Below are 57490 nucleotides of genomic sequence, written 5' to 3'. Positions count from 1 at the left end.
CATCCCCGCCTGGTAATGCCCAGGTACGTTGCAGGCAAACTCGATGGGTGCCGACTTGCGGAACGTCCAAGTCAGTTCGGCACGCTGGCCAGGCGGTACCAGCACGGTGTTGCCCCCGCCGTGGCCGTGGCCTTCGCCGTGGTTCATCTGGCCGTGGTCCATGCCTTCATGGTTCATGCCTGCGGTGAACAGCTTGCCTTGCATCGCAATCATTTCTTTCTGGTGCTCGGCATGCATGGCCTTGTCGCCCAGGTTGAATTCGTGGGGCAGCTTGCCCTCATTGATCAGCACGAAGCGCACTGTCTCGCCCGCCTTGACCTCCAGGCTTTTCGGTTCGAAGGCAATGTCCTTGAGCACCACCTCGACCGTACGGGTGGCCTTGCCAGCCGGGGCAGGCTCGCCAAAGGCGAAACTGTCAGCACTGCCCGCAAACGTGGGCAGGCTTGCCACGGCAAGGGCGGCGGCGATGAACAGGCGTTTCATGATGACTCCAAAATACACAACGTGATGAGAACACCTTAATCAGGTGGGGCTGGCGGCTACCTGACGGGAAGATTACAACTTTGTCAGTTTGGGCGAGCGCCGACATCGTCACGTATCATTTCCCGGTAGACGCTGCGCCCCCTCCAGAACTGTGGACACTGCATGAAACTGTTGATCGTTGAAGACCAGGCCCGCACCGGCCAGTACCTGAGCCAGGGCCTCAGCGAGGCAGGCTTCGCCACCGAACTGGCGGCCGATGGCGAAACAGGCCAACACCTGGCACTGACCGGCGACCATGACTTGCTGATCCTCGACGTGATGCTGCCAGGCCGCGACGGCTGGCAGATTTTGCACGCAGTGCGCCAGGCCGGCCTGGACACCCCCGTGCTGTTCCTGACCGCCCGCGATGCGGTAGAAGACCGTGTGCACGGCCTGGAGCTGGGCGCCGACGATTACCTGGTCAAGCCGTTTGCCTTTTCCGAACTGCTGGCCCGTGTACGCAGCCTGCTGCGCCGTGGCGCCAGCCCGAGCCAGGACACCACCTTGAGCCTGGCCGACCTGCGCCTGGACCTGATCCGCCGCCGCGCCGAGCGCGCCGGCCAGCGCATCGACCTGACCGCCAAAGAGTTCGCCCTGCTCGAATTACTGCTGCGGCGCCAGGGCGAGGTGCTGCCCAAATCGCTGATTGCCTCGCAGGTCTGGGACATGAATTTCGACAGTGACACCAACGTCATCGAAGTGGCCATCCGCCGCCTGCGCCTGAAAATCGACGACCCGCACACCAGCAAGCTGATCCACACCGTGCGGGGCATGGGCTATGTGCTGGAGGAGCGTCAGGATTGATGCGCCGACTTTCCCTCGGCAGCCGCCTGGCGCTGCTGTTCGCGGCCTGCACCGCTGCCGTTTCGCTGGGGGCTGGCGTGCTGTTCAGCCGTGCCAGCGAGCAGCACTTCATCGAACTCGACCAACAGTTGCTGGAATCTCGCCTGTCGCTGTTTCGCACGCAGCTGGCCGGCGTCGTCGGGCCCGCCGAACTGGGCGCCCGCCTCCCCGCCCTGCGCGATGAACTCAGCCACCAGGCCGACTTGGCCCTGCGCATCAGCGGCCATGACGGTAGGCCGTGGTTCGACAGCCGCACGCAATTGCCCGACACCACGCCACCCTCTGGGCTTGCCACTCTGCACACCGACGGCGCCGACTACCGCAGCCTGGCCATGCCCCTGAACCCGGCCGACCCGCAGTCTGCGCAGCTGACCCTGTACCTCGACATCACCCACCATCAGCACTTCCTGCAGGGCATGCAGCGCCTGATCTGGCTAACGGTCGGCCTCTCGGCCCTGGCCACCGCCTTGCTCGGTGCCTGGGCCGTACGCCGGGGGCTGAGGCCGCTGCGGCAGATGGGCCAGGTTGCGGCCAGCGTGTCGGCCCGCTCGCTGACCACCCGCCTGCCAGTGGCGCAGATGCCGGAAGAGCTGGCCGAACTGGCCACCACCGTGAACGCCATGCTGCAGCGCCTGGACGATGCCTTCCAGCGCTTGTCGGCATTCTCCGCCGACATCGCCCACGAACTGCGCACACCACTGTCCAACCTACTGACCCACACCCAGGTCACCCTCACCCGCCCGCGCAGCCTTGAGGAGTACCGCGAGGCCTTGCATGGCAACCTGGAGGAGCTGCAGTGGATGGCGCAGATGATCAACGACATGCTGTACCTGGCCAAGGCCGACCATGGCCTGCTGGTGCCTGGCCAAGCAACGCTGGCACTGCATGAAGATGTCGATGCATTGCTGGAGTACTACGCGCCGCTGGCCGAGGACCGCGACGTGACGCTGCTGCGCGAAGGCCAGCTGCTGTTGCAGGGGGACCGCCCCATGCTGCGCCGCGCATTGTCGAACCTGCTCGACAATGCCTTGCGCTTCACCCCACCCGGTGGGCAGGTACGCGTGACGCTGGAGCCTGGGTTACGGGTTTGCGTGGCCAATACCGGGGCGGCAATCGCACCGGCTGTATTGCCCCGCTTGTTTGACCGGTTCTACCGGGTGGACCCGGCGCGGCGCGAAGGCAGCACGGAGCACGCCGGGTTAGGGCTGGCGATCACCCGGTCGATCGTGCAGGCACATGGTGGGCGTATTCGGGCAGAGTGCGAGGGTGGCTGGACGCGGTTTGTGATCGAGTTACCTGGCAATCAATAGAACTGCAGCTCCTGCATCGGCGTGTAGGAGCAGCCTTGTGCTGCGAAGAGGCCGGTGCAGGCTGCAGCAATCTGCTTTGCCTGCACCGGCCTCTTCGCAGCACGAGGCTGCTCCTACAATGAACGCGAATCAGCGTTTCAAACCGCCAGGCCAATCGCCGGCTGCACCTGGGATGCCCGATACGCCGGGTAAATGGTCGCCAAGAAGCTCATCACCAACCCCGCCGCACAGATGATCACCACATCGCCCCACTGCAGTTCCGACGGCAGGCTGCTGATGAAGTACACGTCCGACGTGAAGATATGCTGGCCGCTGACCCGCTCCAGCCAGCCAACGATCTGGCTGACGTTGAACGCGGCAATCACCCCCAGCACACCGCCGATCAAGGTCCCGACAATACCGATCAAGCTGCCCTGGACCATGAACGTACCCATGATCTGCGCAGGCGTGGCACCCAGGGTGCGCAGGATGGCGATATCCGGCCCTTTGTCGTTCACCACCATCACCAGCGTGGCAATGATGTTGAACGCCGCCACTGCGATGATCATCATCAGCAGCAGGCCGATCATGGTCTTTTCCATCTTCATGGCGCTGAACAAGCTGCCCTGGGTGTGCGACCAGTCATCGGCACGGTAGGCATCGCCCAGGCCGGACGCGATGGCTTTGGACACCTGCGGCGCCGCATACAGGTCATGCAGCTTGAGCCGCACGCCTTGTACCTGGCCCGGCGCCCAACGCTGCATTTCGCCCGCATCGGCGACGTGAATGTACGCCTGCGAGCCATCCAGCTCTGCGCCGACTTTGAAGATACCGACCACGGTCAGGCGCTGCATGCGCGGGGTGATGCCACCCGGCGCCTTGCTGATTTCCGGCACGATCAGGGTCAGCTTGTCGCCCGTGTTCAAGCGAAAACGCCGCGCGCTCAGTTCACCGAGCACCACGCCAAACTCACCTGGCTTAAGGTCCTGCAGGCGGCCCTGGACAATATGCTGGCCGACAATGGAAACCTTGCCTTCCTCTGCCGGGTCGATGCCGCTGACCTGGATCGGCTGCATCGCGCCCTTGTAAGAGAGCATGCCTTCCATTTCGGTGATTGGCGCCGCGGCCATCACCGCCGGGTCCTTCAGCGCGGCATCGGCGACGGTGCGCCAGTCATCCAGCGGCTGCACGCCAAGGATACTGGCATGGGGCACCAGGCCGAGGATGCGCGAGCTCATCTCGCGCTGGAAGCCGTTCATTACCGACAGCACCACGATCATCGCCAGCACGCCCAGCGACAGGCCGATCATCGAGGTCATCGAGATGAACGAGATGAAATGGTTGCGGCGCTTGGCACGGGTGTAGCGAGCACCAATGAACAAGGGCAAGGGTCTGAACATGTAAAACACCCAATGAAAGAGTTGCGGGGCGGCTCAGGCCACCCCGTGCAAGCGGCTCAGATCGCCACCAGGTGACCGTCGTCGAGTTTCAACACACGGTCCATCTGGCGCGCCAGGTTGAGGTCGTGGGTCACCACCAGGAACGCGGTACGCGAAGCGCTAGACAGCTCCTGCATCAGTTCCTGGATGCCCTGGGCGGTATGGTGGTCGAGGTTGCCGGTCGGCTCGTCGAGCATCACCAGGCCCGGGCGGTTGACCAAGGCGCGGGCGATCGCCACACGCTGGCGCTCACCGCCGGACAACTCAGCAGGCTTGTGGTGCAGGCGGTGGCCAAGGCCGACGCGCTTGAGCAGGGCCTCGGCGCGCTCACGCGCCTCAGGGATGGCGGTGCGGCCGATCAACAGCGGCATGCACACGTTCTCCATGGCGGTGAACTCAGGCAGCAGGTGGTGGAACTGGTAGACGAAACCCAGTGCCCGGTTGCGCAACAGGCCACGCGCGCGCTCACCCAGGGCCGACAGCTCCTCGCCCGCCAGCCAGACACTGCCCTGGGTAGGCGTGTCGAGGCCGCCAAGCAGGTTGAGCAAGGTGCTCTTGCCAGAGCCCGAGCTGCCGACGATGGCCACGCGTTCACCCGGGTGCAGCTCCAGCTGCAAGCCAGACAGCACCTGCACCGACTCCGGGCCCTCGTCGTAGGACTTGCCCAGGTTGCGGCAACTCAGAACGGCTTTATCACTCATGCGCGACTCACTCATAACGTAGCGCCTCTGCAGGCTGGGTGCGGGCCGCACGCCAGGCCGGATACAGGGTGGCGAAGAAACTCAGGACCAGTGCCGCGGCACAGACCATGTACACGTCATTGGCCATGATCTGCGACGGCAGGTAATCAATGAAATACACGTCGGCGTTGAGGAACTTGTGCCCGATCAGCTTCTCGATGCCGGCAATCGCCGCACTCACGTTGAGCGCGGCAAGAATGCCGACGCCGGCGCCGATCAAGGTGCCAATCACCCCGATCACCGTACCTTGCACCATGAAGATGGCCATGATCTGCCCAGGCGTGGCGCCGAGGGTGCGCAGGATCGCGATGTCGCCGCGCTTGTCATTAACCACCATCACCAGGGTAGAAATGATGTTGAACGCCGCCACCGCCACGATCAGCAGCAACAGCAGGCCGATCATGGCCTTTTCCATGCGGATCGCCTGGTAAAGGTTGCCATGGGTGCGGGTCCAGTCACGGCTGTAGAACTCCTGCTCGCCCAGCTGCTGGGCGATAGACCAGGCCACGCGCGGCGCCTGGAACAGGTCGTCGAACTTCAGCCGCAGGCCTTGCACCTGGTTCGGTTTCCAGCGGTGCAGGCGGGACAGGTCGCTGATGTTGGTCAGGCCCAGGTAACCGTCGATTTCGCCGGCGCCCACGTGGAAGGTACCAACCACGGTAAAGCGCTTCATGCGCGGGAACATGCCGGCCGGGGTCACGCTGACCTCGGGGGCGACGAAGGTCAGCTTGTCGCCGATGGCCACACCCAGCTTGGCGGCAGCCTTGTCGCCGATCATGATGCCCCACTCGCCCGGTGCCAACTGGTCGAGACGGCCTTGCTGGACGAAGTTGTCGATGATCGACACCTCGCGCTCGCGGGCCGGGTCGATGCCATTGAGCAGCACCTTCTGCACCTTGCCTTCATGGGTCAGCAGGCCCTGCATCTGGGTGAAGGGCGCTACCGCCACCACCTGCGGATTCTGCTTTACTTGTTGGGCAAGCGCAGGCCAGTCGTCAAGCGGCTGGCCGCTCTCGAGCGTGGCATGGGGAATCATGCCGAGCACGCGGGTACGCATCTCGTGGTCGAAACCGTTCATGACCGAGAGCACCACGATCATGACCACCACGCCCAGGGCGAGGCCGATCATCGAGGTCAGGGAAATGAACGAGACGAAGTGATTGCGACGTTTGGCACGGGTATAACGCGTGCCGATGAATGCGAAAAGAGGTCTGAACATGTCGGGGCTTGTTCGGATGAAAGGGAACGTCCTTGTGGCGGGGCGCTTACGGCGGCTTTACACTCGGACCACCGCCGCTACCATGGGTTCGCCATGACGACATTAGACGAAGAAGATCGCCGCGAATACTACCGCATCGCAGATCGGATCGCACTTCAAATCAACCCCTTGAGCGCGGCTGAAGCCCTTGACCCAGAAGTGTTGCAGGATGATTCGCCGCTGTTCAACCTGCTCAGCGAGCTGCACCTGTCCGACTTCGAAGCCCAGCACCTGCTGCGCCAGCTGAGTGACAAGGACCGCACTCTGGCGGCGTTTTTGCGCGCGCAAAGCAAACGCCTCGACCTGCTCAGCGCCGTGGTCGCGCAAACCCTCATCGGTGAGGTCGGCCAGCCGCAGGCAGTGGTCATCTCCGAAGGCGGCATCGAGTTCACCCAAGCCCAGGCCATCGCCCCCGACACCCGCGTGAAGGTGAAGATGGTGCTGATGCCCCGCGCCCACGGCCTACTGCTGCGCGGCAAGGTCACCCACTGCGACCCACGCCCTGACGGCGGCTTTGAGGTCGGCACCGAATTCATCGACATGACCGACGCCCAGCGCCAACTGCTGGCCCGATACATCCTGCAGCGCCAGCAACAACAACGGCGCCAGCAGCTGGAGCAGAATGACCCTGCCTCCTGAGCCTCTTCCCCTTGAATTGAAGGAACGAACGTGACCCTGATCTACGGCCATCGCGGCGCCAAGGGCGAAGCGCCCGAGAACACCCTGAACAGCTTCCGCCAGTGCCTGTCCCACGGCGTCAATCGCTGTGAACTGGACCTGCACCTGTCGGCCGACAACGAACTGATGGTGATCCACGACTCGACGCTCAAGCGCACCACCGGCCGACGCGGCAAGGTGGTCGAGCACCCGGCAGCCGACCTGGTCACCTACGACGCACGCAAAGGCGGCCCAGGCCATGTGCAGCCCTGCCCTATCCCGAAACTGGAAGAACTCTTCGAAAAATGCGCCTTCGAGCATTGGCAGCTGGAGGTCAAGAGTGCCTCGCGCACCCGCGCCGCCACCACGGTGCTGGCCATTCGTGAACTGGCCCAGCAGTACGGCCTGCTGGACAAGGTCACCATCACCTCGAGCTCACGCGACGTGCTAGGCGCCGCACAAGAGCTGGTACCCGACGTGTCTCGCGGGCTGGTGGCCGAATACGCCTGGCTCGACCCACTGAAGGTCGCGCAAAACTACGGCTGCGAGTTGCTGGCCTTGAACTGGACACTGTGCACCCCAGAGCGCCTGCTCAAAGCCCAGGGCCAGGGGTTGCATGTGTCGGTGTGGACAGTCAACGAACCGGCACTGATGCGCCGGCTCGCTGATTTTGGCGTGGACAGCCTGATTACAGACTTTCCCGGTTTGGCCAAGACCACCCTCGGGTAGGGCTGAAATCGGTATCCCCGACCGGCTCAGGCCACCGGTCGGAGCCGCTTAAAAAAGCCGGTTCAGGCCGTCGTAGGCAGCTACCCGATAGGCTTCGGCCATGGTCGGGTAGTTGAACGTGGTGTTGACGAAGTACTTCAGGTTATTCAGCTCGCCCGGCTGGTTCATGATCGCCTGGCCGATGTGGACGATTTCCGAAGCCTGGTAGCCGAAGCAGTGCACGCCGAGGATTTCCAGGGTTTCGCGGTGGAACAGGATCTTCAGCATGCCCTGTGGCTCGCCGGCGATCTGCGCGCGGGCCATGCCCTTGAAGAAGGCCTTGCCCACTTCGTACGGCACTTTGGCCTGGGTCAGTTCCTGCTCGTTCTTGCCGATCGAGCTGATCTCCGGAATGGTGTAGATACCGGTCGGCACGTCATTGACGAAGCGCCAGCTGCCATTGTCGACGATGCTGCCCGCTGCCGAACGGCCCTGGTCATGGGCGGCACTGGCCAGGCTCGGCCAGCCGATCACGTCACCGGCACCGTAGATGTTCGACACGGTGGTGCGGTAGGCCTCGTCGACCTCGATCTGGCCGCGGCTATTGACCTTGATGCCGATGTTTTCCAGGCCCAGCTTGTCGGTGTTGCCGGTACGGCCGTTGCACCACAGCAAGGCGTCGGCCTTGATCTTCTTGCCCGACTTCAGGTGCAGGATCACACCGTTGTCCAAGCCTTCGACCCGGTCGTACTCCTCGTTGTGGCGCACGGTGATGTTGTTGTTGCTGAAGTGGTAGCTCAGCGCCTGGGAAATTTCCGAATCCAGGAAGCTCAGCAACTGGCCACGGTTATCGACCAGCTCGACCAGCACACCCAGGCCGCTGAAGATCGAGGCGTATTCGCAACCGATCACGCCGGCGCCGTAAACGATCAGTTTGCGCGGGGTGTGGCTGAGGCTGAGGATGGTGTCGCTGTCATAGACGCGCGGGTGGTGGAAGTCGATGTCGGCCGGGCGATACGGGCGCGAGCCGGTGGCGATGATGATCTGCTTGGCGTTGAGCTTTTCGACCACACCGTTGGGGCAGACCACTTCGATGGTCTGCTCGTCGGCGAAGCTGCCGGTGCCGAAGAACAGGTCGACACGGTTGCGAGCGTAGTAGCCGGTGCGCGAAGCGACCTGCTTGGCAATGACCTTTTCGGCGCTCTTGAGCACGTCCGGGAAGGAGAACCAGCGCGGCTCGCCGATGGCGCGGAACATCGGGTTGGTGTTGAACTGCATGATCTGCCGCACCGAGTGACGCAGTGCCTTGGACGGGATGGTGCCCAAGTGGGTGCAGTTGCCGCCGACCTGGCGACGGCTGTCGACCATCGCCACCTTGCGCCCTGCTTTGGCGGCGTTCATTGCCGCGCCTTCTCCGGCCGGGCCGGAACCCAGCACCACTACGTCGTAGTTGTAGACAGCCATGCGTACTCCTTCAGAACTGGCCCGCGAGTCACGGTGGCTCGCGGGGCGCGATCATGTCGCCGGGGCGCCATGAGAAAATTCGGTTGCAGTCTAATCAAGCGTGAACGCCGCGCACATTAACCCTTGGTCGCGTCGTAGGCCAATTTTGCCTGCACTACATGTGGTTCACCGATTCCCTGGCGATCATCCATCCTTGCGCTTTCACTCGCCTTTCATTGCCCGCGCAAACGCTGGGGTCGCTCGGGAGACGAAGCCACCCTCGGCCCGAGTCACCAATACGGCGGCAAGGTTATGGCTGACGGCGAAATCCCAGCCGCGCTCGGGGCCGAGAATCAGCAGCAGGGTCGAGAACCCGTCAGCCTTCAGCGCCGAGGCGTCGAGCACAGTGGCCGCAGCCAGGTCGTGCGCGACCGGGCGCCCGAGACGGGCATCGAAGGTGTGCGAATAGCGCCGGCCATTCTGCTCGAAATAGTGGCGATAGTCACCCGAGGTCGATACCGAAAGGCCATCCACCGGGATGACTTGGCGGGCGATCTGGCGGTCTTCACGGGGCAGCTCGAGGGCGATGCGCCACGGGCTGCCATCGGGTTTGCGGCCAACCGCCTTGAGCTCGCCGGTGGCTTCGGCGATGAAACTGCTGATGCCCATGGCCTGCAGGCGCTGAGCGATCAGGTCGACGGCGTGGCCGGCGGCGATGCTGTTGAAATCCAGCTCCACCGGGGCATCCTTGCACAATGCCTGGCCTTCGATGCGCAGGTGCTGGTAGCCCACGCGCAGGCGGGCCTGGGCCAGGGCTCGCGGGTCGGGCACCTGCTCGTGGCGGGCCTGAGGGCCGAAGCCCCAGAGGTCGAGTAGCGGCTCGACAGTGAGGTCGAAGGCGCCGGCACTTTGCGCCGCCAACTGCTGGCCGAAGCGGACCAGGTCGAGCATGTCTGATGGCAAAGCAAGGCATTGATTGGCCGGCAGCTGGTTGAACTGGCTGACAGTGGAATCGCTGCGGTAGGTGGAATAGTGCTGGTCGATACCCTGGAGGATGGCTTCGACTTCAGCCTGCACCTGGGCTGGGGCCGGGCCACCGGGGGCGCGGACGTACTGGATGCTGTAGCTGCTGCCCATGGTCGGGCCGCCCAGGCGTTCCAGGGTCGGGCCCTGATTGCAGGCGGTGAGGAGCATCAGGATGAACAGGAGGGCTGTGCGCAAATTCGGGCTCTCGGTCGCCGATACTGGCCTCTTCGCGGGTAAACCCGCTCCCACAAGGTATTGCACCGCCCTCAAGGACGCAGGCGAACCTGTGGGAGCGGGTTTACCCGCGAAGAGGCCAGTAGAGACAACATAAATGCTAGGCAAAAAAAACGGGAACCCGAAGGTTCCCGTTTTTTCATTGCCTTACAAGCGAATCAGCGTGGAAACGCTGGCGGGTTCACACCGGCCATGTCTTCCATCACACGAACCACCTGGCAGCTGTAACCGAATTCGTTGTCGTACCAAACGTACAGCACAACGCGGTTGTCGTTGGCGATGGTCGCCTCTGCGTCAACCACACCGGCGTGGCGCGAGCCGACGAAGTCGGTCGAAACCACTTCCTGCGAGCTGACGAAGTCGATCTGCTTGTGCAGCTCCGAGTGCATGGCCGTCTGGCGCAGGTACTCGTTGATCTCTTCGCGGGTGGTGGGCTTTTCCAGGTTCAGGTTCAGGATAGCCATCGAGACGTTCGGCGTCGGTACGCGAATCGCGTTGCCGGTCAGCTTGCCCTTCAGCACGGGCAGTGCCTTGGCGGCTGCAGTGGCGGCACCGGTCTCGGTGATAACCATGTTCAGCGGCGCGGCACGGCCACGGCGGCTGCCCTTGTGGAAGTTGTCGATCAGGTTCTGGTCGTTGGTGAACGAGTGAACGGTTTCGACGTGGCCGTTGACGATGCCGTACTTGTCGTTGACAGCCTTCAGCACTGGCACGATGGCGTTGGTGGTGCAGGAAGCAGCCGAGATGATCTTGTCATCGGCGGTGATTTCACCGTGGTTGATGCCGTGCACGATGTTCTTCAGCGCGCCCTTGCCAGGTGCGGTGAGGATCACGCGGGCAGCGCCCGGGCAGGCCAGGTGCTGGCCCAGGCCGTCGGCGTCACGCCATACACCGGTGTTATCGACGATCAGCGCGTTGTCGATGCCGTACTGGGTGTAGTCGACTTCGCTCGGGTTCTTGGCGTAGATAACCTGGATCAGGTTGCCATTGGCGGTGATGGTGTTGTTGGCTTCGTCGATGGTGATGGTGCCATCGAACGGGCCGTGCACCGAGTCACGGCGCAGCAGGCTGGCACGCTTGACCAGGTCGTTCTCGGCGCCTTTGCGCACGACGATGGCACGCAGGCGCAGGCCGTCGCCACCACCGGTCTTCTCGATCAGGATGCGCGCCAGCAAGCGGCCGATGCGGCCGAAACCGTACAGGACGACGTCGGTGCCTTTACGGGCCGAAGCGTTCTGTTGGCCAACTACGTCAGCCAGCTCTTCACGCACGAACTGCTCGGCGCTGCGGCCGTTGCCTTCCTGCTTGAACTTGTTGGCCAGCTTGCCCAGGTCAACCGAAGCGGCGCCCAGTTTCAGCTCGCTCATGGCCTTGAGCAGAGGGAACGTCTCGTGGACAGACAGTTCGGTCTCGTCGGTCTGACGATGACGCGCAAAGCGGTGGGCTTTGAGGATCGAGATAACCGAACGGTTGATCAGGCTGCGGCCATAAATCGAGCTCACCACGTTGTTGTTGCGGTAGAGCTGACCGATAAGCGGGATCATCGCTTCAGCCAATGCTTCACGATCAATCCACTCACCAAGACACTGGTCGGGCTTCTGAGTCACGGGAACCTTCCACATGTAGGGACAGAAAAAAGGGGCTACATTATGACGCCCCAACGCGGAACGGGCAATGAGCGCCTGTCGCGGCAGCCAGAGCCAGTGTTCATGGCCTTTGGAGCCTGACAGCAGGCACCGGCACCGGTACAATCGGTGTCTTTGCCGCAACGCTTGGAGTGCAATCTCCCGTGTCAGTTCTGCGCCTACCGCAACTGTCGGCCACGGCCGGCAAACAAACCTGGGGCAACCTGCCCGGTGCCGCCCTCAGCCTTGCCATTGCCGAAGCCGCCAGCAGCGCTGGCCGCTTTACCCTGCTGCTGACCGCCGACAGCCAGGCCGCCGACCGTCTGGAACAGGAGCTGCGCTTCTTTGCCCCAGACCTGCCGGTGCTGCCCTTCCCCGACTGGGAAACCCTGCCCTACGACCTGTTCTCGCCGCACCAGGACATCATCTCCCAGCGCATTGCCAGCCTGTACCGGCTGCCGGAGCTGAGCCACGGCATTCTCGTCGTGCCGATCACCACCGCCCTGCACCGCCTGGCGCCGACCCGCTTCCTGCTGGGCAGCAGCCTGGTGCTGGACATCGGCCAGACCATCGACGTCGAGCAAATGCGCACGCGCCTCGAAGCCAGCGGCTACCGCTGCGTCGACACCGTTTATGAACATGGCGAATTCGCCGTGCGCGGCGCGCTGATCGACCTGTACCCCATGGGCAGCAAGCTGCCCTACCGCATCGACTTGTTCGATGACGAAATCGAGACGCTGCGCACCTTCGACCCCGAGACCCAGCGCTCGATCGACAAGGTCGACTCGGTGCGCCTGCTGCCGGCGCGCGAATTTCCGATGCAAAAAGAGGAAGTGACCCGCTTCAAGGCGCGCTTCCGCGAACGCTTTGACGTCGACTTCCGCCGCAGCGCGATCTTCCAGGACCTGGCCAGCGGCATCATTCCCGCCGGCATCGAGTACTACCTGCCGCTGTTCTTCGAAGACACCTCGACGCTGTTCGACTACCTGCCCAGCGACACCCAGGTGTTTTCCCTGCCGGGCGTCGAGCAGGCCGCCGAGCACTTCTGGAACGACGTGCGCGGGCGCTACGAAGACCGCCGTGGCGACCTGAGCCGCCCGCTGCTGCCGCCTGCCGAGCTGTTCCTGCCGGTGGAAGACTGTTTCGCCCGGCTCAAGCAATGGCCGCGGGTGGTCGTCAGCGCCGAAGACGTCGAGGCTGGCGCCGGCCGTGAACGCTTCCCGGCACGCGCCCTGCCCGAACTTGCCATCGAGGCCAAGGCCAACCAGCCACTGGCGGCGCTGTCCAGCTTCCTTGACCAGTTCCCTGGCCGCGTACTGTTTACCGCCGAGTCTGCGGGCCGTCGCGAAGTGCTGCTGGAACTGCTCGAACGCCTGAAACTGCGCCCGCACACCGTCGAAGGCTGGACCGACTTCATCACCGGCTCCGAGCGGCTGGCGATCACCATTGCCCCGCTTGACGAAGGCCTGGTGCTGGACGACCCGGCCCTGGCCCTGATCGCCGAGAGCCCGCTGTTCGGCCAGCGCGTGATGCAGCGCCGGCGGCGCGACAAGCGCGGCGAGACCGCCAACGATGCGGTGATCAAGAACCTCACCGAACTGCGCGAAGGCGCACCGGTGGTGCACATCGACCATGGTGTGGGCCGCTACCTGGGCCTGGCTACCCTGGAAATCGACGGCCAGGCCGCCGAGTTCCTCACCCTGGAATACGCCGAGGGCGCCAAGCTGTACGTGCCGGTGGCCAACCTGCACCTGATCGCCCGCTACACCGGCAGCGATGACGCCCTGGCGCCGCTGCACCGGCTCGGCTCGGAGGCCTGGCAGAAGGCCAAGCGTAAGGCCGCCGAACAAGTGCGCGATGTCGCCGCCGAACTGCTCGACATCTATGCCCGCCGCGCCGCGCGCAAGGGCTATGCCTTTGCCGACCCTGCTGCCGACTACGCCACCTTCAGTGCCGGGTTCCCCTTCGAAGAAACCCCCGACCAGCAGAACGCCATCGAAGCCGTGCGCGCCGACATGCTGGCGGCCAAGCCGATGGACCGCCTGGTGTGCGGCGACGTGGGCTTCGGCAAGACCGAAGTGGCCATGCGCGCGGCCTTCATCGCCGTGCACAGCGGCCGCCAGGTGGCGGTGCTGGTGCCCACTACCCTGCTGGCCCAACAGCACTACAACAGCTTCCGCGACCGCTTCGCCGACTGGCCGGTAACCGTCGAAGTGATGAGCCGTTTCAAATCGGCCAAGGAAGTCGCCAGCGCGGCGGCGGACCTGGCCGAGGGCAAAATCGACATCCTCATCGGCACCCACAAGCTGCTGCAGGACGATGTGCGCTTCAAGGACCTGGGCCTGGTAGTGATCGACGAAGAGCACCGCTTTGGCGTACGCCAGAAGGAACAGCTCAAAGCCCTGCGCAGCGAGGTAGACATTCTCACCCTGACCGCCACGCCGATTCCGCGCACCCTGAACATGGCCGTGGCCGGCATGCGCGACCTGTCGATCATCGCCACACCGCCCGCCCGACGCCTGTCGGTGCGCACCTTCGTCATGGAACACAACAACAGCACGGTCAAAGAAGCCCTGCTGCGTGAACTGCTGCGCGGTGGCCAGGTGTATTACCTGCACAACGACGTGAAAACCATCGAGAAGTGTGCTGCAGACCTTGCCGAACTGGTCCCGGAAGCGCGTATCGGCATCGGCCACGGCCAGATGCGCGAGCGCGAGCTGGAACAGGTGATGAGCGACTTCTACCACAAGCGCTTCAATGTGCTGATCGCCTCGACCATCATCGAGACCGGCATCGACGTGCCAAGCGCCAACACCATTGTCATCGAGCGCGCCGACAAGTTCGGCCTTGCCCAGTTGCACCAACTGCGTGGCCGGGTCGGCCGCAGCCACCACCAGGCCTACGCCTACCTGCTGACGCCAGCGCGACAAAAGGTCAGCAGCGACGCCGAGAAGCGCCTGGAAGCCATCGCCAACACCCAGGACTTGGGGGCAGGCTTCGTGCTGGCCACCAACGACCTGGAAATCCGCGGCGCTGGTGAACTGCTGGGCGAAGGCCAAAGCGGGCAGATCCAGGCGGTCGGTTTCACCCTCTACATGGAAATGCTCGAACGGGCGGTCAAGGCCATCCGCAAGGGTGCCCAGCCAAACCTCGAACAGCCACTGGGTGGCGGCCCGGAGATCAACCTGCGCCTGCCGGCCCTGATCCCCGAGGGCTACCTGCCCGATGTGCATGCACGCCTGATCCTTTACAAGCGCATCGCCTCGGCCGCCGACGAAGAAGGCCTCAAGGACTTGCAAGTCGAGATGATCGACCGCTTCGGCCTGCTGCCGGAGCCAACCAAAAACTTGATGCGCCTGACCTCGCTCAAGCTGCAGGCGGAAAAGCTCGGCATCAAGAAAGTCGATGCTGGCCCCAACGGCGGCAAGCTTGAGTTCGAGGCCGAGACACCGGTCGACCCGCTGACCCTGATCAAGCTGATCCAGGGCCAGCCCAAACGCTACAAGTTCGAAGGCGCCACCCAGTTCCGCTTCCTGGTACCGATGGAACGCCCCGACGAACGTTTCAACACCCTTGAGGCGCTGTTCGAGCGCCTGACCCCACAGTCTGCCTAAGGAAGATCCATGCGTGCCATCCGTTGCCTGACCCTGCTGCTGGCGCTGTTCGCGCCAGCCGCCTTCGCCGAAGGCCTGTATCAGGTAGAAATGATCCTGGTGCGGCAAAACAGCGTCCCCGCCTTCACCAGCCCGTTCGCCCCCGAAGACTGGAGCGCCGGTGCGCCGCGCCTGGACAAGGCCGCCGAACGCCCACTGGGGCTGGACGATGAAACCACCCGCCTGCAAGCCACCGCCGACTACACCGTGCTGATGCACAAGGCCTGGCAGCAGCAGGTCGGCAGCGAACCCAGCCGCATCGCCCTGGGCGAGGGCGAAGAGCAGTTCGGCCACTTCCCCATCGAAGGCAACCTGAGCATCGCCGAAGGCCGCTTCATCGCGGTGGAGGCCAACTTCTGGGTCAACCAGCTCGACGGCAACGGCAGCGTGCTGCGCAGCGAGCAATTCAAGCAAAGCAACAGCAACGTCAAGGGTGGCCAATTGACCTTCCTTGATGGCGGGCACCTCGCGGCGCTGCTGAAGATCACGCCACCGGGTACACCGAAGATGCCGGTGATGGACCCGGAGTTGATGGAGCAGTGATGTGAGCGAGACCGATGCGCAGTTCTTTATCCGGGGGCTTGACACCTGGAAGTTCGCGTTTGACCGCACTACGCTGCAACGCGGCTTCGACTATGCAGAGGAAGGCAGGAGCGAAATCGTATCCATCCTGGACCTGACCATCCGCGCGCAGTGCGCAGGCTCTGGCGGCCGCGCCTATTACCAGCGCATCACGCTTGACATGACCGAGGACGGCCTTGAATGCGAGGGCACCTGCTCGTGCCCTGTCGGTAACAATTGCAAGCACTGTGCAGCGGCGCTCTATCTGCTTGAACGTGGCCCGGACTGGGTCGAAGGCACACCTGACGAACCCCTTGCCGTTACGCCCGCAGCGCAGCAGTCCCTAGAACTGCCCCCCGAACTCGCACATTGGGTCGAGGCCCTGGAAGTACCGGCAGCCCTTGCCACAGAACCCGCCAAGCGCAAAGGCCCTGCACTCTACTATGTGGTGAGCAACAACCATGGCCAGTGCATGCTCAGCGTGTTCAAAGGTACCCGGCAGCCCGATGACAGCTTGAAGCTGGGCCGGCCCAGTTCGATGCCCGAGCTGATCTACTACACACCCAAGTACGTGACCGATGAAGACTTGCGTGCGCTGCGGCTGATCGATGCCCTCAGCAAGGATTACAGCCTGCCCGTCGCACGCCTGGAAGGCAAAAAGGGCGCCGAACTCTACGAGTATGCCCTCGCCACCGGCCGCTTGCTGTATGGCCAACAGCAGAAACCCCTGGCCCAAGGCCCCGACCTGCACGCCGAATTTCGTTGGGTTCGGCTGGACAACGGCAGCTACCGCGGCGCCTGGCACCATGCTGAAAATACCCACATGCTGGCACTGCCGGTCGACCCCCTCTATTACGTCGACCCACACAGCGGGCAGACCGGCAAACTGCTGCATGACCTTGACCCGTTCATTGCCAGCCAACTGGCCAGCGCCCCGACAGTTCCCGAGCACCTGATCATCCCCCTGAGCCATCGCTTGAACGCATTGAACCGCCAGGTTCCGACCCCCACCAAGGTCCGCAGCGAGCAGATCGACACGATCGAGCCTCGCCCTCACCTGACCCTGGGCAGCCTCGAGTACAGCGCCTACATGCCCAAGACCGGCCGCATGCAGCGCCAGATGCAGCATCGCGCCGCGCTGTCGTTCGACTACGACGGCCTGCGCGCCAGCGGCAACGACGACAAGCCGTTGACCCGCCTGGTGGATGCCACCAGCCAGCGCATTCGCCGCCAGCCCAAGGCCGAACAGGCGCTGCGCAAGACGCTACGCGACCTCGGCTTCAAGGCCGCCACCCGGCAGAGCAAGGCGCTGCCCGACAGTGCGGGCGAGATGCACCAACTGCCTGATGACGAGGCCTGGCTGCACTTCGCCCGCAATGGCTTGGCACAACTGCGTGAAGCCGGCTGGGTGATCGACATCCACCGCGATTTTTCCTTCAACCTGCACGAGGTGGACGACTGGTACGCCAGCATCGACGAAGCCCCTGGGCATGAATGGTTCGATCTGGAACTGGGCATCGTGGTCGATGGCCAGCGCCACAGCCTGCTGCCGATCGTGCTGCAGTTGCTGCGCAGCAACCCGGAGCTGCTGCGCGCCAGCGAACTGGCCCGGCGCAGTGACGACGAACACTTGCTGATCGACCTTAACCGCGGCCGCCTCGACAGCCCCGCGCTGCGCGTCGCCCTGCCCTACGGCCGGATCAAGGCGGTGATGGGCACCCTTGGCGAGCTCTACCTGCATGAAGACGCCGCCGGCCCTTCACTGCGCCTGGACCGGGCCGATGCCGCGCGCCTGAACGAGCTCGATCACCTGCCGCTGCACTGGGAAGGCGGCGCGCACGTGCGCGACCTGGGCAAGCGCCTGCGTGACGCACGCGACCTGCAGGTCGAACCGCCCGCACAACTGAACGCGGCCCTGCGCCCATATCAGCAACAAGGCCTGAACTGGTTACAAGCCCTGCGCGAAATGGGCACGGGCGGCATCCTCGGCGACGACATGGGCCTGGGCAAGACGCTGCAAACCCTGGCTCACCTGTTGCTGGAGAAACAGTCCGGCCGCCTGACCACTCCCGCCCTGGCGGTGATGCCGACCAGCCTGATACCCAACTGGCTCGACGAGGCCAAACGCTTTGCCCCCGACCTGCGCGTGGTGGCACTGCAGGGCCCAGGGCGCAGCAAGCATTTCGCCACGCTGCACGACTACGACCTGGTGCTCACCACCTATGCCCTCGTGCCCCGCGACCTCGAACACTTGCGTACGCAGCACTGGCACGTGCTGGTGCTCGACGAGGCGCAGAACATCAAAAGCAGCACCAGCAAAGCCGCCCTCGCCGTCTGCGAGTTGCAGGCCGAGCAGCGCCTGTGCCTGACCGGTACGCCGATGGAAAACAACCTCGGCGAGCTGTGGTCGATCTTCCACTTCCTGATGCCGGGCTGGCTGGGCGACCTCAAGCGCTTCAACCAGGATTACCGCACCCCGATCGAACGCCGCGGCGACGCCGAACGCATGGCCCACCTGGTCAGCCGCATCCGCCCGTTCCTGCTGCGCCGCACCAAGGAACAGGTGGCCACCGAACTGCCCGCCAAGACCGAGATGGTGCACTGGGTCGAGCTCAGCGATGCCCAGCGTGATACCTACGAGGCCGTGCGGGTGGCGATGGACAAGAAAGTGCGCGACGAAATCGCCCGCAACGGCGCCTCGCGCAGCCAGATTGTCATCCTTGATGCCCTGCTCAAGTTACGCCAGGTGTGCTGCGACTTGCGCCTGGTGAAGGGCGTCGAGACCAAGGGCAACCAGGCCGATAAAGGCAAGCTCGGCGCCCTGCTGGAGATGCTCGAAGAGCTGCTCAGTGAAGGCCGGCGGGTACTGCTGTTCTCCCAGTTCACCTCGATGCTGGCACTGATCGAGCAGGAACTGCAAAAGCGCAAGGTGCGTTACAGCCTGCTGACCGGCGACACCCGCGACCGCCGCACGCCGGTGCAAGCATTCCAGCAGGGTGACAGCGAAGTGTTCCTGATCAGCCTCAAGGCGGGTGGCACCGGGTTGAACCTGACGGCTGCGGACACGGTGATCCACTTTGACCCCTGGTGGAACCCGGCCAGCGAAAACCAAGCCACCGACCGCGCCTACCGCATCGGCCAGGACAAACCGGTGTTCGTGTTCAAGCTGATTACCCGCGGCACGGTGGAAGAGAAGATTCAGCTGTTGCAGCAAGAGAAGGCGGCCCTGGCGGCAAGCCTGCTCGATGGCGGGCAGGCCGGGCAGTGGCGGCTGGGAGATGATGAGATCGAGGCGCTGTTTGCCCCCTTGCCAGGGAAGCGCGGCCGCTAAGCGCTTGTGAGCACTCTCTGTAGGAGCAGCCTTGCGCTGCGAAGAGGCCGGTGACAACACCCTTGATCTTCGCTGGTGTTACCGCCGCCTTCGCAGCACAAGGCTGCTCCTACCGGGAAGTGGGTAAATCCGGCCTACCGTCGAATACGGCCGGATCAGTCAATCGACCAACTGCGCCTCTTTCAACGCCCCCAACGCCTCCAGCCAACGCGGCTGCTGGCGATAATCGGTGCGCGCAAAGCCCTGCCCGCGCATCCGTGCAATGCGCGGCGAAGGCTTGACCTTCAGCCGCTGCGCCGCACTCAATGCCAGCTCTGCCGCCGCCCGGTCGTTGCACACCAGGCCCATGTCGCAGCCAGCACTCAAAGCTGCTTCGATGCGGTTGGCGGCATCCCCGACCACGTGCGCACCGGCCATGGACAGGTCGTCACTGAAGATCACCCCGTCAAAGCCCAGCTCACCGCGCAGGATGTCCTGCAGCCAACGCCGCGAGAAGCCGGCGGGCTGGTTGTCGACCTGCGGGTAGATCACGTGGGCCGGCATCACCGCTGCCAGCTGGCCGCTGAGCCGGGTGAAGGGCACCAGGTCCGCCTGACGCAACTGTTCAAGGCTGCGCTCGTCCGTGGGGATGGCCACGTGCGAGTCGGCCTCGGCCCAGCCGTGCCCCGGGAAGTGCTTGCCGCAGGCCGCCATGCCCGCAGCGTTCATGCCGCGAATGAAGGCCGCCGCCAGCTGCGTGGCGCGCTGTGGGTCACCCTCGAAGGCGCGGCTGCCGACCACCGCACTGCGCTGGTGGTCCAGGTCGAGCACCGGGGCGAAGCTCAGGTCCAGGCCTACCGCCAGCACCTCGGTGGCCATCAACCATCCGCACTGCTCCGCCAGGTAATCGGCGTTGTCGTTGTCGGCCAGCGCACGCATGGCCGGCAGGCGCACAAAGCCTTGGCGCAGGCGCTGCACACGCCCGCCCTCTTGGTCGACGGCCAGGATCAAGTCCGGGCGAATCGCGCGAATGGACGCGCACAGTTCGCGCACCTGGCGCGGGCTGTCGATATTGCGGGCAAAGATGATCAGGCCGGCCACTTCAGGTTGGCGCAGCAGGTGACGGTCTTCGGCGGTCAGCCATTTACCGGCGATGTCCACCATCAAGGAGCCTTGCAGGCTGACGGTCATGGGAAATCCTTCATTGAAGACTTAAAGAAGCCCACTGGGGGCAAGCCGCCTCTTCGATGCGCACCCGGCAATGGGCCGGCACGCGGTCGAACAGGCCAAGCAAATCGGTGTTGTGCAGGCGTATGCAGCCATGGGACAGCGGCACGCCCAAAGGTTCGGTCTCAGGTGTGCCATGCAAGTAGATATAGCGGCGGAACGTGTCGACGGCGCCGAGGCGGTTGACGCCCGGCTCGCAGCCGCTGAGCCAGAGTATGCGGGTGAGGACCCAGTCCCGCCCGGGAAACCGCGCCTGCAGCTCAGGCGACCAGACCTCACCGGTCCAGCGCCGGCTACGCAACACCGCATTCAGCGGCAGGCCCGCGCCAATTTTCGCCCGTACCTGATGCAGGCCACGCGGCGTGCAGCCCGATCCATTGCGCTCGCCGGCGCCGTTACGCGCCGTGGACACCGCCAGGCGCAGGCACAAGCGGCCCTGGGCGAACCCATAGAGGCATTGGTCGGCAAGGGAGATGTGCAATAGATCGAGATCGGGCATGGGCGCTAGCTTAGCCGAAGCGCCCTGCCCCGCCCAGCCTTCAGGCCTTGGCGGTGGCTGTGCTGCTGGTCTTGCTGCGCGGGCGCAGTTGGGCGGCTGCCATGGCTTCGTCGGTGACCCCGCTGTCAGCGCGCATGCCTGCTGCCAGGAACGGCACCATCAGGCGCATGACCTGTTCGATCGAGGTATTGATGCCAAAATCGGTTTCGGCGATGGCGCGCAACGCCTTGATGCCGGACATGCTGAACGCTGCTGCGCCGAGCATGAAGTGCACGCGCCAGAACAGCTCCAGCGGCGGAACCCGTGGCGCGGCTTCGTTGACCAGCAGCATGTAGCGGCGGAACACCTTGCCGTACATGTCTTCCAGGTAACGCCGCAGGTGCCCCTGGCTCTGGCTGAAAGCCAGCCCCAGCAGGCGCATGAAGATAGACAGGTCATTGTTGCTGCGCGGCTGCACGGCCAGGGCCTGCTCGACGAGCATTTCGAGCAGCTCTTCGAGGCTGGGCTTTTGCTCCGGGCGCGCCTGGCGACGCTCGAGTTCACGTTCGAGGCTGGCACAGAAAGGGCCGAGGAAACGCGAGAAGACCGCCTGGATAAGGGCCTTTTTGGAACCGAAGTGGTAGTTGACCGCCGCCAGGTTCACCCCGGCCTTGCTGGTGATCAACCGCAACGAGGTTTCAGCGAAGCCTCTTTCCGCGAACAGCTGCTCGGCAGCATCGAGAATGCGTTCAACGGTTTCCGATTGGGCCATGATTATTCCGCCAGACAAACAGGTGTTTGAAACATACGTTTCAGGCCTGCGTCTGTCAAGGCTCGGTGACTGGGCGGTCGCCATTTAAAAACGCCAATGATCGCGCTGCAAGCGCCATTCTCGCTGTTTCTTCGTACAGGGTGCTTGCAGCTCATCCAGTACTGTATATAATCCCAGTCACTGTATAAAAAGACAGAGCGCTCACCATGTTGAAACTGACGCCACGCCAAGCTGAAATTCTCGCGTTCATCAAACGTTGCCTTGAAGACAACGGCTTTCCACCGACACGCGCTGAAATCGCTCAGGAGCTGGGCTTCAAATCGCCCAACGCCGCCGAAGAGCACCTGAAGGCCCTTGCTCGCAAAGGCGCCATCGAGATGACCCCCGGCGCATCCCGCGGCATCCGTATCCCCGGGTTCGAGGCCAAGGCCGACGAAAGCGGCCTGCCGATCATCGGCCGGGTAGCAGCGGGCGCACCGATCCTCGCTGAGCAGCACATCGAGCAATCCTGCAACATCAACCCTGCCTTCTTCCACCCTCGCGCCGACTATCTGCTCCGCGTGCACGGCATGAGCATGAAGGATGTCGGCATCTTCGACGGTGACCTGCTGGCAGTGCACACCTGCCGCGAAGCCCGCAATGGCCAGATCGTCGTCGCCCGCATCGGTGACGAAGTGACCGTCAAGCGCTTCAAGCGCGAAGGCACCAAGGTCTGGCTGGTTGCCGAAAACCCCGAATTCGCCCCCATCGAAGTCGACCTGAAAGAACAGGAGCTGGTGATCGAGGGCTTGAGCGTCGGCGTCATACGCCGCTGATCCAGGAGGCGCCATGCAGCAGTTCATTCACGCACCCGAGCAAGCCCAGTTGCCATTGTTCGAAGCATTCCTTGCCCAGCCCATTCTGCCGGGCCTGAAGGCCAGCGAGCAGACGCGCAAGAGCAGCCACCCCGAGCTGTTCAGCGAGCTGTCACTGCGCGGCGCTGCCGAGCATTGCCAGAGCCTGTTGGCCCCGGTCCTGCGCGAACTGAGCGAAGAGGAAGACGCCCGCTGGCTGACCCTGATCGCCCCACCCTCGAGCCTGACCCAGGCCTGGTTGCGCGATGCCGGCCTCAACCGCGAACGCATCCTGCTGCTGCACCCTCGTGGCAATCAGAGCCCGCTGCAACTGACCTGCGAAGCGCTGCGCCTTGGCCGCAGCCACACCGTGGTCAGCTGGCTTGGCAGCGTCAATGCCAGTGCACGTCAACTGCTGCTGCGCTCAGCCAGCACCGGAAACGCACAAAGCCTGAACATCCGCCTCGGCTGATGTTCAGGCTTTGCCTGTTACTTCAAAAGCACTGATACCACGCAACGCGATCAATGCAGAACGCGAGGGCCTTCGTCGCGTTCGAGCTCGCCGTCCATCAGGCGACCTGCCATCTGCACGCCGACACTGAGCATGGCCTTGGCCACTTCTACATGCTGACCCTGCAGGAACGCCTTGGCGTCTTCCGAGAAATCCAGGGTTACCAGAGAGCCCTCATCCTCCGCACGACGCAGTTCGATCCGGCCATCAGGCAACTCGACAATTTCCAGAAAAGACGTAGACATAAAAGGCTGTTCTCCACGAAAGGCCAGCATTGTATCAGCCGCAGCGGCTATCAGCACTCACTCAACGCGTCACGGAAACGTCTCACCAAGCTTTTAAGGTTGCTGCGCCAGCTTTCCAGTTCTTCACGCGACAGCGCAGGCTGCTCGGGCTCATCGAGGTTGACGGCCTGAATCAGCGGCTGGGTGACATCGGTTTTAGGCGTTTTTTTCGCGACCGGTGGTCGGAACAAATCGGCATAAGCACTCAGCATTTGCGCCAGCCAGGTTTCGCGCTGACGGGCCAATTCCAGCAGCTCGGCCACCTCGGGGATAGCGATGCCATTCAGCGCATCGCCTTCAAGCAGTTGCTCGACACTCGACGCTGTTGGCAGGCGGTAGTAGCCACCAATTTCATGGCACAGACCCAGAAGCGCGCCGTACAAGTGGAACAGCGCCGATTCGCGTTCGGCCTGGACCAAGCCCTGAGCGTTCATGGCTTGACCCTGTTCGGCTTTGGCCATGGACTCGAGCGCGAGGCCGGCGAAGAACAGTTTCTGGTTGGTGCGGGTGTAGAGTTCCTGGGCCATCTCGAGTGACCTCCCTAAAGGCTGGTAAGCGATTAGGATCAGTTTCAGGGATGGCCTGGCTGGCCGCAAGCTGAATGTCGCATAAACAACTGGGGCCGCAAAGCGGCCCCAGTTCAACGCCAATCAGCGCTTGTCTTCAACCTTCCACGCATTGCCGTCGTAGAACGCCTTCCACCCCGTCGGCTTGCCATCGACCTCGGACTGCACGTACTGCTCCTTGGTCTTGCGGCTGTAGCGAATCACCGCTGGGCGGCCTTCCGGGTCCTTCTGCGGGGCATCGCAGAGGAAGTGGTACTTCGGATCGATCTCATGCTTGTGCGGGACGATCTCCAGCACCAGCGGCGCACGGGTCTCGCGGTTTTTCGGGAACTGGCTGGCCGCCAGGAACAACCCCGAAGCACCGTCGCGCAACACATAGGTGTCATCGACCTTCTCGCACTTCAGCTCTGGCATTTCCACCTTGTCCATCTTCGGTGGCGCCGCCTCACCGCTTTTGAGCAGCTTGCGGGTGTTCTTGCACGCAGGGTTGGTGCAACCGAAGAACTTGCCGAAACGGCCAGTCTTGAGCTGCATCTCGCTGCCACACTTGTCGCACTCCAGGCTCGGCCCTTCGTAGCCCTTGATGCGGTAGCTGCCCTCTTCGATCTCGTAGCCGGCGCAATCCGGGTTGTTACCGCAGATGTGCAGCTTGTGCTTCTCGTCCAGCAGGTAAGCGTCCATCGCCGTGGCGCAGATCGGGCAACGGTGCTTGCCCAACAGCACGCGGGATTCCGATTCACCCTCGTCATCCGCGGCAATCTCGTCACCTGGCACCAGGTTGACGGTTGCCTTGCAACGTTCCTTGGGCGGCAGGCTGTAGCCCGAGCAGCCGAGGAACACGCCGGTGGAAGCGGTGCGAATCATCATCGGGCGGCCACATTCCTTGCACGGAATGTTGGTCATGGTCGGCTGATTGGCACGCATGCCGTTTTCGGCCGACTCGGCCGTCTGCAGCTTTTTGCTGAAGTCGCCGTAGAACTCGTCGAGCACGTTCTTCCAGTCACGCTCGCCCTGGGCCACGTCGTCGAGGTTCTCTTCCATACCGGCGGTGAAGCCGTAGTCCATCAGGTTGGAGAAGCTCTCGGACAGGCGCTCGGTGACGATGTCGCCCATCTTCTCGGAATAGAAGCGGCGGTTGTGCAACGTCACATAGCCACGGTCCTGGATGGTCGAGATGATCGCCGCGTAGGTCGACGGGCGACCGATGCCGCGCTTTTCCATTTCCTTGACCAGGCTGGCTTCAGTGAAGCGCGCTGGCGGCTTGGTGAAGTGCTGGCTCGGGTCGATCTGGATCAGCTTGAGCGCTTCACCCTGGACCATTTCCGGCAGCACATCGTCTTCGCCAGGCTTGCTCTGTTGCGGCAGCACGCGGGTGTAACCGTCGAACTTGAGGATACGGCCCTTGGCACGCAGCTCGAAGTCGCCAGCCGCCACCGTGACGCTGGTGGACAGGTACTGCGCCGGCGGCATCTGGCAGGCGAGGAATTGGCGCCAGATCAGCTCGTACAGGCGCTCTGCATCGCGCTCCATGCCGCTGAGCTTGGTCGGATGGGTGTTGACGTCAGAAGGACGAATCGCTTCGTGCGCCTCCTGGGCGCCTTCCTTGCTGCCATACACCAGCGGGTTTTCCGGCAGGTACTGCTTGCCGAATTCGCGCTCGATGTAGCTGCGCGCCATGTCCAGGGCATCGGCCGACAGGTTGGTGGAGTCGGTACGCATGTAGGTGATGTAACCCGCTTCGTACAGACGCTGGGCCATCATCATGGTTTTCTTCACGCCAAAGCCCAGGCGGTTGCTCGCGGCCTGCTGCAAGGTGGACGTGATGAACGGCGCCGAAGGCTTGCTGCTGGTCGGGCGGTCTTCACGCTTGACCACGCTGTAGCTGGAAGCCTTGAGCTTCTCCAGCGCTGCCATGGCCTGTGCTTCGTTGAGTGGCTTGAAGGCCTCGCCTTTCTCGCGCGCCACTTCGAAACGCACCTTGGCGTTCTTGGCGGTGCCCAAATCGGCGTGGATCTCCCAGTACTCTTCGGGGATGAAGGCACGGATCTCGCGCTCGCGCTCGACCACCAGCTTCACCGCGACCGACTGTACACGGCCTGCAGACAGGCCACGGGCGATCTTGGCCCACAGCAGTGGCGAAACCATGTAGCCCACCACGCGATCGAGGAAGCGCCGCGCCTGCTGGGCGTTGACGCGGTCGATGTCCAGCTCGCCCGGTTGCGAGAAGGCCTCTTGAATGGCCTTCTTGGTAATTTCGTTGAACACCACGCGCTTGTAGCGGGTGTCGTCACCACCGATGGCTTCGCGCAGGTGCCATGCAATGGCCTCCCCTTCGCGGTCCAAGTCGGTTGCGAGGTAGATGGTGTCAGCATCCTTGGCCAGGCGGCGCAGCTCTTCGATCACCTTTTCCTTGCCAGGCAGGATCTCGTACTTGGCCTTCCAGCCGTGGTCAGGGTCGACACCCATGCGTGCCACCAGCTGGCGGCGTGCCTTTTCTTTCGGCGAAAGGGCCGGCGCCTCACCCGCAGCCTTACCACGCTTGGCGGCCGGCTCTTTGCTAGCGCTGGCCGAACCGCTGGTGGGGAGGTCTCGGATATGGCCGATACTCGACTTCACCACGTACTGGTTGCCCAGGTACTTGTTGATGGTCTTGGCCTTGGCCGGGGATTCCACAATGACCAGCGATTTGCCCATGGATCGGAGTATTCCTGAATCTGAAGATGAAAAACGCGTCAGGTGCCAGACGCGGCACCGCTATATATAGTGGCAAAACAGTGAGGTCAAGCGCGGTCGATCACTCGTGCGACTTGGCCAGCAGCCCAGGCAACCCTTCTTCGGCCTTGACCAAAGCAAAGCGTGGCACCTGCTCGCCGTCAACCTCGACGGACTCCTGGAACATCGAAAGAGGCCGTACCCAGAACCCGTATTCACCATACAGGCATTGGTAGAAGACCATCCACTCTTCAGTTTCGGAGTGCTGCGCAACACTGAAGACACGGTACTCAGGCCCCTTGTAGTGCCGGTACACGCCTGGCTGTATCTGCATGTCGCTCACCCTTTTTAATAAAACCTTTAAAAAACAAAACCGGGGCACAAGGCCCCGGCTGCTGTCCCGCGACGCGATCAGACGCGTTCGAAGACAGTGGTGATGCCCTGGCCGAGGCCGACGCACATGGTCGCCACCCCCAGAGTACCGCCATTCTGCTTCATGACGTTGAGCAGGGTGCCGGAAATACGTGCACCCGAGCAACCGAACGGGTGGCCCAAAGCAATGGCGCCGCCGTGCAGGTTAACCTTCTCATCCATCTTGTCGAGCACTTTCAAGTCTTTCAACACAGGCAAGGCTTGTGCGGCGAAGGCTTCGTTGAGCTCGATGAAGTCGATATCGGCCATGCTCAGGCCGGCACGCTTGAGGGCTTTCTGGGTCGATGGCACCGGGCCGTAGCCCATGATTGCCGGGTCGACACCGGCCACGGCCATGGCGCGAATCACCGCCAATGGCTGGATGCCCAAGTCCATGGCGCGCTGGCCAGACATGACGATCATGCACGAAGCACCGTCGGTGATCTGCGACGAAGTACCCGCGGTGACGGTGCCACCTTTCGGGTTGAACGCAGGCTTCAGCGACGCCAGCCCTTCGAGGGTGGTTTCCGGGCGAATGGTCTCGTCAAAATCGAAGACCTTCAGGAAGCCATTCTCGTCATAGCCCTGCATCGGGATGATCTCGTCCTTGAACTTGCCTTCGACCGTCGCCTTGTGAGCGAGCTGGTGCGAACGCAGGCCGAACAGATCCTGCTGTTCACGGCTGATACCGTGCATTTTGCCGAGCATCTCTGCAGTCAGGCCCATCATCCCGGAAGCCTTGGCAGCATGCAAGGACAGGTGCGGGTTAGGGTCGACGCCATGCATCATGCTGACGTGGCCCATGTGCTCGACGCCGCCAACCACGAATACATCGCCGTTGCCGGTCATGATCGCCTGGGCGGCGGTGTGCAGGGCACTCATCGACGAGCCGCACAGGCGGCTGACGGTCTGCGCCGCCGAGGTGTGCGGGATCGGCGTCATTAGCGACGCCATGCGGGCAATGTTCCAGCCCTGCTCGAGGGTCTGGTTGACGCAGCCCCAGATCACGTCCTCAACTTCTTTTGGGTCGACCTTGCCGTTGCGTTCCAGCAGTTTGGTGATCAGGTGCGCAGACATGTCTTCGGCGCGGGTGTTGCGGTGCATGCCACCCTTGGAGCGGCCCATTGGCGTGCGACCGAAGTCGACAATCACCACGTCTCTTGGATTCAGGCTCATATCAAATCTCTCGCTCTACGCTCAGTTGAAGAAGCGCTGGCCATTTTTGGCCATTTCGCGCAGCTTCGCGGTCGGGTGGTACAGCGGCCCCAGGTCAGCGTACTGATCGGCCAGGGCGACGAATTCGGCGACACCGATCGCGTCGATGTAGCGCAATGCACCGCCACGGAAGGGAGGGAAACCAATGCCGTAGACCAGGCCCATGTCGGCTTCGGCGGCAGTTTCGACGATGCCGTCTTCCAGGCAGCGCACGGTCTCCAGGCACAGCGGGACCATCATCCAGTTGATGATGTCTTCGTCAGTGACTTCACGCTGCTCGAACACGATCGGCTTGAGCACGTCGAGCACGGCGGCGTCGAACACCTTCTTCGGCTTGCCACGTTTGTCGGTCTCGTAGGCGTAGAAGCCCTTGCCGTTCTTCTGGCCCAGGCGGTTGGCCTCGTACAGGGCGTCTACCGCCGAGCGGCGCTCGTCCTTCATGCGGTCCGGGAAGCCTTCGGCCATGACGTCGCGGCCATGGTGGCCGGTGTCGATGCCGACCACGTCCATCAGGTAGGCAGGGCCCATGGGCCAGCCGAACTTCTCCATGACCTTGTCGATGCGCACGAAGTCGACGCCAGCGCTGACCAGCTTGGCGAAACCGCCGAAGTACGGGAACAGCACGCGGTTGACCAGGAAGCCCGGGCAGTCGTTGACCACGATTGGGTTCTTGCCCATTTTCTTGGCATACGCCACGGTGGTGGCGACCGCCACTTCACTGGACTTCTCGCCGCGAATGACTTCGACTAGCGGCATCATGTGCACCGGGTTGAAGAAGTGCATGCCGACGAAGTTTTCTGGGCGCTTGAGCGCTTTGGCCAGCAGGTTGATGGAGATGGTCGAGGTGTTGGAGGCGAGGATGGCATCCTCTTTCACCTGGCCTTCGACTTCTGCCAACACGGCTTGCTTGACCTTCGGGTTCTCGACCACGGCCTCGACGACGATGTCGACGTGGGCGAAATCGCCGTAGGACAGGGTCGGGCGGATGGCGTTGAGCGCTTCAGCCATCTTGGCGGGGGTCAGGCGGCCTTTCTCGACGCGATTGCCCAGCAGCTTGGAAGCTTCGTTAAGGCCCAGCTGAATGGCGTCTTCGCGGATGTCCTTCATCAGGATCGGCGTACCTTTGACCGCCGACTGGTAGGCGATGCCGCCACCCATGATGCCGGCGCCGAGCACGGCAGCCTGCTTCACGTCACGGGCGATCTCGTCATGGGCCTTGGCCTTGCGCTTGAGCTCCTGGTCGTTCAGGAACAGGCCGATCAGGCTCTCGGCAACCGACGTCTTGGCCAGCTTGGCAAAGCCTGCGGCTTCGATTTCCAGGGCCTTGTCACGGCCGAAGTTGGCGGCCTTCTGAATGGTCTTGATGGCTTCGACCGGCGCTGGGTAATTCGGCCCAGCCTGGCCTGCGACAAAGCCTTTGGCTGTCTCGAACGCCATCATCTGCTCGATGGCATTGAGCTTGAGCTTTTCCAGTTTCGGCTGGCGCTTGGCCTTGTAGTCCAGCTCGCCGCTGATGGCGCGCTTGATCAGGTCCAGGGCACCGGCTTGCAGCAGCTCAGGGGCGACCACGGCGTCGACGGCACCGACCTTGAGGGCGTCTTCGGCACGGTTTTCCTTGCCAGCGGCAATCCACTCGACCGCGTTGTCCGAACCGATCAGTCGCGGCAGGCGCACGGTACCGCCGAAGCCTGGGTAGATGCCCAGTTTGACTTCAGGCAGGCCAATCTTGGCAGTGCTGGCCATGACCCGGTAATCGGCCGCCAGGCACATTTCCAGGCCACCGCCCAGGGCGATGCCATTGATGGCGGCAACGGTCGGCACTTCGAGGTCTTCGAAGGCATTGAAGATGCGGTTGGCTTCCAGGCTGCCGGCTACCAGCTCGGCCTCGGGCAGCTTGAAGTTGTCGACGAACTCGGTGATGTCGGCGCCGACGATGAACACGTCCTTGCCGCTGCTGACGATTACGCCCTTGACCGAAGCGTCGGCCTTGATGGCATCGACCGCTTCGCGAAGCTCGTTCAGGGTCAGGCGATTGAATTTGTTGACGGACTCACCCTTGAGATCGAACTTGAGTTCGACGATGCCACTTTCAAGAGCCTTAACCGTGATGGCTTTACCTTCGTAAATCATCAACTGATCTCCACGATATGGAAGCTAACTGTACACGCCGGTCGCTGCTGCATCAGGCAGGCCATGCCGCCCTGCCCCAGGCACACCCGTCAGCGCGCTAGTCGGGACTATGAACGAGCCGTGTGACATACAAACGCTCAATTCATACGCCCGTTTGATTTGGGTGTGCACACATTCTCCGAAAAGATCAGCGTTGTCAAATGCTCACGCACTGAGTGAAAACACGACTTTCCGGTCATTTTGTAGGGTCTGGGTACAAAGCATGACGTCAGTGATCGCTGCACATTCATGTCAGCAATTGACCATGGGAAAACAGGCACGTGCCTGCCAAGGGAAGATTTTTCAGCAGATTGCTGGCAGCCGGCTACACTGCCAATGGCTTCAAGCATTCCCGGCCTGCCTGGCCTTTTCTGCGCAGCAGAACGCAAAGCGGCGACTTGGCACCCCACCCCTTCAGGGGCTCTGCCAAGCCGCCGCTTTGTCGTTTAACGCCGCTTTTTAATTGCCGAGGGGTCAGGCGAGGGTTTCGAGGACGTGCGCAATATCCTGCAATACAGATTTATCGCCCCGCTCGGTCCAGTACAAAGCGATCATGCGGGGGTCGGCTTCAACCTTGTAGACACTGGCCGGCAAGCGCGTAAAAGCCTCGGCAAGGCGTGGGTCCTCACACGGCTCGCGCCATTGGTTCCACCACACGCCTGGCGTGACCTGCCAGAAGCAGAAGCTGTCCTCGCGCCCCTTGCGCCGCCCACGGTGGTACTGCGGGCAGGGGCTTGGCGGCTCCTTTTCCAGCCAGTGCGGCCACTGCTGAGGCGCCAGCTGCATGGCCAGGCCCATGCGACGCGCTTCCAGGCGCAGGTTCATCTGCTCGCCCTGCTTGCGCGACGTGCGCAACCAGGAAAGCGGGCTGAGAATCAGCGCAAGGATTGACACCACCAGCAATACCGTCATATCAGTAGACCCCATAAAGCGTTGCAAATGAGCTGGTTAGCCATTTTTCACGGAAGACCCGCCCGAAAGCGACCATACTTCTTCTATCGCGATTGTCAGGAGTACCGCTCATGCAATACGAACATTTGTTGGTCGCCGTCGACCTGACCGAAGAATGCGACCCGGTGATCAAGCGCGCTATGAAGCTCGCGGAACCCTCAGGCGCCAAGGTCTCGCTGGTGCACATCGTCGAACCCATGGCCATGGCATTTGGCGGCGACGTGCCCATGGACCTGTCGCAGCTGCAACAGCAGCAGTTCGACCAGGCCAAGGAGCGCATGGAGCGCTTGTTCAACAAATACCCGGACATCAACCGCGGCGATTCCCACCTGACCTACGGCCAGCCACGCCAGGAAATCCACCAACTGGCCAAGGACCAGAAGTGCGACCTGATCGTGGTCGGCAGCCATGGCCGACATGGCCTGGCTTTGCTGCTCGGCTCCACTGCCAACGACGTGCTGCATGGCGCGCCATGCGACGTGCTGGCGGTGCGGCTACAGAAGAAGGAATGATTTGACCTGTACCGGCCTCTTCGCGGGGCAAGCCCGCTCCCACAGGTACGCCACAGGCCTTGAGGTATGTGGCGATCCTGTGGGAGCGGGCTTGCCCCGCGAAGAGGCCGGCTCAGGTTAACCGCTGATCAGCCTTCCAGCTCAGCCCAGCGCTCTACCAGCACATCCAGCTCGCCTTGCAGCTTCTCGATCTGCGCCAGCACCGCCGAAGTCTCGGCGATTGGCCGCTGATAGAAGCCCGCCGCATTCACTTCTTCCTGCGCCTCAGCCATGCGCTGTTCGATCGCATCGATCTGCCCAGGCAACATCTCCAGCTCACGCTGCAGTTTGTAGCTGAGTTTCTTCTTCGAGGCGTCGGCCACGGCTGCCGCTGGCGCAGGTGCAGCTTGCACGTCCTGCTTCTCCACCACCGCGCTGTTAAGCTCGGACTTGCCGCCCTTGCTTTCGGTCACGCCCAGCAGCTTCGGCGAACCGCCCTGACGGATCCAGTCCTCATAGCCACCGACATACTCGCGTACCTTGCCCTCGCCTTCGAACACCAGGGTGCTGGTGACGACGTTGTCGAGGAAGGCCCGGTCGTGGCTGACCATCAGCACGGTGCCCTTGTAGTTGGACAGCACCTCTTCGAGCAACTCTAGGGTTTCCACGTCCAAGTCGTTGGTCGGTTCGTCGAGCACCAGCAGGTTGGCCGGTTTGCTGAACAGTTTGGCCAACAGCAGGCGCGCACGCTCGCCACCCGACAGCGCCTTGACCGGCGTACGGGCACGCTGGGGGCTGAACAGGAAGTCGCCCAGGTAGCTGAGCACGTGGCGGTTCTGGCCATCGATCTCGATGAAATCGCGGCCTTCGGCCAGGTTGTCGATCACGGTCTTTTCCAGATCGAGCTGATGGCGCATCTGGTCGAAGTAGGCCACTTCCAGCTTGGTGCCACGCTCGACCTTGCCCGAGATAGGCTCCAGGTCACCGAGCATCATCTTGAGCAAGGTGGTCTTGCCGGTACCGTTGGCACCCAGCAGGCCGATACGGTCCTGACGCTGCAGGACCATGGAGAAGTCCTTGACCAGCATCGGGCCGTCGGCATGGGCGAAGCTGATATTTTCCAGCACCATGACCTGCTTGCCGGACTTGTCCGCCGCCTCGATCTGGATGTTCGCCTTGCCCTGACGCTCACGGCGCTCGCCGCGCTCGACGCGCAAGGCCTTGAGGGCACGTACGCGCCCTTCGTTACGGGTACGCCGGGCCTTGATGCCCTGGCGGATCCACACTTCTTCCTGGGCCAGGCGCTTGTCGAACAGCGCGTTGGCGGTTTCCTCGGCGGCCAGGGCGGCTTCTTTGTGCACCAGGAAGCTGGCGTAATCGCCGTTCCAGTCGATCAGCCCGCCGCGGTCCAGTTCGAGGATGCGAGTGGCCAGATTCTGCAGGAAGGACCGGTCGTGGGTGATGAACAGTACCGCGCCATTGAACCCGCGCAGCGCCTCTTCAAGCCAGGCGATCGCACCGATGTCCAAGTGGTTGGTCGGCTCGTCGAGCAGCAGCAGGTCAGGCTCCGACACCAGCGCCTGGGCCAGCAGCACGCGGCGGCGCCAGCCACCGGACAGCTCGGCCAGGGTCTTGTCGGCAGGCAGCTGCAGACGGCTCAGGGTGCTTTCCACCACCTGCTGCAGGCGCCAGCCGTCACGGGCTTCGAGTTCGTGCTGAACGTGCATGAGTTTTTCCAGGTCTTCGTCGCCCTGGATGTTCTGGCTCAGGTGATGGAACTCGGCCAGCAACGCGCCAACGCCATCAAGGCCCTCGGCCACCACATCGAACACGCTGCGCTCGTCGGCCAGCGGCAATTCCTGCGGCAGCTCGCCAATCTTCAGGCCCGGAGCGCGCCAGATCTCGCCGTCGTCGCCCTTCTGCTCGCCCTTGACCAGGCGCAGCATGCTCGACTTGCCGGTGCCGTTGCGGCCGATGATGCACACCCGCTCGCCACGAGCGATCTGCCAGGACACTTTGTCCAGCAGCGGCATGGCGCCGAATGCGAGGGACACATCGCTGAATTTGAGCAGGGTCATGTTGGTCTCCATAAATCGGGCGCGCATTCTACCTGACTTGGGCCCCCACGGCATTAAGTTGACCACCCGGTGAGGGCTTTACGACATCTGGTCGAACATAATGTCTTGATACAAGCGCTGTGCTTTCATCTGCCGCCGGCAAACGGCTAAGCTAAGGCATAGCTTCCAACAGTGCTGGCTTCGCCGTCACTTCCCCATGGTTCAACTGCCCGGACGTATCATGCGCAGCCGCCTGTTACAGATTGCATCCTGCTTGCTGCTTACCGCCGCCACCGCCAGCGCGGCGCAGGCCCTCGACCTCACTCAACAGCGCCAGTACTACGACGAGGCCAAGCGCGCCCTGGCCAAGGGCGACAAAGGCCCGTACCTGCGCTATGCCCAGCAATTGCGTGATTACCCGCTGACGCCCTACCTGACCTACGACGAGCTGACCGCACGCCTGAAGAGCGCGAGCAACGAAGAAATCGAAGGGTTCCTGGCCAAACACGGCGACCTGCCCCAGGCCAACTGGATGAAACTGCGCTGGTTGCGCTGGCTGGCCGAGCGCGGCGAATGGAACACCTTCGTCAAGTACTACGACCCCAAGCTCAATTTCACCGAACTGGACTGCCTCAACGGCCAGTACCAGCTCAGCCACGGCCTGCGCGCCGAAGGCTATGCCACGGCCGATAAACTGTGGAATGTCGGCAAGTCGCAACCGGCGGCCTGTGACACGCTGTTCGGCATGTGGGCCGCCGAGGGCCAGTTGACCGAGGCCAAGCGCTGGAACCGCACCAAGCTGGCGGCCCAGGCGCGCAACTACGGCCTGGCCAACAACCTGGTCAAAACCCTGACCACCCTCGGCCCGCAAGGGCGCCTGCTGATCGATGTGGCACAGAAGCCCGAGCTGCTCAACCAGCCGTCGCGCTTCACCCCGGTCAACGAGGCCATGTCCGACGTGGTCAGCCTCGGCTTGCGCCGACTGGCCCGGCAGGACCCGGAGCGGGCCATGGCCCTGCTCGACGACTATGCCCAGCGCATGCACTTCTCGCGCGACGAGAAAGTCGCCATCGCCCGCGAGATCGGCCTGACCCTGGCGCGCCGCTACGACCCACGCGCGCTCGACCTGATGACCCGCTACGACCCCGAGCTGCGCGACAACACCGTCAGCGAATGGCGCCTGCGCCTGTTGCTGCGCCTGGGCCGCTGGGAAGATGCCTACGAGCTGACCAAGCGCCTGCCCCAGGACCTGGCCAGCAGCAACCGCTGGAAGTACTGGCAGGCACGCAGCCTCGAACTGGCCCAACCGAACAACCCGCAAATTCCACTGCTGTACAAGACCGTGGCGCGCGAGCGTGACTTCTATGGTTTCCTCGCTGCCGACCGTGCACAAACCCCCTACCAGCTGAACAACAAGCCCCTGGTGCTGAGCCAGCAGTTGGTCACTAAGGTGCGCAATACCCCGGGCATTCAACGTGCACTGGAATTCCATGCCCGCGGGCAGATCGTCGAAGGGCGCCGCGAGTGGTACCACGTCAGCCGCCACTTCACCCGTGACGAGATGGTCGCCCAGGCACGCCTGGCCTATGAACTGCGCTGGTACTTCCCGGCCATTCGGACCATCAGCCAGGCCCAGTACTGGGATGACCTGGACATCCGCTTCCCGATGGCCCACCGCGACACCCTGGTGCGCGAGGCCAAGGTCCGCGGCCTGCATTCAAGCTGGGTGTTCGCCATTACCCGTCAGGAAAGTGCCTTCATGGAAGATGCGCGCTCCAGCGTGGGTGCCAGCGGCTTGATGCAGCTGATGCCGGCCACCGCCAAGGAAACCGCGCGCAAGTTCAGCATCCCGCTGGCCTCGCCGGCGCAGGTGTTCAACCCCGACAAGAACATTCAGCTGGGGGCCGCGTACCTGAGCCAGGTGCACAGCCAATTCAATGGCAACCGGGTACTCGCTTCAGCGGCCTATAACGCCGGCCCCGGGCGGGTACGCCAGTGGCTCAAGGGCGCTAAACACCTGAGCTTCGATGTGTGGGTGGAATCGATCCCGTTCGACGAGACGCGCCAGTACGTACAGAACGTGCTGTCGTATTCGGTGATCTACGGGCAGAAGCTCAACTCGCCGCAGCCGCTGGTGGATTGGCACGAGCGCTACTTCGACGATATGTAAGCCACCCCTTGTAGGAGCAGCCTTGCGCTGCGAAGAGGCCGGTAAAAGCACCGAGGATCCAGGGTGTTTTTACCGGCCTCTTCGCAGCGCAAGGCTGCTCCTACAAGACTTCGACCTTCATCCCCACTTCCAGCACACCACTGCCATCCACCGCCAGGTTCTGCCCGAACAACACATCCCCTTCTTTCTCGCGGAACGTTTTGAGCGTGGTCATGGGCTCGCGGTCCGGGCTGCGTTCGCCGGTCCGTGGATCGATGGTGGTGAAAATGCACCGCACGCTGGGCTTGAGCACGCGAAACTCGAGGGTGCCGATACGAATCCGCTTCCAACCGTCCTCGGCGAACGGTTCTGCGCCCTGTACCACCAGGTTGGGCCTGAACCGCAGCATTTCCATGGGCCGACCAACACGCCGACTGAGCTCGTCCAACGACCCCTGGCCGATCAACAGCAGCGGAAAACCATCCGGAAACGCCGCACGGTCACTGTTCAAGCCATAACCATTGGGCAGGTAACGCGCCCGTTGCTCCGGGCAATACACCAACCGCACGTCCTTGCCCAGCAGCGCCGACAGCCAGCTCGCCGCCGCCTCGCCAGCATCGGGCACCCGCAGGGTGTCGCGCCAGATAGTCACGCCCCGCAAGTCATCGTCGGTAAGCGGTACAGGCACCCGCAACGGCACCTGCCCTGGGGCCTCCAGTAGCAACTGCCCAGCATCGTCATCGCTCGCCCTGAGCTGGCCGAGCTGTGGCCAGGCACGCTGGGTGAGGAAGCGGCCGTTTTCTGCCTCCACCACCATCCAGCGGCGGTCACCCAACAACCCCAACTGGCCGACCGGCGAAGCCTGCAGGCTTTGCGCCTGCCCCGACTTCACCGGGTATCGATACAACTCACTCAGAAACATCCCTGCCGCCTCGCGTCATTCGAAACGCCAAGCTTATACCCGGCAGGGCCAGGGATCACGCAGTAGCCGTATCCAGCAGCAGGCGCTGCTTGACCACCTCGACCAGGCGATCCGGCTGGAACTTGGACAGGAAGTTATCGCAGCCCACCTTCTTGACCATGGATTCGTTGAAACTGCCCGACAACGAGGTGTGCAGCACCACGTAGAGCTGACGCAAGCGGGCATCGCTACGGATCTCGGTGGTTAACCGGTAACCGTCCATCTCCGGCATTTCGGCGTCGGTGAACACCATCAGCAGCTTCTCGCACACATCCTCACCGGCGTCAGCCCAGCTTTTGAGCAGGCGCAGCGCCTTCAAGCCATCACTGGCCACGTGCAGCTTCATGCCCAGTTGCGACAGGGTGTCACGCAGCTGCGCCAAGGCAACGCTGGAGTCGTCCACCAGCAATACTTCACGGCCTCTGGCGCGGGCCAGCACGGGGTCGGCAAGCCGTTCGCCGGAGACCTTGGCGTTGTACGGCACGATTTCCGCCAGGACCTTCTCCACATCGATGACTTCGACCAGTTTCTCGTCGACCTTGGTGATGGCGGTCAGGTAGTGCTGGCGCCCGGCACTGGTCGGCGGCGGCATGATCGCTTCCCAGTTCATGTTGACGATGCGGTCGACGCCCCCCACCAGGAAGGCCTGCACCGAGCGGTTGTATTCCGTCACGATGATGGTGCTGTCCGGCCCGGGTTGCAGGGGCCGCATGCCGATCGCCTGGGACAGGTCGATCACCGGCAGGGTCTGCCCACGCAGGTTGACCACGCCGCAGACAAAGGCATGGCGCTGCGGCATCAAGGTCAGCTTGGGCAGTTGGAGCACCTCCTGCACCTTGAACACGTTGATCGCGAACAGCTGCCGACCTGCCAGGCGGAACATCAGAATTTCCAGGCGGTTCTCGCCCACCAATTGCGTGCGTTGGTCTACTGTGTCGAGAATGCCAGCCATTGGAAACCCCCAGGCTTGAGTCGGAAAAGTGTATTCATCCACCCTGTATCGGCGGGTTCACGCGCACCTTGACCCTTGCGGGAAAATGCCGCGAAGGTAATTGATATCACTTTACCATCATGCTTTACTGCGGGCACATCCAGGCTGGCCTGTGCCCGTTAGCACCTTGTTGCACCCTGGCCTCTCATCAGGGAAACCCTTAGATGCAATCGGGTGCAACCTGATGTTCGCGATATCCATTAGCCATTAATGTGACGCCATTCTCATTGCATGAATGGAGTCAGGCTTTTGTTCGCTACCGTATCGCCGTGCCCGCCCCTTGCCCGCGCCCAACGCGCCCGAGCGTCCTGATGGACAGTGCCTTATCGTTTGAAGGTGCGTTGCAAGACTTTCTGCTGGATGCGCAAGTCTTGCTGAGCCAGTCCCAGGAATGCCTGCAGCACCTGGAACTGATCGACAACGACGCAGACGCCTGCGGTTGCCTGAACACCGCCCTCGACACGCTCGCGAGGCGCGCCACCCGCCTGGACCTGCTCGAAGTTGCCCACTACGCCACCGTTCTGCAGCAATTGCTCGCACCGGCCTGCCAGCAGCAGCGCCTGCAACGTGAAGCCCTGCCCGCAACCGACGCTTGCCTGACCCTGCTGGCCTGGCAACTGGAGCTGATCGACCCGCGCACCGGGCAGCTGAACCTGGATACCGGCGAACAAATCACATTGCTCAATGAGCTGGCCAGCGTGCTCGATCAACCATTACCGCAAGCCTGTGCCGCCTGCGATGAGCGCGGCAGCCACTGCACTCACCCGCATACCGCCACGACGGCCGCCCAAGGCACGCACCCCCGCGTTTCACATTAACTAACAAAAGAGCAACTAAGGGCGTTGTTGGCCAAACTTGGAAGTTTCGCCAACTGTCGCCAGCACTGCGCGCGTGATTATTGCCCTAGTTACACTCGGCATGATTGACAGCCGAATAGCGGCTGGCACTTTGCTATTGACTTGAGTCGGACGAACGTGCCGAAACAGCCCGTAAACATGAGGTTTCAAAGCATTGCCCAACAGCGACCAACGCCGTGTGAAGTGTTACCATGCTCGCCAGCGACCGCCTGCAGCCGGCATCAAGGCTGATTGAGGACGTGCCCCGCAAAACATATAAAGTACTGCGCCAAAGCCTCTGCTAAGACTTGTGCAAGGCCTCCATCAGCAATACTTCAGTGGCTTTTCTATCTATGCTCCCACGCTTGAAGACTCTTCTGCGCTGCTGCTCCCGCACTGCCCTGCTGCGCTGGATGACGATCGTGCTGTGCGTGGCCTCCGTGGTCGCCAACCTGCTGCTGTACATGGCCGGCCAAGCGATACCGGCCAGCCTGTTGCTGCTGCAGGTCGCGGCGATGCTTGGCGTAGGCCTGCACGTGGGCCTGGGGGCCGGGTCGATCCGCCTGCACCCGGCGGAACTGGCCAAGCGCATGCTGATGGTGCAGGAAAGCGAGCGCCAGCACCTGGGCCGCGAACTGCATGACGACATCGGGCAACTGCTCACCGCAGCCAAGCTTCAGTTGCAATGGCTGCAACGGCGTATGCCCGATGAATTGCACAGCCACTGCGACACCCTGCGCACCACGCTCGACAACGCGCTGAGCAACGTGCGCGATGTCTGTGCCCTGCTCAACCCTCGGCAACTGGCCAGCCTGGGCCTTGAGGCCAGCCTGCGCGCGCACCTGCTGCGCACGCTGGAAAAAACCGATGTGCACTGGAGCCTGGTCTGCAATCAACGCCTGGGCGGCATTGACGAAGCCGTCGCCATGGCGGTGTTTCGCATCACCCAGGAAGCCGTGACCAACATGCTGCGCCATGCCCAGGCGCGCAATCTGTCGATCCGCCTGCAACGCAGCCCCGCAGGGCTTGCCTTGACCATTCAGGACGATGGCCGCGGCTTTGTTCCCGCCAGATACCCGGCCGAAGCAGGGCAACGCGGTTTGGCCGGCATGCAGGAACGGGTGACGGCCTTGCAGGGGCGTCTCGACATCACCAGCCAGCTTGGCGTGGGGACGCAGATCGAAGCGCTGTTCCCGTGGCCGCCACGCACCCAGGAACGCGCCAGGAGCTTTACCGCCCATGACCTGTAGACTGCTGTTGGTGGACGACCACTCGCTGATCCGCGCCGGGGTACGTGCACTGGTCTCCGACATCCCGGGCTACTGCGTGGCCGGTGAAGCCGATGACGGCAACCTGCTGCTCGAGCACGTGCGCAACCTGGCACCCGATATCGTCCTGCTGGACATTTCCATGCGCTCGACCAGCGGCCTCGATGCCCTGACACAGCTGCGCGCAAGCGGCAGCACCTGTAAGGTGCTGATCCTGTCGATGCACACCGACCCGGACCTGATCATGCGGGCCCTGGAAAGCGGCGCCCATGGCTACCTGCTCAAAGACACCAGCGCGACCGAGCTGGAGCAGGCCCTGTGTGCCCTGCGCAACGGCGAGCGCTACCTCAGCCCGGCGATCGCCCACACGGTCATCAACCAGGCGCTGCTGCATACCCAGCACCGCAAGCAACCGAACCGCGACCGCCACAACCTGACCGCACGCCAGCTGGAAATCCTTCGCCTGATCGTGCGCGGCAAATCCACCCGGGAGATCGCCAGTGGCTTGGGGCTCTCAATCAAGACCGTGGAAACCCACCGTTCGCAAATCATGAAACGCCTGCAGATTCACGATGTGGCGGGCCTGGTGCTGTACGCGGTGCGCGAAAAAATCATCAGCCTGGACGACTGAGCAACGGCGAGTCGACCGGCAAGTGCACCTGCAACGCGGCGGGCTTTGCCTCGAAGCGCAGGCTGTCGACCTGCAGCGGCTCACCGTCGAGGTTGATGTCCAGCCCCTGCGAACTCTTGATCTCAACCCAGGGCAGCCTGGCCCGGACAAACAACCCATCCCCGGCCAGCAGGTCGCGCAACGCCCCCACCACTTCCTGCGGCGCTGGCAGTATGGCGACATCCAGCAGGCCATCGTCTGCCAGCGCCTCCGGGCACAGTGCCTGCCCGCCGCCGGCTTGCCGGCCATTGCCAATGCCCAGCGCCAGCAGATCACCCTGCCAGTGGAAGTCGGGCCCCTGCAGCTCCACTGAGGCCGCCTGCAACTCGCTGAAGCGCGACAGCCCCGTGAACAGGTAGGCCGCAGCCCCCAGAACCTTTTTCAGGTCCTCCGAGGTGTTGGCCGTGACCTGGCTGCCGAAGCCGCCGGTGGCCATGTTGAGGAACAGCTGATCACCAACCTGGCCCAGGTCGATAGGCCGCGCCGGGGTGTTCAGCAGTGCCAGTGCGGCGTCCGGCTCCAGTGGCACGCCCGCAGCCTTGGCGAAATCATTGGCGGTGCCCAAAGGCAACAGCGCCAGGCTGGCCTGGGCCGCTGCCAAGCCCATGGCTTCAGCGACATCGCGCAGCGTACCATCGCCGCCGCCCGCGACAATATGGGTGTAGCCAGCGGCCAGCGCCTCGCCCACCAGGCGCTGAGCGTCCCCGGCTTCCCAGGTGACCCGCACATCCATCACCCAGCCGCTCTCGCGCATCGCCAGCACGGCACTGCGCAGCGCTTCGTTCATCGCCTGCTTGCCGTGCAGGATCAACATTGCCTTGCGCCCTTGCATCGCGCTTCTCCATGAAAAAATAGCTAACCCAGATCTCGACCACCGGCACACACCGATCGTTGCATGCCCAGCACAATAACACTGGATTTCACCCATTTTTTACACGCCCGCGAATGCACGGCTATGCTCAGGAAAGCCACCTTTGACAAGTATTTGACCCAGGTGAATAAATTTACCAAAGAGTCAAACTATTGACTTTTTATCACCTGATGTCTGCTCCACCGACAGCCATGGACGCGCCCCGGCAGCAGTGATCGGCTGACTGCCGACGGGCGCGTCTTTTTATCCGCGATCTGTTACGAGGGTTCCGGGTCATGCGCATTCTCTGGACACTGCCCTACTTACCCTGGCCGACCACCAGCGGCGGCAAGACTCGGCAATATCACCTGCTGCGCGAACTCGCCCAGCGTGGGCACCGGATCACCCTGTTGGTGCAGTCCAAGATCCCCCTGAACGATGCGGCCCGTGAAGCCCTTGAACCCTGGGTCGAGCGCCTGATCGTGTTGCCCAGGCGCGCCCTGCACAGCCCACTCAACCTGCTGGCTTCACCGATCATCGACTATCCCATGCGGGCGATCATCAATGGCTTGGCGCCCTGCCTGAGGCACCGCTTCGAGCAACTGCTGGACGAACCCTGGGACGTCATCCAGATCGAGCACAGCTACAGTTTCCAGCCGTTCGAAAAAGCCCTGCAGGCGCGCGGGCTGCCCTTCATGCTCAGCGAGCACACCCTGGAATCGGTGATGGGCGGCGCCTGCCATGACCGCCTGCCGCTGTGGCTGCGCCCGCTCAATGCATTCGACCGCTGGCGCTATCGGCGCTGGGAGCAACGGGTGCTGCGTCAACCCAGCGAAGTGGTGGCGGTCAGCAGCCACGACGCCGAACTGATCGCCCAGATCAGTGGGCGCCCGGTGAACGTGGTGGTCAGTGGCGTGGACTGCGACTTCTACCAGCACGTGCAACCGGCGTTGCACAGCCAGCGCCTGCTGTTTGTCGGCAACTTCGAATATGGCTCGAACCTTGAAGCCATCGAATGGGCGCTGGAAGAGATCATGCCGCAGGTGTGGATGAGTAACCCGGCCGTGCGCCTGGCCATAGCCGGCCACGCCCTGCCGGCCAGCTGGAAGCTGCATTGGAACGACCCACGCATCGAGTGGGTCGGCTACCGCCCCGACCTGCGCGAGCTGCAACGTCGCTCGGCACTGTTTTTCGCCCCGCTGCTGTATGGCGGAGGGTCCAAGGTGAAGCTGCTCGAGGCGATGGCTGCGGGGCTGCCGGTCATCACCACCAGCAAGGGTGTATCAGGGCTGGCCGTGAACAACGGCGAACACTACCTGGGCAGTGACGATGGTGACCAACTGGCCCTGCTGATCACCCAACTGCTCAACCAGCCTTGGCGCATGGCCCAATTGAGCGAAGCCGGCCGGCAATTCGCCCGCCAGCGTCACGATTGGAGTATTGCCGCCCAGCAATTGGAAAACGTGCACATGCGCCTCAACCAGGTGCAACCCGCCAGCGACACACCACTGGCGGGCGGCTGGCTTGGGCGCTCAACCAAGTAGCTCGCTGAAAGGGATGAACGGCACACTGTCGCCCTGCTTCGGCGTACTGCCTTCACGCACCTCGACCAAGCCCTCGGCCCAGGCCGCGCTGCGCAGCACGCCAGAGCTCTGGTTTTTGTAGATACGCACCTGGCCCTGCTCGATGCGTGCGCGCAGGTACTCGCGGCGCGTACCTGGCTTGGGCCAGTCGAAGCCCGCTGGCATGTCGAAGCGCAGCGGCGTGACATCAGCCACGCCCTGACGGCGCAACAGATACGGCCGGGTCAGCAACCCGAACGTGACCAGCGTGGACGCCGGGTTGCCCGGCAAACCAATCACCGGGACGCCACGAAAGTGCCCGAAGGTCAGCGGCTTGCCCGGTTTGATCGCCAGCTTCCACAAGGCCAACTCGCCGGCCTCGCGCAGGGCGGCACCCAGGTAATCAGCCTCGCCCACGGAAACGCCACCGGTGGACAGAATCAGGTCGACATCGCCCAATGCCGCCAGGCATTCACGGGTGCGCGCCAGGTCATCGGGCAAAATCCCCGCATCCCGCACCTCACAACCCAAGCGTTGCAGCCAGCTGACCAGCAAGCGGCGGTTGCTGTTGTAGATTTGCCCTGGCCCCAGGGGCAGGCCAGGCTCGATCAGCTCGTCACCGGTCGACAGCACTGCCACGCGCACTTTACGCACCACATCCAGACGGGCCTGGCCAAGGGTCGCGGCCAAGCCCAGCTCGATCGGGCCCAAGCGTGTGCCGGCGCTCATCACCTGCTCGCCCTGGCGTGTTTCCTGGCCTTGCGGACGAATGTTCTGGTCGACCTTCAGCGGCTCAAGGAAGCGCACCCGGCCGTCGTCAGCCACTTCGGCGTTTTCCTGCATTTCGACGCAGTCAGCGCCAGCCGGCACCGGCGCGCCGGTGAAGATGCGGGCACAGGTACCCGGCTGCAGCGGCTGCGGCGCATGGCCGGCGAAGATGCGCTGGCTGACCGGCAAGGGCTCACCCTGCCAATCCGCCAGGCGCAGGGCATAGCCGTCCATGGCGCTGTTCGGCCAGGGCGGCAGGTCGAGCGAGGCCACCAGGTCCCGCGCCAGCACGCGCCCCTCGGCGTCGGCCAGCGACACATTTTCGGTTTCCTGGATGGGTGCGGCTTCTGCCAAGGCCAGCAGCCGCGCCAGTGCATCTTCCACCGGCATCAGGGGCCGGGCTTGGACAGACTCAACCACGGCTTTCACAGGCCGCTGCCTGCTTCAGGTGGGGCACGAAATTGCACGGGCGATGGCGGGCATCGAGCTGCTCGGCCAGGATGCCGTCCCAACCGGTGCGTACCGCATTGGTCGAACCCGGCAGGCAGCACACCAGCGTGCCATTGGCCAGGCCAGCCAGGGCCCGCGATTGCACGGTGGAGGTGCCGATGTCGGCCACGGAAATCTGCCGGAACAGCTCACCGAAACCGTCCACCTGCTTGTCCAGCAGGCAGGCCACGGCCTCCGGGGTGCTGTCGCGGCCGGTGAACCCAGTACCGCCGGTGATCAATACCACCTGCACTGCGTCATCGGCGATCCAGGTCGCGACCTGGGCGCGGATCTTGTACAGGTCGTCCTTGAGCAATACCCGCGATGCCAACTGGTGGCCGGCCGCAGTCAGGCGATCGACGAACAGCTGACCGGAGGTGTCATTGTCGAAGGTGCGCGTGTCGCTGACCGTCAACACGGCGATGTTCAGGGGCACGAAGGGGGTATCTGCCTTGGCTTTCATGGGGGTCCGTCACAAGAAGATGGGATGGCGCATTTATAACACAGCACCCCCTGATACAACCTCGTGCCCCTATGGCTTGCCCTTGGTCAATACCCTGGCTTTACCGCTATGCTGCACTGGAAAGGAACTTGCGTGGACGCCCTGCGTCTTAAAGTCATCTAGCACTGTCGCACTGGAGAAACACGATGATTCAACGGACCCTTCCCGCCTTCCTGCTTGCCTTGGGCCTGGGCGCGCTCGCCGGCTGCGCATCGCCGACCGTCATTACCCTGAATGATGGCCGCGAGATCCAGGCAGTGGACACCCCGTCCTTTGACGAGGACTCTGGTTTCTACGAATTCGAGCAACTCGATGGCAAGCGTACGCGCCTGAACAAAGACCAGATTCGTACCGTCAAAGAGCTGTGATTCAGCCGCCCTTTTTGGCAAACGCCCTTTTAACAACAAGGGCTTGCGTGCGAAAAAGGGATGCAGTAGGATTTCGTTCATCGGAGTGTAGCGCAGCCAGGTAGCGCGTCTCGTTCGGGACGAGAAGGCCGCAGGTTCGAATCCTGTCTCTCCGACCAAATCCTATTCAAAAAGCCCGCCTTGCGCGGGCTTTTTGTTGTGCGCGAAAAAATCCCCTGACCTGTAGGAGCAGCCTTGTGCTGCGAAGAGGCCGGCGCAGGCCTACCCATCAGTGGGTGCCTGTACCGGCCTCTTCGCAGCACAAGGCTGCTCCTACAGTCAGTGACGCGCAACGCTAGTTATTGCTCGGCTCAGCTTTTGCCCATAGCTGGGCACTATCTGCTTCAGCTTGGCCTGCCATTAGTTGTGCGTAAGAAATACCGCTGACCTGCAAAATACCGCCGACCTGTAGGAGCAGCCTTGTGCTGCGAAGAGGCCGGCGCAGGCCTACCCATCAGTGGGTGCCTGTACCGGCCTCTTCGCAGCACGAGGCTGCTCCTACAGTCAGTGGCGCGCAACGCTAGTTATTGCTCGGCTTGTACCGGCACATATAGCAGTTGCAGGCGCTCGCTGCTCCACGCCCGGGTCTGGTTGGTCAGCGCCAGGTCGTTGTTCAGCTTTTGCCCATAGCTGGGCACGATCTGCTTCAGCTTGGCCTGCCATTCTGGGGTCTTGAGGCGGTCCTTGAAGGTCTTCTCCAGCACGCTCAGCATGATCGGCGCGGCGGTCGAGGCACCCGGGGAAGCCCCCAGCAGTGCAGCAATGCTGCCATCCTGGGCGGCGACCACTTCAGTACCGAACTGCAGCACGCCACCGAGCACGGGGTCCTTCTTGATCACCTGCACGCGTTGACCGGCCTGCAGCAGCTTCCAGTCTGCGTTCTTGGCATTGGGGAAGTACTCGCGCAACGCATTCATGCGGTCATCGAAGCTGAGCATCAACTGCCCCATCAGGTAAGTGCTCAGGTCGATGTTGCCGATGCCGGCGTTCACCATGGGCAGCACGTTATGGCTGTTCAGCGAAGCGAACATGTCCAGCAGCGAGCCCTGCTTGAGGTACTTGGTGGAGAAGGTCGCGAACGGCCCGAACAGCAACACTTGCTTGCCGTCGATCATCCGGGTGTCCAGGTGCGGGACCGACATCGGCGGTGCGCCGACCGAGGCTTTGCCATACAACTTGGCCTGATGGCGTGCAACCAGGTCCGGGTTATCCGTCATGAGGAATTGGCCGCCCACCGGGAAGCCGGCATAGCCTTCGGCCTCGGGGATGCCCGATTTTTGCAGCAGCTTGAGCGCACCGCCCCCGGCACCGATGAAGACGAACCGGGCGTTGACTGCCACTTCGTGACCGCCCTTGGCCAGGTCGGCCACCACCACACGCCAGGTGCCATCGTCGTTGCGCACGATGTCACGCACTTCGTGGCTGAGGTTCAGGGTGACGTTGGGGTTGCGGGTCATCGACGCGAACAGTTGACGGGTGATCTCGCCGAAATTCACGTCGGTGCCGATCGCCATGCGCGTGGCGGCGACCTTCTGCGCAGGGTCGCGGCCTTCCATCACCAGCGGTGCCCAGTGGCGGATCTGCTCATGGTCTTCGCTGATTTCCATGCCTCGGAACAGCGAGCTGTGCTGCAGGGCATCGACGCGTTTGTGGAGGAAGGCAATGTTGTCGTCACCCCAGACGAAGCTCATGTGCGGCACATTGTTGATGAACGACTTCGGGTTGCTCAGCACGCCTTGCTCGACCTGGTAGGCCCAGAACTGCTTGGACACCTCGAACTGCTCGTTGACCCCCACGGCCTTGCTGATGTCGATGCTGCCATCCTTGCCGACACTGGTGTAGTTCAGCTCGCAAAACGCGGAGTGGCCGGTGCCGGCGTTGTTCCAGGCGTTGGAGCTTTCTTCGGCGACCTGGTCCAGGCGCTCGTAGACGTCGACCTTCCAGTTCGGCTCAAGCTCCGTGAGGTAAGTGCCCAGGCTTGCACTCATGATGCCGCCGCCAATCAGCAGGACGTCGACGGTCTTTTCCGGCTCCGCGGGTTTGGAGCAGCCGATGACGCTCAGGCAAAGGAGCGTCAGCAGTATTTTTTTCATTAGCTCAATCCAATTGATGTGAAGGATTGGCAGTCGTTGGCCCCGGCATGCACGCCCGGATGTTGTTGTTTTTTAGCTGGGTATTTCGCGGGATCGGGGCACGATCGCCTCGGGCCGTGGCCCGGGCGCGCTTAAGCAGGGAATGTGCCAACCTGTCTTAGACCAATGGCTAAGGGGTGAGGCAGCGGGTCGCATGGCGACAATCCGCCACACTTACGCCAGGTTCGCTACGTTGATGGCGGATTTCCCCGGGGCCGCTGCGCGCCCCATCGCCGGCAAGCCGGCTCCCACACCGGCACTGGATTGCTTGAGACTTGCGCCATACCTGTGGGAGCCGGCTTGCCGGCGATGGGGCGCGCAGCGGCCCTGAACAGCAGGTCAGGCCGTCAGCCGCGACGTCACTTCACCCAACTGCCCCGACAACCCATGCAAACGCTGCCCAGCCTGTTCGGTCTGCTGCACCGCTTCCTGGTTGGTGGTGGCGATGCGGGTGATCTCGATCAGGTTGCGCGAAATATCCTCGGCCACACTGGTCTGCTCCTCCGCCGCCGTGGCGATCTGCCGGTTCATGTCGCGGATGGCCTCCACCGCCAAGGTGATGCGCTGCAACATCTGCCCGGCCTGCTGGACCTGCTCGGCCCCCTCTTCGCTGCGCTGCTGGCCACTTTCGATGGCTTTGACCGCCTCCACCGCGCCCGACTGCACCGCCTCGATGATCTGGTTGATTTCGGCAATCGACGCGGCCGTGCGCTGGGCCAAACTGCGCACCTCGTCCGCCACCACCGCAAAGCCTCGTCCGGCCTCGCCCGCGCGGGCTGCTTCGATGGCCGCGTTGAGCGCCAGCAGGTTGGTCTGCTCGGCAATGCCACGGATGACTTCGAGCACCTTGCCGATCCGCGTACTGTCATGTTCCAGGTCGCGAATCACCGCCGCCGTGCCGGCGATTTCGCGGTTGACCACGCCAATGATGTCGATGGTCTGCTGCATCACCTGCTCACCAGCCTGTGCACTGTGGTCGGCATCATCGGCAGCGCGGGCGGCGTCGACGGCGTGGCGGGCCACTTCCTGGGCAGTGGCGGACATCTCATGCATGGCCGTCGCCACTTGGTCGGTGCGCTGGAACTGGTCATGCGTGCCGCGCGCCATGTCGGCGGCGATGCTGCGCAACTGGCCACTGGCGCCTTCCAGCTCTTGGGCGTTGTCCTGCAGCCGGCCGACGGTCTCGGCCAAAAAGTCACGCAGGGTATTGGCCGCCCGTGCCAAACGCCCCAGCTCATCCTCGCGGCGGCTGTCGACGCGGGCGCCGAAGCGGCCCTGGCTCAGTTGCGCGACATAGTCGATCAACTGGCGGATCGGTTCGATCAGGCTGCGGTTGATCAGCCACAGGCTGAGCAGGCCAACCAGTACCGCCGACGCCAGCATCACCAGCAGGCCCAGCCACACGGTGCGCTCGGCGCTGGCATTGATGGCCGCAGCCCGTTCACGGGCATCGCCGCGCAGTTGTTCGACCAGTTCGCTCATCTGCTCGCTGGCGGCACGGTCCACGCCCTTGACCGCCAGGTCGCCTGCTACCGGGTCGCCCCCTGCAGCAATAAACGCCTGGCGGCCCTGCGCATAGGCCTGGCCCAACTGCCGATGGCTATCCCGCAGCTGCTGCAAGGGTGCCTTGAGCCTAGTGTCACTGCTGTCGATCAATTGCCCCAGCAACTGCTGAACCTGCTGCTCGCGCGCCTGAAACTGCTGCCAATACTTGTCCAGCTCGGCGGGCTGGCGACCGCGTAACAGCACGTTCTTCCATTCCTGCACCTGGACCTTGAACTGCAGGTTGGCTTCATCGATCAATTGCGAAGCGCGCAGCGGGCCATCGACCAACTCGGCATAGCCACGCACGCTGGATGACAAAAACTGGAAACACACCAGGGCGATCAGCAGCATGGCCGCCAGGCTGCCTCCAAGCAGGGAGAGAATTTGCACTCTGAGGGATTTACGCAACATCGCGGATCTCAAGACCAGTAGGAAAGGAACAGCGCACACCGGCAGCGCTGGGAAAGACACTCCATGTCCTCGTAGGCTGGCGCGCAAAAAAAAGGCTGCCATCGTTCGATAGCAGCCAGCTTGAGCACTTGCGCAACAGTTGAGGCCAATAGTGTCAGGCAATTCCTACAGAAATGTTACAGAACCAAGACAGGCTAGCCTGTGGTGAACTGCAGCGAGGCCAGCCGGGCATACAGCGGGCTTTCTTCGATCAGCTGGCGATGTGTGCCAACTGCCACCACGCGCCCCTTGTCGATCACCGCGATGCGATCAGCGTGCTGCACCGTGGCCAGGCGGTGGGCGATCACCAGCGTGGTGCGACCGGCCATGAGGCTGGGCAAGGCTTGCTGGATCAGGTGTTCGCTTTGCGCGTCGAGGGCGCTGGTGGCCTCGTCCAGCAACAGGATCGGCGCATCTACCAGCAACGCACGGGCAATTGCCAAGCGCTGCCGCTGCCCGCCAGAAAGGCCAATGCCGCCCTCCCCCAGTTGCGTCTGGTAGCCCTGCGGCAACTGCTGGATAAACCCGTCGGCATGCGCACCACGGGCCGCAGCTTCGACTTCCGCCAGCGTTGCTTCTGGCCGGCCATAGCGAATGTTGGCCTCTACAGTGCCACGAAACAACGAAGGGTTCTGCGCCACCAGGGCGAACTGCCGGCGCAGCTCGGCGGGGTCGAGTTGGGTAATTGCCTGCCCGTCGAGCAGGATGCGCCCCTGCTGAGGGTCGTAAAACCGCAGCAGCAGGTCGAACAGGGTGGATTTGCCAGCGCCCGAAGGCCCGACCAGCGCCACGGTCTGCCCCGGCTCGATTGTCAGGCTCAGGCCGTCGATGGCAGCGACTGTGGGCCGTGACGGGTAGGCAAAGTGCACCTGCTGTAACTCGATATGCCCAGTCACACGGCCGTGCGGCAGCGAGGCCGCTACGTGGGGCGGCAGAATCGCACTGCGCGCCGCCAACAGCTCGGCAATGCGCTCGGCCGCGCCTGCGGCACGCTGCAGCTCGCCAATCACCTCGCTGAGGGTGCCGAACGCGCTGCCGACGATCAGGCTGTAGAACACGAAGGCGGCCAGTTCGCCTGCCGAAATACGCCCGGCGATCACGTCCATGCCACCGACCCAGAGCATGACGCCCACAGCGCCCAGTACCAGCACGATGACCAGGGTGATCAGCCAGGCGCGCTGGGCAATACGCTGCCTGGCCACGTTGAAGGCCGCCTCGACAGTACCCGCAAACAGCTCGCGATCGAGCGGTTGGTGGTTGTAGGCCTGGACGGTCTTGATCTGCCCGAGGGTCTCGGCCACGTAGCTGCCGACATCTGCCACGCGATCCTGGCTCTGCCGCGACAGGCTGCGCACACGACGGCCAAACAACAGGATCGGTGCTAGCACCAGTGGCAAGGCCACGACCACGATGCTGGTCAGCTTGGGGTTGGTGATAAACAGCAGCACCACGCCCCCGATCACCATCAAGGCATTGCGCAGGAACATCGACAGCGAAGAGCCGATCACCGACTGCAACAACGTGGTGTCGGCCGTCAGCCGCGACTGGATCTCAGAGCTGCGGTTGTCCTCGAAAAAGCCTGGGTGCAGGCCGACCAGATGATCGAACACCGCGCGGCGAATATCAGCCACACAGCGCTCGCCGATCCACGAGACCAGGTAGAAGCGGCTGAACGTCCCTACCGCCAGTGCCAACACCAGCAGCAGGAACAGGCCTATGGTCTGGTTGAGCTGGTGCGCGGAACGGGTCATGAAACCCTGGTCCACCAGCAGGCGAATGCCCTGCCCCATCGACAGCGTGATAGCAGCGGTGACCACCAAGGCCAGCAACGCCAGCAGCATCTGCCGGCGGTACGGGCGAACGAACTGCCAACTCAGGCGCAAAGCGCGACGTTGACCTGCAGAAACGGATTCGGGCATGGCGGCAACCAAAACGGCGAGGATGCAGCAGACTACCACTCATCGGCACGCGAGGAGCGCCCGAGGGTGGCTATAGCTTTTCGATCTAAACAGCCTCTGGAGCTTTAGCGCCGTTTCTGTTGGACTGTTTCTGCCGTGACGCCCAAGGGGCTGTCACTGGCCAGTCATCGCACAGGGTTACCCTGAGTTTGAACCTGATGAGGAGACCGATATGAGCTTGCAGCATGGCAGCGACACCGCAAAACCGCAGAACACCCCGCAACCTCAGGCGTGCGGTTCGATCATCGACGCCCAGGGGCGCGAGGTTCCGATCACCGAGCAGATGATCCAGAAAGCCTGCGAGAAGCTGGAACAAAGCCGGGTCGGAAAAGCCCAGAAGGGCTGATCGGCGAATTCATTACAACCCGGCGCGTGCGCCGGGTTTTTATTGCCCGTCACTCAGACCAACATCCCACCCAACGCACTGACCAACTGCGCCAGTTGCGGCGACTCGCCACGAATCCGCACCGCCAGCCCTTCGACCTCACGCCGCGGCGGATACTGCTTGCGCAACTGATCGAACGCCGCGCGCTGCTCGGCCGGGTCGTCGCTCAAGCTGCGGCGGAAGTCCGCGTCGTCACGGCGCGGGTCGTACACGGCGCGGCACAGGGTGGCCAAGGCCCAGGCCGGGTCGGTACTGGCATCGAGCTCGATCTGCGCCAGCGGCGGCTTGGGCAGCAGGTCGGCCAGGTTCACGCGCTCAGCTTGGCCGAGAAAACGGCACAGCGCCTGATAGATCTGCGCCGTGCCACGCTGCCGGCCATCAAGGCTGTAGCCGGCGATGTGCGGCGACGCCAGCGTGCACAGGTCGGCCAGTTGCAGGTCGACCTGCGGTTCGCCTTCCCACACATCGAGCACGGCGTGCACGTCTTCACGATCCAGCAGCAGCTCACGCAAGGCCGCGTTGTCCACCACCGGGCCACGGCTGGCGTTGATCAGCCACGCACCGGGGCGCAGCTGCGCCAGGTGCGCCTGGCCCAGCAGGTGCCAGGTAGGGTGCTCGCCGCCTCGCTGCAAGGGGGTGTGCAGGCTGATGACATCGCACTGTTCCAGCACCGTCTCGAGGCTGACGTAATCGCCCCCTTCGGCGGCCTGACGCAGCGGGTCACACACCAGCACCTTCCAGCCCAGGCCATGCAGTACACGCACCAGGCGGCCACCGACCTCCCCTGCGCCCACTACGCCATACGTGCGCGCGGGCAGCGCCACACCGTCCAGCTCGGCCAGGGTCAGCAGGCTGCCCAGCACGTAGTCCACCACACCGCGGGCATTACAGCCCGGCGCGCTGCTCCAGTGGATGCCCGCCTCGGCAAAGTAGTCCAGGTCGAGGTGGTCGGTGCCGATGGTGCAAGTGCCGACAAAACGCACCCGGCTGCCTTCGAGCAGCTGGCGGTCGACCTTGGTCACCGAACGCACCAGCAGTACGTCGGCGTCCTTGACGCTGGCGGCATCGAGGCTTCTGCCCGGATAGCGGCGGATCTCGCCGAAACCTTCAAAGAAGGCATCGAGCAGCGGAATGTTCTCGTCGGCAACTATCAGCATGGCGCTCTCCTGTCAGGGGAACGCAGTGTAGGCGCTACGCGCGGCGTGTTCCAGAGCGGCTCAGTCGGCTTTCTTGCGGATCCAGTACAGGAAGGTGCCCGCATCCTCTTGCTGCTGCAGCAGCTCGTGGCCGAGGAAGTTGCAGAACTTGGGGATATCGCGGCGGGTCGACGGGTCGGTGGCGATGACCTTGAGCAGGCCACCAGCAGCCAGGTCCCGGACGTGCTGGTGCAGCATCATCACAGGCTCCGGGCAGTTCAGGCCGGTGGCATCGAGGACGGCGTCGGGGGTGAAGTCAGTCATGGGTGGCTCCAAAAATGATCGTCATTGTCGCGCATCGTGCGGCGCGGACCAAGGGCCACGCGCCGCCCCTGCACTCAACGCGGCTTCAGGTCCAGCCTGCGCAGGTGGCAGGTCACTTCCTCACGGTCGTGATACAGCTGCTTGCAGGCGATCGAAACCCGGATCTTGCGCGCCTTGAACGTGGCTTCCATGCGGTCGAGCAGGCGCCGCACTTCGGCGTAACGCTGCTTCATCGGCAGTTTGAGGTTGACCACCGCCTCGCGGCACAGGCCTTCCCCCAGCCAGGTCTCGATAAGCGAAGTGGTCCGCGCCGGCTTCTCGACGATGTCGCAAACCATCCAGTCCACCGGCTGCTTCGGCTGCCAGGTAAACCCATCTGCCATCAGGTGCTGGACCAGCCCGGTGTCCATCAGGCTTTCGGCCATCGGGCCGTTGTCGATGGCGGTGACCAGCATGCCGCGGCGCACCAGCTGGTAGGTCCAGCCACCCGGCGAGGCGCCGAGATCGACCCCGGTCATGTCGTCGCCCAGGCGCTGCTCCCACTGCTCGCGGGGGATGAACTGGTGCCAGGCTTCTTCCAGCTTGAGGGTTGAACGGCTGGGCGCCTCACGGGGAAACTTCAGGCGCGGGATGCCCATCGGCCAGAGGGCGCTGTTGTTGCCTGCGGCCAGGCCTACAAACACACGCCGGCCGGTGATGAAGGTCAGCAACAGCCGCGGGCGGCTGGCGTCTTCGACCAGGCGGCCAGCCTTTTCCAGTGCCTTGCGCAGGGGCACTTCGAACTTGCGGCAGAACGTCGACAGTTCCTTGCCGTCGTTGCTGTCGAGCACTTCCAGCCACAGGCTGCCGAACACAGGCAGGTCGGCCAGGTGCTCCAGCAACACGCTGATGCGGTCGCTCTCTGGCAACTCGACATAACCGCCGCGGGCCCACTGACGCGGGAAAATCAGCTCAGCGAAGCGCAGTTCCCCCATCAGTCGCTCGGCGCCGTTAGCCTCGGTGCAGACAAACTCGGCGCTGGCGCTCTGCGGTTTGCCTTTGGCATAGCCGGCAACCCCCAGGCGGGCAGCGTGTTCGCTGATTTCGGCGCAGACCTCGCCCTCAAAACCGGGCCGGCAATGCATGAACAGGGTACTCATCTCTCACTCCACTACGGCGGGCGCGCAACAGGCGCCGGCAGGGCGGCGATAATAAAGGAAGTTCGGAACCTGCGACACGTCCCGCCGGTCCAGAAAAGGGTCAGCCAAGCCAAACCGGTCTAACCTGACCATTCAGCCAGGTCCGTACCGTGCGGATCGAAACAGAGCGGTGACACCGGCAAACACCCGATTTGCCGGGCACCGGCGCAGAAGGAGTTGGCAATGCCCTCGCTCGATAGCCTGAACACGCTCAAAACCCTCAAGGTCGATGACCTTACGTATCACTATTACAGCCTTACCGAGGCCGCCCGCCAGCTGGGCGACCTGCAACGCCTGCCCATGTCGCTGAAAGTGTTGCTGGAAAACCTGCTGCGCTGGGAGGACGGCAAGACCGTCACCGGCGACGACCTGCGCGCCATCGCCCAATGGCTGGAAGCGCGCCGCTCCGACCGGGAAATCCAGTACCGGCCGGCCAGGGTGCTGATGCAGGACTTCACCGGCGTGCCCGCCGTGGTCGACCTGGCCGCCATGCGTGCCGCCATGGCCAAGGCCGGTGGCGACCCGCAGCGGATCAACCCGCTGTCGCCGGTCGACCTGGTGATCGACCACTCGGTGATGGTCGACCGCTACGCCACCCCGGAGGCCTTCACCCAGAACGTCGACATCGAGATGCAGCGCAATGGCGAACGCTACGCCTTTTTGCGCTGGGGCCAGAACGCCTTCGACAACTTCCGCGTCGTGCCGCCGGGCACCGGCATCTGCCACCAGGTCAACTTGGAATACCTGGGCCGCACCGTCTGGACCCGCGACGAAGACGGCCGCACCTACGCCTTCCCAGACACCCTGGTCGGCACCGATTCGCACACCACCATGATCAACGGCCTGGGCGTGCTGGGCTGGGGCGTTGGCGGCATCGAGGCCGAGGCGGCCATGCTTGGCCAGCCGGTGTCGATGCTGATCCCGGAAGTGATCGGCTTCAAACTCACCGGCAAGCTGCGTGAAGGCATCACCGCCACCGACCTGGTGCTGACCGTGACGCAGATGCTGCGCAAGAAGGGCGTGGTGGGCAAGTTCGTCGAATTCTACGGCGACGGCCTGGCCGACCTGCCCCTGGCCGACCGCGCCACCATCGCCAACATGGCCCCCGAGTATGGCGCCACCTGCGGCTTCTTCCCGGTCGACGAGGTGACGCTCGACTACCTGCGGCTTTCGGGCCGCCCGAAGGCAACGGTGCAACTGGTCGAGCAGTACTGCAAGGCACAAGGCCTGTGGCGCCTGCCAGGCCAGGAACCGCAGTTCAGCGACACATTGGCGCTGGACATGGACGAGGTCGAGGCCAGCCTGGCCGGGCCCAAGCGCCCTCAGGACCGCGTCGCCCTGGGCCAGGTCAGCCAAGCGTTCAACCACTTCATCGAACTGCAGCCCAAGCCGCTGGCCAAGGAAGTCGGCCGCCTGGAAAGTGAAGGCGGCGGCGGTGTGGCGGTGGGCAACGCCGACCAGGCGGGCGAAATCGACTACAGCCACGCAGGCCAGACCCACACCCTGCGTGATGGCGCTGTGGTGATCGCCGCGATCACCTCGTGCACCAACACCTCCAACCCAAGCGTGATGATGGCCGCCGGGCTGGTGGCGAAAAAGGCCCTGGAAAAAGGCCTGCAGCGCAAACCTTGGGTCAAGAGCTCGCTGGCCCCTGGCTCCAAGGTGGTCACCGACTACTTCGAGGCCGCCGGGCTGACGCCGTACCTGAATGAGCTGGGCTTTGACCTGGTGGGCTATGGCTGCACCACTTGCATCGGCAACTCCGGCCCACTGGATGAGGCGATCGAGAAAGCCATCGGCAGCGCCGACCTGACCGTGGCCTCGGTGCTTTCGGGTAACCGTAACTTCGAGGGCCGCGTGCACCCGCTGGTGAAGACCAACTGGTTGGCGTCGCCGCCGCTGGTGGTGGCCTATGCCCTGGCCGGCAGTGTGCGCGTGGACCTTACCCGCGATTCACTAGGTACGGGCAAGGACGGCAAGCCGGTGTACCTGCGCGACATCTGGCCCAGCCAGCAGGAAATCGCCGCCGCCGTGGCCAAGGTCGACACTGCGATGTTCCACAAGGAGTACGCCGAAGTCTTCGAGGGCGATGCACAGTGGCAGGCCATCGAGGTGCCGCAAGCGGCCACCTACGTCTGGCAGGACGCGTCTACCTACATCCAGCACCCGCCGTTCTTCGACGGCATAGGCGGGCCACCGCCAGCGATCAAGGACATCCAAGGGGCACGCATCCTGGCCCTGCTGGGCGACTCGGTCACCACCGACCACATCTCCCCGGCCGGCAACATCAAGGCCGACAGCCCTGCCGGGCGCTACCTGCGCGACAAGGGTGTGGAGCCGCGGGACTTCAACTCCTACGGTTCGCGGCGGGGCAACCATGAGGTGATGATGCGCGGTACGTTCGCCAACATCCGTATCCGCAACGAGATGCTGGGGGGTGAAGAAGGCGGCAACACCTTGCACGTGCCCACTGGCGAGAAGCTGTCGATCTACGACGCGGCCATGCGTTACCAGCAGGAGGGCACCCCACTGGTGGTAATCGCCGGCCAGGAATACGGCACAGGTTCCAGCCGCGACTGGGCAGCCAAGGGTACCAACCTGCTGGGGGTCAAAGCGGTGTTGGCGGAAAGCTTCGAGCGCATTCACCGCTCCAACCTGGTGGGTATGGGCGTGCTGCCGCTACAGTTCAAGGCCGGCGACGACCGCAAGCAACTGGGGCTGACCGGCAAGGAGCGGATCGATGTGCTGGGTTTGAACGGTGCACACATCCACCCGGGTATGAGCCTGCCTTTGCGCATTACCCGCGAGGACGGGCAACAGGAACAGATCGAGGTGCTGTGCCGGATCGATACCCTGAATGAGGTGGAGTACTTCAAGGCGGGGGGGATCTTGCATTACGTGCTGCGGCAGCTGATTGCTGGAGGGTAGGTTTAGCCGTGGTTTA

The 57490-nt window shown here is 63.3% G+C and carries 47 protein-coding genes, 1 tRNA gene and 1 pseudogene (1 of these 49 cut by a window edge); 19 read left to right on the top strand and 30 right to left on the bottom strand.

The features are described from left to right. Nucleotides 1-483, bottom strand: the 5' portion of a protein-coding gene (locus tag GIB19_RS19645; protein WP_027596607.1) for a cupredoxin domain-containing protein. The gene continues 24 nt to the left of window position 1, outside the view; only the first 483 of its 507 coding nucleotides appear in the window; the start codon lies at nt 481-483; its stop codon lies beyond the left edge, outside the window. Nucleotides 484-645: 162 nt separating this feature from the next. On the opposite strand from GIB19_RS19645, the gene cinR reads away from it, so the two are divergent. Beyond that, a complete protein-coding gene (cinR, locus tag GIB19_RS19640) occupies nt 646-1326 on the top strand; it encodes a two-component system response regulator CinR (protein ID WP_238216307.1) in 681 nt (226 codons plus the stop codon). Beyond that, nucleotides 1323-2675, top strand: a complete 1353-nt coding sequence (locus GIB19_RS19635) for a heavy metal sensor histidine kinase (protein ID WP_274887729.1) — start codon at nt 1323-1325, stop codon at nt 2673-2675. Before cinR ends, GIB19_RS19635 begins: the two co-directional genes overlap by 4 nt. 137 nt (nt 2676-2812) lie before the next feature. Here the strand turns inward: GIB19_RS19635 and GIB19_RS19630 are convergent, their stop codons facing one another. Genes GIB19_RS19630 through GIB19_RS19620 form a run of 3 tightly spaced genes read right to left on the bottom strand, consistent with a single transcriptional unit; the run spans nt 2813 to nt 6052 of the window. Beyond that, nucleotides 2813-4054, bottom strand: a complete 1242-nt coding sequence (locus GIB19_RS19630) for a lipoprotein-releasing ABC transporter permease subunit (protein ID WP_274887728.1) — start codon at nt 4052-4054, stop codon at nt 2813-2815. A gap of 56 nt (nt 4055-4110) precedes the next feature. Next, a complete protein-coding gene (gene lolD / locus GIB19_RS19625; protein WP_172960376.1) occupies nt 4111-4794 on the bottom strand; it encodes a lipoprotein-releasing ABC transporter ATP-binding protein LolD in 684 nt (227 codons plus the stop codon). A 7-nt stretch (nt 4795-4801) separates the two neighbouring features. Beyond that, on the bottom strand, nt 4802-6052 hold the full coding sequence (locus GIB19_RS19620) for a lipoprotein-releasing ABC transporter permease subunit (RefSeq protein ID WP_027596612.1): 1251 nt from the start codon (nt 6050-6052) through the stop codon (nt 4802-4804). 93 nt (nt 6053-6145) lie between these two features. Between GIB19_RS19620 and GIB19_RS19615 the strand changes: the two genes are divergently transcribed. Then, entirely contained in the window at nt 6146-6730 is a 585-nt protein-coding gene (locus GIB19_RS19615; protein WP_099430031.1) for a PilZ domain-containing protein, read from the top strand. Between the two features lie 30 nt (nt 6731-6760). After that, entirely contained in the window at nt 6761-7477 is a 717-nt protein-coding gene (locus tag GIB19_RS19610) for a glycerophosphodiester phosphodiesterase (RefSeq protein WP_027596614.1), read from the top strand. Nucleotides 7478-7525: 48 nt separating this feature from the next. Here GIB19_RS19610 and sthA read toward each other — a convergent pair whose 3' ends face one another. The 3 genes from sthA to GIB19_RS19595 form a co-directional block, all read right to left on the bottom strand. Further along, on the bottom strand, nt 7526-8920 hold the full coding sequence (gene sthA, locus GIB19_RS19605; RefSeq protein WP_027596615.1) for a Si-specific NAD(P)(+) transhydrogenase: 1395 nt from the start codon (nt 8918-8920) through the stop codon (nt 7526-7528). A gap of 201 nt (nt 8921-9121) precedes the next feature. Continuing rightward, nucleotides 9122-10120, bottom strand: coding sequence for an FAD:protein FMN transferase (locus tag GIB19_RS19600; protein ID WP_274887726.1), 999 nt, complete (start codon nt 10118-10120; stop codon nt 9122-9124). Nucleotides 10121-10317: 197 nt separating this feature from the next. Beyond that, complete coding sequence (locus GIB19_RS19595) at nt 10318-11781, bottom strand: glyceraldehyde-3-phosphate dehydrogenase (protein WP_274887724.1); 1464 nt, start codon at nt 11779-11781, stop codon at nt 10318-10320. A 167-nt stretch (nt 11782-11948) separates the two neighbouring features. Between GIB19_RS19595 and mfd the strand changes: the two genes are divergently transcribed. From mfd to GIB19_RS19580, 3 genes are read left to right on the top strand one after another with little or no spacing between them, the layout of a single operon-like run. Then, nucleotides 11949-15398 carry a transcription-repair coupling factor gene (gene mfd / locus GIB19_RS19590; protein WP_099430033.1) on the top strand — a complete coding sequence of 1150 codons (3450 nt, stop codon included), beginning with the start codon at nt 11949-11951 and terminating at the stop codon, nt 15396-15398. A gap of 9 nt (nt 15399-15407) precedes the next feature. Beyond that, nucleotides 15408-15980 (top strand): CsiV family protein, encoded by a 573-nt coding sequence (locus GIB19_RS19585; protein WP_274887722.1) that lies wholly within the window; start codon nt 15408-15410, stop codon nt 15978-15980. 1 nt (nt 15981) lies between these two features. After that, nucleotides 15982-19329, top strand: a complete 3348-nt coding sequence (locus GIB19_RS19580) for a DEAD/DEAH box helicase (RefSeq protein ID WP_446731398.1) — start codon at nt 15982-15984, stop codon at nt 19327-19329. Nucleotides 19330-19488: 159 nt separating this feature from the next. Here GIB19_RS19580 and nagZ read toward each other — a convergent pair whose 3' ends face one another. From nagZ to GIB19_RS19565, 3 genes are read right to left on the bottom strand one after another with little or no spacing between them, the layout of a single operon-like run. Then, entirely contained in the window at nt 19489-20487 is a 999-nt protein-coding gene (gene nagZ, locus GIB19_RS19575) for a beta-N-acetylhexosaminidase (RefSeq protein ID WP_238214689.1), read from the bottom strand. A gap of 22 nt (nt 20488-20509) precedes the next feature. Next, entirely contained in the window at nt 20510-21034 is a 525-nt protein-coding gene (locus GIB19_RS19570) for a L,D-transpeptidase (RefSeq protein ID WP_027596621.1), read from the bottom strand. Between the two features lie 40 nt (nt 21035-21074). Next, nucleotides 21075-21785 carry a TetR/AcrR family transcriptional regulator gene (locus tag GIB19_RS19565; RefSeq protein ID WP_027596622.1) on the bottom strand — a complete coding sequence of 237 codons (711 nt, stop codon included), beginning with the start codon at nt 21783-21785 and terminating at the stop codon, nt 21075-21077. Between the two features lie 206 nt (nt 21786-21991). Between GIB19_RS19565 and lexA the strand changes: the two genes are divergently transcribed. After that, on the top strand, nt 21992-22600 hold the full coding sequence (gene lexA / locus GIB19_RS19560) for a transcriptional repressor LexA (RefSeq protein ID WP_027596623.1): 609 nt from the start codon (nt 21992-21994) through the stop codon (nt 22598-22600). Nucleotides 22601-22613: 13 nt separating this feature from the next. Continuing rightward, nucleotides 22614-23090, top strand: coding sequence for an SOS-induced cell division inhibitor SulA (gene sulA / locus GIB19_RS19555; RefSeq protein WP_027596624.1), 477 nt, complete (start codon nt 22614-22616; stop codon nt 23088-23090). A 50-nt stretch (nt 23091-23140) separates the two neighbouring features. Here sulA and GIB19_RS19550 read toward each other — a convergent pair whose 3' ends face one another. The 7 genes from GIB19_RS19550 to GIB19_RS19520 all read right to left on the bottom strand — a co-directional run bounded on the left by GIB19_RS19550 (nt 23141) and on the right by GIB19_RS19520 (nt 31398). Continuing rightward, nucleotides 23141-23374: a hypothetical protein gene (locus tag GIB19_RS19550; protein ID WP_004376430.1), complete on the bottom strand. Its 234-nt coding sequence runs from the start codon at nt 23372-23374 to the stop codon at nt 23141-23143. Nucleotides 23375-23424: 50 nt separating this feature from the next. Then, the gene (locus GIB19_RS19545) at nt 23425-23940 is read right to left on the bottom strand and encodes a DUF6586 family protein (RefSeq protein WP_027596625.1); all 516 of its coding nucleotides are present in this window, start codon (nt 23938-23940) and stop codon (nt 23425-23427) included. Nucleotides 23941-24063: 123 nt separating this feature from the next. Then, the gene (gene topA / locus GIB19_RS19540; RefSeq protein WP_027596626.1) at nt 24064-26673 is read right to left on the bottom strand and encodes a type I DNA topoisomerase; all 2610 of its coding nucleotides are present in this window, start codon (nt 26671-26673) and stop codon (nt 24064-24066) included. A 100-nt stretch (nt 26674-26773) separates the two neighbouring features. Then, the gene (locus GIB19_RS19535) at nt 26774-27025 is read right to left on the bottom strand and encodes a DUF1653 domain-containing protein (protein ID WP_027596627.1); all 252 of its coding nucleotides are present in this window, start codon (nt 27023-27025) and stop codon (nt 26774-26776) included. A gap of 77 nt (nt 27026-27102) precedes the next feature. Then, entirely contained in the window at nt 27103-28278 is a 1176-nt protein-coding gene (gene fadA, locus GIB19_RS19530) for an acetyl-CoA C-acyltransferase FadA (RefSeq protein ID WP_027596628.1), read from the bottom strand. A 21-nt stretch (nt 28279-28299) separates the two neighbouring features. After that, complete coding sequence (fadB, locus tag GIB19_RS19525) at nt 28300-30447, bottom strand: fatty acid oxidation complex subunit alpha FadB (protein WP_274887716.1); 2148 nt, start codon at nt 30445-30447, stop codon at nt 28300-28302. 513 nt (nt 30448-30960) lie between these two features. Next, the gene (locus GIB19_RS19520; protein ID WP_274887715.1) at nt 30961-31398 is read right to left on the bottom strand and encodes a hypothetical protein; all 438 of its coding nucleotides are present in this window, start codon (nt 31396-31398) and stop codon (nt 30961-30963) included. A 110-nt stretch (nt 31399-31508) separates the two neighbouring features. On the opposite strand from GIB19_RS19520, the gene GIB19_RS19515 reads away from it, so the two are divergent. After that, a complete protein-coding gene (locus tag GIB19_RS19515) occupies nt 31509-31949 on the top strand; it encodes a universal stress protein (RefSeq protein ID WP_099453382.1) in 441 nt (146 codons plus the stop codon). A 128-nt stretch (nt 31950-32077) separates the two neighbouring features. Here GIB19_RS19515 and GIB19_RS19510 read toward each other — a convergent pair whose 3' ends face one another. Then, complete coding sequence (locus GIB19_RS19510) at nt 32078-34006, bottom strand: ATP-binding cassette domain-containing protein (protein WP_027596632.1); 1929 nt, start codon at nt 34004-34006, stop codon at nt 32078-32080. Nucleotides 34007-34226: 220 nt separating this feature from the next. Between GIB19_RS19510 and GIB19_RS19505 the strand changes: the two genes are divergently transcribed. After that, the gene (locus GIB19_RS19505; protein ID WP_027596633.1) at nt 34227-36155 is read left to right on the top strand and encodes a transglycosylase SLT domain-containing protein; all 1929 of its coding nucleotides are present in this window, start codon (nt 34227-34229) and stop codon (nt 36153-36155) included. Nucleotides 36156-36255: 100 nt separating this feature from the next. Here GIB19_RS19505 and GIB19_RS19500 read toward each other — a convergent pair whose 3' ends face one another. Beyond that, a complete protein-coding gene (locus tag GIB19_RS19500; RefSeq protein ID WP_274887711.1) occupies nt 36256-37056 on the bottom strand; it encodes an MOSC domain-containing protein in 801 nt (266 codons plus the stop codon). Between the two features lie 55 nt (nt 37057-37111). Further along, complete coding sequence (locus GIB19_RS19495) at nt 37112-38047, bottom strand: chemotaxis protein CheV (RefSeq protein ID WP_099453380.1); 936 nt, start codon at nt 38045-38047, stop codon at nt 37112-37114. Between the two features lie 350 nt (nt 38048-38397). On the opposite strand from GIB19_RS19495, the gene GIB19_RS19490 reads away from it, so the two are divergent. The 3 genes from GIB19_RS19490 (at nt 38398) to GIB19_RS19480 (ending at nt 40821) form a co-directional block, all read left to right on the top strand. Next, the gene (locus tag GIB19_RS19490) at nt 38398-38904 is read left to right on the top strand and encodes a histidine kinase (protein ID WP_265970328.1); all 507 of its coding nucleotides are present in this window, start codon (nt 38398-38400) and stop codon (nt 38902-38904) included. A gap of 371 nt (nt 38905-39275) precedes the next feature. After that, complete coding sequence (locus GIB19_RS19485) at nt 39276-40172, top strand: sensor histidine kinase (protein ID WP_274887710.1); 897 nt, start codon at nt 39276-39278, stop codon at nt 40170-40172. Further along, nucleotides 40162-40821, top strand: a complete 660-nt coding sequence (locus GIB19_RS19480) for a response regulator (protein WP_085274205.1) — start codon at nt 40162-40164, stop codon at nt 40819-40821. Before GIB19_RS19485 ends, GIB19_RS19480 begins: the two co-directional genes overlap by 11 nt. On the opposite strand, the gene yegS is transcribed toward GIB19_RS19480, so the two are convergent. Then, complete coding sequence (gene yegS, locus GIB19_RS19475) at nt 40805-41692, bottom strand: lipid kinase YegS (RefSeq protein WP_274887708.1); 888 nt, start codon at nt 41690-41692, stop codon at nt 40805-40807. The genes GIB19_RS19480 and yegS overlap by 17 nt on opposite strands. A 314-nt stretch (nt 41693-42006) precedes the next feature. On the opposite strand from yegS, the gene GIB19_RS19470 reads away from it, so the two are divergent. Further along, nucleotides 42007-43254 (top strand): glycosyltransferase family 4 protein, encoded by a 1248-nt coding sequence (locus GIB19_RS19470; RefSeq protein ID WP_027596639.1) that lies wholly within the window; start codon nt 42007-42009, stop codon nt 43252-43254. Here GIB19_RS19470 and GIB19_RS19465 read toward each other — a convergent pair. Beyond that, nucleotides 43243-44430: a molybdopterin molybdotransferase MoeA gene (locus GIB19_RS19465; protein ID WP_172960421.1), complete on the bottom strand. Its 1188-nt coding sequence runs from the start codon at nt 44428-44430 to the stop codon at nt 43243-43245. The two genes, GIB19_RS19470 and GIB19_RS19465, sit on opposite strands and share 12 nt — an antisense overlap. A gap of 22 nt (nt 44431-44452) precedes the next feature. Continuing rightward, a complete protein-coding gene (moaB, locus tag GIB19_RS19460; protein WP_027596641.1) occupies nt 44453-44992 on the bottom strand; it encodes a molybdenum cofactor biosynthesis protein B in 540 nt (179 codons plus the stop codon). A 185-nt stretch (nt 44993-45177) separates the two neighbouring features. Here moaB and GIB19_RS19455 point away from each other — a divergent pair, with 185 nt between their 5' ends. Further along, nucleotides 45178-45399, top strand: coding sequence for a YgdI/YgdR family lipoprotein (locus GIB19_RS19455; protein ID WP_027596642.1), 222 nt, complete (start codon nt 45178-45180; stop codon nt 45397-45399). 81 nt (nt 45400-45480) lie between these two features. Then, a tRNA-Pro gene (locus tag GIB19_RS19450) sits at nt 45481-45557 on the top strand. A 405-nt stretch (nt 45558-45962) separates the two neighbouring features. Here GIB19_RS19450 and mqo read toward each other — a convergent pair. The 4 genes and pseudogenes from mqo to GIB19_RS19435 form a co-directional block, all read right to left on the bottom strand. Next, nucleotides 45963-47531, bottom strand: coding sequence for a malate dehydrogenase (quinone) (gene mqo, locus GIB19_RS19445; RefSeq protein WP_274887707.1), 1569 nt, complete (start codon nt 47529-47531; stop codon nt 45963-45965). A gap of 378 nt (nt 47532-47909) precedes the next feature. Beyond that, nucleotides 47910-48614: a methyl-accepting chemotaxis protein gene (locus tag GIB19_RS28495; RefSeq protein ID WP_374707402.1), complete on the bottom strand. Its 705-nt coding sequence runs from the start codon at nt 48612-48614 to the stop codon at nt 47910-47912. 228 nt (nt 48615-48842) lie between these two features. Continuing rightward, nucleotides 48843-48953: pseudogene (locus tag GIB19_RS28490) on the bottom strand (hypothetical protein); the annotation flags it as partial. Nucleotides 48954-49720: 767 nt separating this feature from the next. Further along, nucleotides 49721-51484, bottom strand: a complete 1764-nt coding sequence (locus GIB19_RS19435; RefSeq protein ID WP_274887705.1) for an ABC transporter transmembrane domain-containing protein — start codon at nt 51482-51484, stop codon at nt 49721-49723. A 211-nt stretch (nt 51485-51695) separates the two neighbouring features. Between GIB19_RS19435 and GIB19_RS19430 the strand changes: the two genes are divergently transcribed. Then, nucleotides 51696-51869, top strand: a complete 174-nt coding sequence (locus tag GIB19_RS19430; RefSeq protein ID WP_172960377.1) for a PA1571 family protein — start codon at nt 51696-51698, stop codon at nt 51867-51869. Between the two features lie 53 nt (nt 51870-51922). On the opposite strand, the gene pdxB is transcribed toward GIB19_RS19430, so the two are convergent. From pdxB to rlmM, 3 genes are all read right to left on the bottom strand, one after another. Then, on the bottom strand, nt 51923-53065 hold the full coding sequence (pdxB, locus tag GIB19_RS19425; protein WP_274887704.1) for a 4-phosphoerythronate dehydrogenase PdxB: 1143 nt from the start codon (nt 53063-53065) through the stop codon (nt 51923-51925). A gap of 60 nt (nt 53066-53125) precedes the next feature. Continuing rightward, nucleotides 53126-53368 carry a sulfurtransferase TusA gene (gene tusA / locus GIB19_RS19420; protein ID WP_027596647.1) on the bottom strand — a complete coding sequence of 81 codons (243 nt, stop codon included), beginning with the start codon at nt 53366-53368 and terminating at the stop codon, nt 53126-53128. Between the two features lie 74 nt (nt 53369-53442). After that, complete coding sequence (gene rlmM, locus GIB19_RS19415; RefSeq protein WP_027596648.1) at nt 53443-54507, bottom strand: 23S rRNA (cytidine(2498)-2'-O)-methyltransferase RlmM; 1065 nt, start codon at nt 54505-54507, stop codon at nt 53443-53445. Nucleotides 54508-54729: 222 nt separating this feature from the next. Here rlmM and acnA point away from each other — a divergent pair, with 222 nt between their 5' ends. After that, nucleotides 54730-57474, top strand: coding sequence for an aconitate hydratase AcnA (gene acnA, locus GIB19_RS19410; protein ID WP_274887702.1), 2745 nt, complete (start codon nt 54730-54732; stop codon nt 57472-57474). The last annotated feature ends 16 nt before the right edge of the window (nt 57475-57490 follow it).

Source organism: Pseudomonas sp. ITEM 17296 (assembly GCF_028895205.1).
Classification (GTDB): Bacteria; Pseudomonadota; Gammaproteobacteria; order Pseudomonadales; family Pseudomonadaceae; genus Aquipseudomonas; species Aquipseudomonas kermanshahensis.
Note: the sequence above shows the minus strand (reverse complement) of the source record. Positions and strands in the feature narration are given on the sequence as shown.

Bases quoted from the DNA above. Each gene is read 5' to 3' on its own strand.
- cinR (WP_238216307.1), top strand. From the start codon at position 646: ATGAAACTGTTGATCGTTGAAGACCAGGCCCGCACCGGCCAGTACCTG.
- GIB19_RS19630 (WP_274887728.1), bottom strand. From the start codon at position 4,054: ATGTTCAGACCCTTGCCCTTGTTCATTGGTGCTCGCTACACCCGTGCC.
- lolD (WP_172960376.1), bottom strand. From the start codon at position 4,794: ATGAGTGATAAAGCCGTTCTGAGTTGCCGCAACCTGGGCAAGTCCTAC.
- GIB19_RS19620 (WP_027596612.1), bottom strand. From the start codon at position 6,052: ATGTTCAGACCTCTTTTCGCATTCATCGGCACGCGTTATACCCGTGCC.
- GIB19_RS19615 (WP_099430031.1), top strand. From the start codon at position 6,146: ATGACGACATTAGACGAAGAAGATCGCCGCGAATACTACCGCATCGCA.
- sthA (WP_027596615.1), bottom strand. From the start codon at position 8,920: ATGGCTGTCTACAACTACGACGTAGTGGTGCTGGGTTCCGGCCCGGCC.
- GIB19_RS19595 (WP_274887724.1), bottom strand. From the start codon at position 11,781: ATGTGGAAGGTTCCCGTGACTCAGAAGCCCGACCAGTGTCTTGGTGAG.
- GIB19_RS19585 (WP_274887722.1), top strand. From the start codon at position 15,408: ATGCGTGCCATCCGTTGCCTGACCCTGCTGCTGGCGCTGTTCGCGCCA.
- GIB19_RS19570 (WP_027596621.1), bottom strand. From the start codon at position 21,034: ATGCCCGATCTCGATCTATTGCACATCTCCCTTGCCGACCAATGCCTC.
- GIB19_RS19565 (WP_027596622.1), bottom strand. From the start codon at position 21,785: ATGGCCCAATCGGAAACCGTTGAACGCATTCTCGATGCTGCCGAGCAG.
- lexA (WP_027596623.1), top strand. From the start codon at position 21,992: ATGTTGAAACTGACGCCACGCCAAGCTGAAATTCTCGCGTTCATCAAA.
- sulA (WP_027596624.1), top strand. From the start codon at position 22,614: ATGCAGCAGTTCATTCACGCACCCGAGCAAGCCCAGTTGCCATTGTTC.
- GIB19_RS19550 (WP_004376430.1), bottom strand. From the start codon at position 23,374: ATGTCTACGTCTTTTCTGGAAATTGTCGAGTTGCCTGATGGCCGGATC.
- GIB19_RS19545 (WP_027596625.1), bottom strand. From the start codon at position 23,940: ATGGCCCAGGAACTCTACACCCGCACCAACCAGAAACTGTTCTTCGCC.
- topA (WP_027596626.1), bottom strand. From the start codon at position 26,673: ATGGGCAAATCGCTGGTCATTGTGGAATCCCCGGCCAAGGCCAAGACC.
- GIB19_RS19535 (WP_027596627.1), bottom strand. From the start codon at position 27,025: ATGCAGATACAGCCAGGCGTGTACCGGCACTACAAGGGGCCTGAGTAC.
- fadA (WP_027596628.1), bottom strand. From the start codon at position 28,278: ATGAGCCTGAATCCAAGAGACGTGGTGATTGTCGACTTCGGTCGCACG.
- fadB (WP_274887716.1), bottom strand. From the start codon at position 30,447: ATGATTTACGAAGGTAAAGCCATCACGGTTAAGGCTCTTGAAAGTGGC.
- GIB19_RS19520 (WP_274887715.1), bottom strand. From the start codon at position 31,398: ATGACGGTATTGCTGGTGGTGTCAATCCTTGCGCTGATTCTCAGCCCG.
- GIB19_RS19515 (WP_099453382.1), top strand. From the start codon at position 31,509: ATGCAATACGAACATTTGTTGGTCGCCGTCGACCTGACCGAAGAATGC.
- GIB19_RS19510 (WP_027596632.1), bottom strand. From the start codon at position 34,006: ATGACCCTGCTCAAATTCAGCGATGTGTCCCTCGCATTCGGCGCCATG.
- GIB19_RS19505 (WP_027596633.1), top strand. From the start codon at position 34,227: ATGCGCAGCCGCCTGTTACAGATTGCATCCTGCTTGCTGCTTACCGCC.
- GIB19_RS19500 (WP_274887711.1), bottom strand. From the start codon at position 37,056: ATGTTTCTGAGTGAGTTGTATCGATACCCGGTGAAGTCGGGGCAGGCG.
- GIB19_RS19495 (WP_099453380.1), bottom strand. From the start codon at position 38,047: ATGGCTGGCATTCTCGACACAGTAGACCAACGCACGCAATTGGTGGGC.
- GIB19_RS19490 (WP_265970328.1), top strand. From the start codon at position 38,398: ATGGACAGTGCCTTATCGTTTGAAGGTGCGTTGCAAGACTTTCTGCTG.
- GIB19_RS19485 (WP_274887710.1), top strand. From the start codon at position 39,276: ATGCTCCCACGCTTGAAGACTCTTCTGCGCTGCTGCTCCCGCACTGCC.
- GIB19_RS19480 (WP_085274205.1), top strand. From the start codon at position 40,162: ATGACCTGTAGACTGCTGTTGGTGGACGACCACTCGCTGATCCGCGCC.
- yegS (WP_274887708.1), bottom strand. From the start codon at position 41,692: ATGCAAGGGCGCAAGGCAATGTTGATCCTGCACGGCAAGCAGGCGATG.
- GIB19_RS19470 (WP_027596639.1), top strand. From the start codon at position 42,007: ATGCGCATTCTCTGGACACTGCCCTACTTACCCTGGCCGACCACCAGC.
- GIB19_RS19465 (WP_172960421.1), bottom strand. From the start codon at position 44,430: ATGCCGGTGGAAGATGCACTGGCGCGGCTGCTGGCCTTGGCAGAAGCC.
- moaB (WP_027596641.1), bottom strand. From the start codon at position 44,992: ATGAAAGCCAAGGCAGATACCCCCTTCGTGCCCCTGAACATCGCCGTG.
- GIB19_RS19455 (WP_027596642.1), top strand. From the start codon at position 45,178: ATGATTCAACGGACCCTTCCCGCCTTCCTGCTTGCCTTGGGCCTGGGC.
- mqo (WP_274887707.1), bottom strand. From the start codon at position 47,531: ATGAAAAAAATACTGCTGACGCTCCTTTGCCTGAGCGTCATCGGCTGC.
- GIB19_RS28495 (WP_374707402.1), bottom strand. From the start codon at position 48,614: ATGTCCGCCACTGCCCAGGAAGTGGCCCGCCACGCCGTCGACGCCGCC.
- GIB19_RS19435 (WP_274887705.1), bottom strand. From the start codon at position 51,484: ATGCCCGAATCCGTTTCTGCAGGTCAACGTCGCGCTTTGCGCCTGAGT.
- GIB19_RS19430 (WP_172960377.1), top strand. From the start codon at position 51,696: ATGAGCTTGCAGCATGGCAGCGACACCGCAAAACCGCAGAACACCCCG.
- pdxB (WP_274887704.1), bottom strand. From the start codon at position 53,065: ATGCTGATAGTTGCCGACGAGAACATTCCGCTGCTCGATGCCTTCTTT.
- tusA (WP_027596647.1), bottom strand. From the start codon at position 53,368: ATGACTGACTTCACCCCCGACGCCGTCCTCGATGCCACCGGCCTGAAC.
- rlmM (WP_027596648.1), bottom strand. From the start codon at position 54,507: ATGAGTACCCTGTTCATGCATTGCCGGCCCGGTTTTGAGGGCGAGGTC.
- acnA (WP_274887702.1), top strand. From the start codon at position 54,730: ATGCCCTCGCTCGATAGCCTGAACACGCTCAAAACCCTCAAGGTCGAT.